Annotated in this window: 43 protein-coding genes (1 of these 43 running past the window's edge); 33 read left to right on the top strand and 10 right to left on the bottom strand. The window is 66.5% G+C overall.

Annotated elements, in window-relative coordinates; translation table 11 throughout:
- The 9 genes from DBV14_RS00215 to DBV14_RS33290 form a co-directional block, all read left to right on the top strand.
- Nucleotides 1-7,243 carry the 3' portion of a hemagglutinin repeat-containing protein gene (locus DBV14_RS00215; protein WP_124457183.1) on the top strand. Its footprint begins 1,721 nt before the window's first position, so 7,243 of the gene's 8,964 nt are visible here — the last part of the coding sequence; the start codon falls outside the window, past its left edge; the stop codon is at nucleotides 7,241-7,243.
- A gap of 8 nt (nucleotides 7,244-7,251) precedes the next feature.
- Complete coding sequence (locus DBV14_RS00210) at nucleotides 7,252-7,464, top strand: hypothetical protein (protein ID WP_124457182.1); 213 nt, start codon at nucleotides 7,252-7,254, stop codon at nucleotides 7,462-7,464.
- Between the two features lie 227 nt (nucleotides 7,465-7,691).
- The gene (locus DBV14_RS00205) at nucleotides 7,692-8,186 is read left to right on the top strand and encodes a hypothetical protein (protein ID WP_124457181.1); all 495 of its coding nucleotides are present in this window, start codon (nucleotides 7,692-7,694) and stop codon (nucleotides 8,184-8,186) included.
- Between the two features lie 271 nt (nucleotides 8,187-8,457).
- Nucleotides 8,458-8,946, top strand: a complete 489-nt coding sequence (locus DBV14_RS00200) for a hypothetical protein (protein WP_124457180.1) — start codon at nucleotides 8,458-8,460, stop codon at nucleotides 8,944-8,946.
- Nucleotides 8,947-8,965: 19 nt separating this feature from the next.
- Nucleotides 8,966-9,565, top strand: a complete 600-nt coding sequence (locus DBV14_RS00195) for a hypothetical protein (RefSeq protein WP_124457179.1) — start codon at nucleotides 8,966-8,968, stop codon at nucleotides 9,563-9,565.
- A 40-nt stretch (nucleotides 9,566-9,605) separates the two neighbouring features.
- A complete protein-coding gene (locus DBV14_RS00190; RefSeq protein WP_124457178.1) occupies nucleotides 9,606-10,196 on the top strand; it encodes a hypothetical protein in 591 nt (196 codons plus the stop codon).
- Between the two features lie 78 nt (nucleotides 10,197-10,274).
- Entirely contained in the window at nucleotides 10,275-12,005 is a 1,731-nt protein-coding gene (locus DBV14_RS00185; protein WP_185545879.1) for a ShlB/FhaC/HecB family hemolysin secretion/activation protein, read from the top strand.
- Nucleotides 12,006-12,080: 75 nt separating this feature from the next.
- Nucleotides 12,081-12,728, top strand: coding sequence for a response regulator transcription factor (locus DBV14_RS00180; RefSeq protein ID WP_124457176.1), 648 nt, complete (start codon nucleotides 12,081-12,083; stop codon nucleotides 12,726-12,728).
- A 158-nt stretch (nucleotides 12,729-12,886) separates the two neighbouring features.
- Nucleotides 12,887-13,468, top strand: coding sequence for a hypothetical protein (locus DBV14_RS33290; RefSeq protein WP_185545876.1), 582 nt, complete (start codon nucleotides 12,887-12,889; stop codon nucleotides 13,466-13,468).
- Here the strand turns inward: DBV14_RS33290 and DBV14_RS00170 are convergent.
- Entirely contained in the window at nucleotides 13,437-15,194 is a 1,758-nt protein-coding gene (locus DBV14_RS00170; protein ID WP_185545875.1) for a hybrid sensor histidine kinase/response regulator, read from the bottom strand. The genes DBV14_RS33290 and DBV14_RS00170 overlap by 32 nt on opposite strands.
- A 227-nt stretch (nucleotides 15,195-15,421) precedes the next feature.
- On the opposite strand from DBV14_RS00170, the gene DBV14_RS00165 reads away from it, so the two are divergent.
- From DBV14_RS00165 to DBV14_RS00075, 19 genes are all read left to right on the top strand, one after another.
- On the top strand, nucleotides 15,422-16,174 hold the full coding sequence (locus tag DBV14_RS00165; protein ID WP_124457174.1) for a TIGR04325 family methyltransferase: 753 nt from the start codon (nucleotides 15,422-15,424) through the stop codon (nucleotides 16,172-16,174).
- Between the two features lie 28 nt (nucleotides 16,175-16,202).
- The gene (locus tag DBV14_RS00160) at nucleotides 16,203-17,228 is read left to right on the top strand and encodes an alpha/beta fold hydrolase (protein WP_260396759.1); all 1,026 of its coding nucleotides are present in this window, start codon (nucleotides 16,203-16,205) and stop codon (nucleotides 17,226-17,228) included.
- Nucleotides 17,229-17,576: 348 nt separating this feature from the next.
- Entirely contained in the window at nucleotides 17,577-20,633 is a 3,057-nt protein-coding gene (locus DBV14_RS00155; protein ID WP_124457172.1) for an autotransporter outer membrane beta-barrel domain-containing protein, read from the top strand.
- A 298-nt stretch (nucleotides 20,634-20,931) separates the two neighbouring features.
- Nucleotides 20,932-21,963, top strand: a complete 1,032-nt coding sequence (locus tag DBV14_RS00150) for an ABC transporter substrate-binding protein (RefSeq protein WP_124457171.1) — start codon at nucleotides 20,932-20,934, stop codon at nucleotides 21,961-21,963.
- A gap of 4 nt (nucleotides 21,964-21,967) precedes the next feature.
- The gene (locus DBV14_RS00145) at nucleotides 21,968-22,807 is read left to right on the top strand and encodes an ABC transporter ATP-binding protein (RefSeq protein WP_260396758.1); all 840 of its coding nucleotides are present in this window, start codon (nucleotides 21,968-21,970) and stop codon (nucleotides 22,805-22,807) included.
- A gap of 10 nt (nucleotides 22,808-22,817) precedes the next feature.
- A complete protein-coding gene (locus DBV14_RS00140) occupies nucleotides 22,818-23,666 on the top strand; it encodes an ABC transporter permease (RefSeq protein WP_124457170.1) in 849 nt (282 codons plus the stop codon).
- Between the two features lie 52 nt (nucleotides 23,667-23,718).
- Nucleotides 23,719-25,101, top strand: a complete 1,383-nt coding sequence (locus DBV14_RS00135; RefSeq protein WP_124457169.1) for an FAD-dependent oxidoreductase — start codon at nucleotides 23,719-23,721, stop codon at nucleotides 25,099-25,101.
- Nucleotides 25,098-26,261, top strand: a complete 1,164-nt coding sequence (locus tag DBV14_RS00130) for a CaiB/BaiF CoA-transferase family protein (RefSeq protein WP_124457168.1) — start codon at nucleotides 25,098-25,100, stop codon at nucleotides 26,259-26,261. Before DBV14_RS00135 ends, DBV14_RS00130 begins: the two co-directional genes overlap by 4 nt.
- Nucleotides 26,258-27,034, top strand: a complete 777-nt coding sequence (locus DBV14_RS00125) for an enoyl-CoA hydratase-related protein (RefSeq protein WP_124457167.1) — start codon at nucleotides 26,258-26,260, stop codon at nucleotides 27,032-27,034. The genes DBV14_RS00130 and DBV14_RS00125 overlap by 4 nt, the downstream gene beginning before the upstream one ends.
- A gap of 19 nt (nucleotides 27,035-27,053) precedes the next feature.
- Complete coding sequence (fdxA, locus tag DBV14_RS00120) at nucleotides 27,054-27,383, top strand: ferredoxin (protein WP_124457166.1); 330 nt, start codon at nucleotides 27,054-27,056, stop codon at nucleotides 27,381-27,383.
- 27 nt (nucleotides 27,384-27,410) lie between these two features.
- Nucleotides 27,411-28,325, top strand: a complete 915-nt coding sequence (locus tag DBV14_RS00115) for a LysR family transcriptional regulator (RefSeq protein WP_124457165.1) — start codon at nucleotides 27,411-27,413, stop codon at nucleotides 28,323-28,325.
- A gap of 64 nt (nucleotides 28,326-28,389) precedes the next feature.
- Nucleotides 28,390-29,301, top strand: a complete 912-nt coding sequence (locus tag DBV14_RS00110) for a LysR family transcriptional regulator (protein ID WP_124457164.1) — start codon at nucleotides 28,390-28,392, stop codon at nucleotides 29,299-29,301.
- 67 nt (nucleotides 29,302-29,368) lie between these two features.
- On the top strand, nucleotides 29,369-30,145 hold the full coding sequence (locus DBV14_RS00105) for a sulfite exporter TauE/SafE family protein (RefSeq protein WP_124457163.1): 777 nt from the start codon (nucleotides 29,369-29,371) through the stop codon (nucleotides 30,143-30,145).
- 56 nt (nucleotides 30,146-30,201) lie between these two features.
- A complete protein-coding gene (locus DBV14_RS00100) occupies nucleotides 30,202-31,044 on the top strand; it encodes a MurR/RpiR family transcriptional regulator (protein ID WP_185545874.1) in 843 nt (280 codons plus the stop codon).
- Nucleotides 31,045-31,401: 357 nt separating this feature from the next.
- Nucleotides 31,402-32,862, top strand: coding sequence for an MFS transporter (locus DBV14_RS00095; protein WP_124457161.1), 1,461 nt, complete (start codon nucleotides 31,402-31,404; stop codon nucleotides 32,860-32,862).
- A 42-nt stretch (nucleotides 32,863-32,904) separates the two neighbouring features.
- Nucleotides 32,905-33,567 carry an aspartate/glutamate racemase family protein gene (locus tag DBV14_RS00090; protein WP_124457160.1) on the top strand — a complete coding sequence of 221 codons (663 nt, stop codon included), beginning with the start codon at nucleotides 32,905-32,907 and terminating at the stop codon, nucleotides 33,565-33,567.
- Nucleotides 33,568-33,660: 93 nt separating this feature from the next.
- Nucleotides 33,661-35,007: an MFS transporter gene (locus DBV14_RS00085; protein ID WP_124457159.1), complete on the top strand. Its 1,347-nt coding sequence runs from the start codon at nucleotides 33,661-33,663 to the stop codon at nucleotides 35,005-35,007.
- Nucleotides 35,008-35,210: 203 nt separating this feature from the next.
- A complete protein-coding gene (locus DBV14_RS00080; protein ID WP_185545873.1) occupies nucleotides 35,211-36,032 on the top strand; it encodes a hypothetical protein in 822 nt (273 codons plus the stop codon).
- Entirely contained in the window at nucleotides 36,029-37,051 is a 1,023-nt protein-coding gene (locus DBV14_RS00075; protein WP_124457158.1) for a hypothetical protein, read from the top strand. Before DBV14_RS00080 ends, DBV14_RS00075 begins: the two co-directional genes overlap by 4 nt.
- A 58-nt stretch (nucleotides 37,052-37,109) precedes the next feature.
- On the opposite strand, the gene DBV14_RS00070 is transcribed toward DBV14_RS00075, so the two are convergent.
- The 7 genes from DBV14_RS00070 to DBV14_RS00040 form a co-directional block, all read right to left on the bottom strand.
- Entirely contained in the window at nucleotides 37,110-37,691 is a 582-nt protein-coding gene (locus tag DBV14_RS00070; RefSeq protein ID WP_124457157.1) for a hypothetical protein, read from the bottom strand.
- A gap of 122 nt (nucleotides 37,692-37,813) precedes the next feature.
- On the bottom strand, nucleotides 37,814-38,401 hold the full coding sequence (locus tag DBV14_RS00065; protein WP_124457156.1) for a nucleotidyltransferase family protein: 588 nt from the start codon (nucleotides 38,399-38,401) through the stop codon (nucleotides 37,814-37,816).
- 98 nt (nucleotides 38,402-38,499) lie between these two features.
- Nucleotides 38,500-38,958, bottom strand: a complete 459-nt coding sequence (locus DBV14_RS00060) for a RidA family protein (protein ID WP_124457155.1) — start codon at nucleotides 38,956-38,958, stop codon at nucleotides 38,500-38,502.
- Nucleotides 38,955-39,929, bottom strand: coding sequence for a transglutaminase family protein (locus tag DBV14_RS00055; protein WP_124457154.1), 975 nt, complete (start codon nucleotides 39,927-39,929; stop codon nucleotides 38,955-38,957). The genes DBV14_RS00060 and DBV14_RS00055 overlap by 4 nt, the downstream gene beginning before the upstream one ends.
- 34 nt (nucleotides 39,930-39,963) lie before the next feature.
- Entirely contained in the window at nucleotides 39,964-40,785 is an 822-nt protein-coding gene (locus DBV14_RS00050) for a basic amino acid ABC transporter substrate-binding protein (RefSeq protein ID WP_124457153.1), read from the bottom strand.
- Nucleotides 40,786-40,817: 32 nt separating this feature from the next.
- A complete protein-coding gene (locus DBV14_RS00045; protein WP_124457152.1) occupies nucleotides 40,818-43,649 on the bottom strand; it encodes a circularly permuted type 2 ATP-grasp protein in 2,832 nt (943 codons plus the stop codon).
- 63 nt (nucleotides 43,650-43,712) lie between these two features.
- Entirely contained in the window at nucleotides 43,713-47,246 is a 3,534-nt protein-coding gene (locus DBV14_RS00040; protein ID WP_124457151.1) for a DUF2126 domain-containing protein, read from the bottom strand.
- A 141-nt stretch (nucleotides 47,247-47,387) separates the two neighbouring features.
- On the opposite strand from DBV14_RS00040, the gene DBV14_RS00035 reads away from it, so the two are divergent.
- The 4 genes from DBV14_RS00035 (at nucleotide 47,388) to DBV14_RS00020 (ending at nucleotide 53,521) form a co-directional block, all read left to right on the top strand.
- Nucleotides 47,388-49,883 carry a DNA internalization-related competence protein ComEC/Rec2 gene (locus DBV14_RS00035; RefSeq protein WP_124457150.1) on the top strand — a complete coding sequence of 832 codons (2,496 nt, stop codon included), beginning with the start codon at nucleotides 47,388-47,390 and terminating at the stop codon, nucleotides 49,881-49,883.
- A gap of 198 nt (nucleotides 49,884-50,081) precedes the next feature.
- The gene (locus DBV14_RS00030; RefSeq protein WP_124457149.1) at nucleotides 50,082-50,933 is read left to right on the top strand and encodes an oxepin-CoA hydrolase, alternative type; all 852 of its coding nucleotides are present in this window, start codon (nucleotides 50,082-50,084) and stop codon (nucleotides 50,931-50,933) included.
- Nucleotides 50,934-51,047: 114 nt separating this feature from the next.
- Entirely contained in the window at nucleotides 51,048-52,550 is a 1,503-nt protein-coding gene (locus tag DBV14_RS00025; RefSeq protein ID WP_124457148.1) for a circularly permuted type 2 ATP-grasp protein, read from the top strand.
- A 14-nt stretch (nucleotides 52,551-52,564) separates the two neighbouring features.
- On the top strand, nucleotides 52,565-53,521 hold the full coding sequence (locus DBV14_RS00020; protein ID WP_124457147.1) for an alpha-E domain-containing protein: 957 nt from the start codon (nucleotides 52,565-52,567) through the stop codon (nucleotides 53,519-53,521).
- A 114-nt stretch (nucleotides 53,522-53,635) separates the two neighbouring features.
- Here DBV14_RS00020 and DBV14_RS00015 read toward each other — a convergent pair whose 3' ends face one another.
- Nucleotides 53,636-55,354 carry a phosphoethanolamine transferase gene (locus DBV14_RS00015; RefSeq protein ID WP_260396757.1) on the bottom strand — a complete coding sequence of 573 codons (1,719 nt, stop codon included), beginning with the start codon at nucleotides 55,352-55,354 and terminating at the stop codon, nucleotides 53,636-53,638.
- A gap of 250 nt (nucleotides 55,355-55,604) precedes the next feature.
- On the opposite strand from DBV14_RS00015, the gene DBV14_RS00010 reads away from it, so the two are divergent.
- Nucleotides 55,605-56,072: an SH3 domain-containing protein gene (locus DBV14_RS00010; protein WP_124457146.1), complete on the top strand. Its 468-nt coding sequence runs from the start codon at nucleotides 55,605-55,607 to the stop codon at nucleotides 56,070-56,072.
- A gap of 24 nt (nucleotides 56,073-56,096) precedes the next feature.
- Here DBV14_RS00010 and glpK read toward each other — a convergent pair whose 3' ends face one another.
- Nucleotides 56,097-57,590, bottom strand: a complete 1,494-nt coding sequence (gene glpK, locus DBV14_RS00005) for a glycerol kinase GlpK (protein ID WP_124457145.1) — start codon at nucleotides 57,588-57,590, stop codon at nucleotides 56,097-56,099.
- Nucleotides 57,591-57,671 lie beyond the last annotated feature (81 nt).

Here is a 57,671-nt window from a genome sequence, read left to right as displayed (position 1 = left end):
GCTGAGCACCAGCTCGCTGCAAAACACCCAAGGCAGCATCCAGTCGGCACAGGCCGGTGTGCGGCTCGCGGTGACCAATGAATTCATCAACGGCAGCGGTGGCTCCGTCGATGCGGCAGTGGACCTGAATGTTCAGGCCGCCTCGCTTTCCAGTAGCGGTAGCTTGCGTGCCGGCAACGACGCCAGCATCGCTGTTGGCGGCGCGCTGAGCAGCGACGGGAGCATCACGGCAGGCCGCCATTTAACCGTCGCGGCCGGCAGCGTGCAAAGCGGCAGTACCGGCGTGCTCGGCGCAGGCGTGCAGGCGGACGGTCAACTCGGCGGCGTGGGCGATTTGCGCGTCACCTCCACGGGTGCGCTGGTCGCCAATGGCATCAACGTCGCCGCCGGCGATGCCATCTTGCAAGGCGCCAGCGTCGACTTGTCGAGCAGCAAGACCAGCGCCGCAAGCATCACCATCACTGCCACCCAAGGCAACGTTGCCACGAACTACGCCAAGGTCACCACGCCAGGCGCACTCCAGGTGAAGGCCGCTGGTGCGGTTTCCAACATCCAGGGTACGCTGGCCGCCAACGGCAAGACCAGCATCGACGCCGCAAGCCTGGACTCCACCGGTGGGACATTGGCGGCGGTCAAGGGCGACCTGAATATCACGACCACGGGCCAGACCATCAACGACGGCGGCACCCTGCAGGCCGGCGGAAAAACCACCCTGTCCAACGGCGGCATGAGCAATGTCGCGGGCCAGGTCTTCGGCGACAGCCTGGCGGTGGACACGCACGGTGCGAGGTACGACAACAGCGGGGGGCAGACCCAGGCGGTGGGCGATCTCTCAATCAACGCCGGCGACATCCAGAACGCGGGCGGCCTCATCCGCTCCCTTGGCAAGACGACCCTGAACGCCGCAACCATCGGCAACACGAATACACAGGGCAAAGACCAGGGCATCGAGGGCAAGAACGTGGACCTGGCCGTTGGCAACCTGAACAACGGCACAGGGGCCATCCGTGCCGATGTCAATGCCAGGATCACCAGCGGCGGCAGCGTCTCCAACGTGAACGGCCTGATCTCCGCCGGCGACACGTTGAACATCGTCGATCCAAACCGTGCGAGCCCTGCCGCCAAGACGCTGAGCGTTGTGAACACGGGTGGCACGCTGGCCGGTGGTACAGCCGCAGTGCGTGGCGCGGACGGCAAGGTGCAGACCGAAGGATTCGGCGGCGTAACCGTCGACGCAAAAAGCTTCACCAACGGCGGCAAGCTCGTTTCGGCCAACGACCTGGGTGTCGCGCTGGTGGGCGACGCCACCAACAACGCCGAAGTGGCCGCCAACGGGAACTTGAGCTACACCACCACCGGCACGCTTACCAACAACGGCAAACTGCTGGCCGGCCTGACGCTCACCGTGGGCGGCGGCGACATCCGCAACGTAGCCAACGCGGAGATGTCGGGCACCGACACGAGCGTCAACGCCGGCGGAACGTTGACCAACCGCGGCCTGATCGACAGCAAGGCTGCCACGCAGATCAATACGGGTGCGGTGAAGAACATCGGCACGGGCCGCATCTATGGCGACGACTTGTCGATTGCCACCGGTACGCTCGACAACGATGCCGAGACGGCCAATGGTGCGAACAAGGCGGGCACCATTGCCGCGCGCAACACCTTGAACATCGGCGCGGACACCATCAACAACCGCGAGCACTCGCTCATCTTCAGTGGCGGTACAGGCGACAAGGCGATGCGCATCGGCGCCACCCTGGATGCCAACCGAAAGGCTATCGGCCAGGGCAGCGTGCTCAACAACCTGAGCGCCGACATCGAGTCGCTGGGGAGCATGTCCATATCCATGGCCAGCGTCAACAACCGCGACGTTCACATCGAACCGGGGACACCGGTGATCGAGACCGGTGTGCTCGTGACCTACGCACCATACGCCCCGACAAGCGGAAGCGCAGGCTTCTATTTCGCGGACCAGGTGCGCCTGGACCGCATCAATCGGATGATGTTCCTGAAGAATCCTGATGGCACTGAAAAGCTTCTCGGCACGGGTGGCTACGGCCGATGGACCGCGCTTGCCGTCAAGACGCAAGACACCGCCAAGAACGTCGATCCGGCACGCATGGCCGCGGCGGGCGACATCACCGTCTCCGGTCGTTTCCTGAACGAGAACAGCCAGGTACAGGCGGGCGGCTTGGCCACCGGCGGTCCCTATGTGTCCTCGCAAATGACGGGCCAGAGCAGCATGGCGCTCGGCACGGCCACCGTGGTCAACGACAAGAACGAAGTGGGGCCTCCGGTGCCCGGCAGCACGAAGGCAATCACCATCTCGCTGGGCGCGTACAAGTACGACACCAACCTCAACACCGTGAGCGGCAAGGCACTGGATGCGGCCTCGAGCGTCAACGTGGGGCCCAACGCCGGCGGCATTGGCGGGATAAATTCCGGGCCGGCCACCATCGTTCAGGTTGCGGCCAAGTTCGGTGCCGCACAAACCAGTCCCATGGTCGTGCGCACCAGCGTGCCCAACGTCACCGTCCCCAGGGCCAGCCTGTTCAATGTTCGCTCCGATGCCGGCAGCCACTACCTGATAGAAACCGATCCCCGCTTTGCGGGTTATCGCAACTGGCTCAGCAGCGACTATCTGCTGAACAATCTCGGCCAGGACCCGAACACCACCCTCAAGCGCCTGGGCGACGGTTTCTATGAACAGAAGCTCATCCGCGAGCAGGTGGCACAGCTCACGGGCTACCGCTTTCTTGACGGGTTCCGCAGCGATGACGACGAGTACATCGCGTTGATGAATGCGGGTGTGATCTTCGCCAAGGAATACGGCCTGCGTCCGGGCATCGGCTTGTCGGCCGCGCAGATGGCACAACTGACCAGCGACATCGTCTGGCTGGTCGAGCAGACCGTGACCTTGCCCGACGGCAGTACCCAGCAGGCCCTGGTGCCCCAGGTCTATGTGCGTGTTCGACCGGGGGACATCGATGGTTCGGGCGCTCTCTTGAGTGCCGATGCCGTCGTCATCAAGAACGCGGGCGACCTGGTCAACACCGGCACCATCGCCGGGCGCACCCTGGTGTCCATCAATGCCCAGAATGTCAACAACCTGGGAGGACGCATCGCCGGTGGAAGCGTTGCCATCGATGCAACCAACGACCTGAACAACATCGGTGGCAGCATCACCGCACGCGATGCGGCGGTACTCACGGCTGGGCGCGACATCAACATCCAGACGACGACGCAGGCGGGCATTTCGCGTACCGACATAGATCAGGTGGCGGGCGTGTACATCACCAACCCCGGTGGCCTGCTGATCGTTTCAGCGGGACGCGATACCAACCTGATCGCTGCCGCGCTCGTCAGCGCCGGATCGGTTGCAGTGGGAGCGGCGCGTAACATCAACCTGGGCACAGTCACGGAAGATCGCAGTTCCGTCGTTGCGGGCAAGGGCATTGCGGCAGCCGCCTTCGAAAGTCGCGAAGTAGGCTCGGTCATTCAGGGGCAAGACAGTGTGCGCTTGATCGCCGGCAACGACTTGAACATCCGTGCGGGGGCTGTCGCGAGCGTGGACGGCGCACTGATTGCCACAGCCACCCACAACGTCAATCTGACGGCGGGCCAAGCCACCTCCAGCGTCGCCACGGCCACCCAGACGTCGTCCAAGAGCTTGCTGAAAGAGACAAGCGCCAGCACCTTCAATAGCAGCAGCATCACGGATGTCCTCTCCAGCAGCCTGAGCGGCAAGAGCATGGCGCTGGTGGCCGGCAACGACATCAACCTTCAGGCCGCGCAGCTTCGTGCGGACGAAGCCACAAGCCTGTCGGCCGGGCGCGACATCAACCTGACAACGGCCAATCAGGAAACGCAGGAAATGCACGCCAAGCAAAGCAAGACCAGCGCAACCAGTCTTGCCAACCATATCGGCATGTCCATGGGGCCGGACACGCCGGGTGGCGCCGACGTGATGGGCAGCAAGTCCAGCACGAGCGCCAACGCGAACAGTCGCACCGACGCCATTGGCACCAGCATCTCGGCCGGCAGCCTGCAGACTGTGAGCGGTCGCGATACGACCGTGCAGGCGGCGACCATCGTTGCCGACAAAGACATCACCATGCTGGCCGTGCGCAATCTCACCATCGAGAGCGCGCAGAACACCAACGTGGAGAGCAGCTACGACGCGAACGGCAAAACCGGCATGATCGGCACCTGGTACAACCCGGCCGTCGGCAATATCAAGGGCTCGCAAGCGAACGCGACCACCACCACGACACAGCAGGCCAGCCAGGTTGCAAGCCTGCAAGGCAATGTCACCATGGTGGCCGGCAACACATATCGCCAGACCGCCAGCAGCGTGATGGCGTCGGGGCAAGGTGGCACTGTAGATGGCACCCCGGTCGGCGGCGACGTGAACATCCTCGCGAAAAAAGTCGTCATCAACGAGGCGTTCAACACGTCCATGTCGGTGACCATGGACAAAAGCGCCAGCAGCATCATGGGTGGCAGCGCCAACTTCGCGGGGATCAGCACCAACAACATCCAGGGGGCTGTCAACACCGTCAAGGCAGTGGGCGACACGGGTGGCGATGGCCGCATGCAGGCCTTGGGGGCGATCAACCTTGCCATGAGCGGCAAGAACGCCTACGACGCTGTGCAGGCCATCGGCGGTACGGGGCCGCTGAGCTATGGCGTGAGTGTCAACGTCAGCCGCAACACCAGCCAGAGCACCAGCATCACCACCAGCAAGGAGGCGGTGGGCTCGGGCATCGTGGGCGCCAACAACGTCAACATCGTTGCGACCGGTGACGGCAAGGACTCCAACATCCGCGTCACCGGCTCGACCATCGCGGCGGGCGACACCGTCCATCTGGCGGCGGACAACGATGTCACGCTGGAAGCCAGCAAGAACGAAAGCATGACGGTCGGCCGGAACGTCAGCCACGGTGCCAACGTCGGCGTCACCTTCGGGGCGGGTGCACAGACCGGCTTCAGCATCCAGTTGGGCGTGAGCAATGGCCAGGGACGCGACAACCAGAACGACATCAGCTACAACGCCACGCAGGTCAGCGGCGGCAAGGCTGTGAGCATCAGTTCGGGCGGTGACTTGAACGTGCGCGGAGGCATCATTGAAGCCAACCGTGTCACAGCCGATGTGGGCGGCAACCTCAACATCGAGAGCCTGCAGGATGTGAGCATCGGGCAGTCGCGCCAGAGCAGCTCGGGCTTCAACCTCAGCTTGTGCATACCGCCGATCTGCTACGGCATCGTTGCCACGGCCAGCGCGAGTGCGGCAGGGGCCAAGGCCGACGGCCTGTTCGTGAGCCCGGCCGTGCAGTCCGGCATCAAGACGGGGGACGGTGGCTTCGACGTGAAGGTGGCAGGCAACACCGATCTGAAGGGCGCTGTCATCGAGAGCACGCAAGCAGCGATTGATGACAAGAAGAACAGCTTCAGCACGGGTGGGACGCTTACGCTGAGCGATCTGCAGAACGTCAGCCGGTCCAGTGGCAGCAGCTATTCCGCTAGTGGTGGCGTGGGCATCGGATACACCACTGCACCGACAGCCGCCACAGACACGGCCCCGGCCAAGGACATGACGTCGTCATGGTCGGTTCCGAAGGGTGTGAGCGGTAGTACGCCCACCGGTGGCGCTGGCGTGGGCAGCTACAGCGGCAACAGCCAAAACAGTGTCACCGGCTCGGGCATCTCGGGCATTGCGGGTGACCAGGGCGTAAGGACCGGAGATGCCAGCAGCGCCGGTACGTTGATCAAGGACTGGAACACCAAGGACATCATCAAGAACGTTCAAGCGCAAGCGCAGCTCACGCAGCAATTCAGCAGCCAGGCTGGGCAAGCCGTGGGTGTCTATGCCAACGAAAAATACAAGACGGGCATGACGAACGCGGCCTTGGCGGCCAACTCGCCCGACGGGACCTACGACGGGAAAACCACCGACCAGTGGCAACAGCAGGCCAATGATTGGGCAGAAAGTGGCACCAACCGAGTAGCCATGCACATGCTGGTCGGCGCGCTTGGCGGTGGCGTCGGCGGTGCGTTGGGTGCAGGCGTCAGTCAAGCGTCCATCACCACCATCGCCAATGTCATGGGTCAGTTGAATCTGCCGCAGTCTGTGCAAGATGGGCTTGTCACGGCCGTCAGCACAGCACTAGGTGCGGCCACGGGCGGCGGTGCCGGCGCAGCCAGTGCATTCGATGCCACCACTAACAATTATCTGACCAGCACACAAGTCAAGGGCATGATGGCCGCGCTGGCGGGTGCCAGCAACCAGGACCAGCGCAACGCAATCCTCAATAGCTACGCTGGCATCAGCGCAGTGCAAAGCGCCGCCTTCCTCAACTGCAAGGAGAACTGCGACCAGCTGGCCAAGACCATTCAGGAGGGCAGCGACGCCCTCTGGGCCAGCAACACCCAACTGGCCAAGTATGCGGGAGGCGCTCTCGGCATGACCACCAACGAGGCGGTCAACGCCATCCAGGATCTGCAGAATAAAGATGGCATCCGAGTGGCCAACCAGATTGCGCTGAACGTCGCGAATGGCCAGTTCAAGCAGTATCTGCAAAACACCACGGGGCCGACCAGCGACAACGTCAGTAGCGCCATCAATCAGGCGCTGAGTTGCGGCACGACGCAGTGCATTGGCGATAACTACAACGCCCTTCGAAAATTGCAGGACAGCGCCACCGACAATGATCTGAAGGCGCTGGTTCTGGTCGGTCAGCAGTTGCTGGGCGAGGCGCAAGCGATGGGCAGTTGCGTGCCGGGAACCAACTGCGCGTTTGCTACCTCGGGTGCGGGCATGGCTGCGGTGAGGGTGTATGGGGCGCTGGGGGAGGCTACGCAACCGTCCATACCGATGGAAATTTCACGAGGGCTTTCAAAGCACGGTGGCATTTTTTCAGTTACGGAAAACGGAGCTGGCGGGAGAGTATGGACTTCAACTGGAGACATTAGTCAAAGAGACTTTGCAACTATCGTGAATAGCGAATTGATGCAAGGCAAGAACATCAACATCATCAGTGGGGTACATGGAAGTGCCGACGGCTCCTTGAAGGTAGATCGCTCCATGTACCTTGATGATGTAGACAAATTCGGAAGCATTCCGGGCGTGAAGGTCTACAACTACCCAGACTTGACCCCTCAACAAATCAAAGCTCTGACGCAGGGGCCAGACACTACGGTTGGTGGTTTCTGTAATAGTGCTGCATGTCTCAAAAAGTGAGGTGGTGAATGGAAAAGAAGCTTAAAGAGTACGTTGCGATTGTGTGGAAGAAGGATTCAAACGAGCCCGGCGTGCATGAGACATTTTTTGCTTGCGATCGTGAGGAGGCAAAGGTTTTTCTTGAAGAGAAATATGGGAAAGAAATTATTGTCTCGCTCACAGATGTAGAGGCCGCGGATCGCCCTCGCGGGACTCAAGCGGAACCTCCGTCCCAGTGTTAATTGGGAGCAGAGGGTAAGACTAGAACCCGACGCGACGATGTACGCCAAGATTGCCTGGCGAGCAGGGTATGAGGTTGAAATCGATACGCCATATCCCGAGGGAGTGGTTGCCGATCCGGCCCTTGAAGAAGTACGAAGACCCGTATCCCTTCATGCGCGCGTATGACGCGGACGCGCCAGTCGTCTAACCACCCGCAGTGTTTGCCATAGCCGGTCGTTTTAGAACCATGACAGACAAAACGCTAATTTTTGATTCTCACGCGTATGCGGCGGTGGAGTTTAACTTTTTAACGAAATTGGGATTTGAGAAGAGAGAGGTCGACGGGGAAGCCAATTTCGTATCTCAAGACTTCAACTACATTTTATCTAGAGGTAGATTTGGGGAGGGGCCGGAGGAAGATCTGATATTTCTCCCCGAAGGTGTAAAGGCCCCGTCTGTTTACATTGGCCTTCAATATTATCTAGACGATTATTGGAGTGCTTGGAGGAGTGCTGAAGTGCAGGTCGAAGCAGTCCACCCTGATGCTCGGAGAATTAGTACTAGCTGCCTTATTTTGAAGAACAATGGCTGGCTACTGACCGATCCCAAGTGGATGAGGGATTTTGAATTTATTGATGTTTGCCAAAGATTGAAAAAATGGTTTCAGCAGAACTTGAGTTCTGGGAAATTTCCTCAAGCGGCAGAGATTACTGAGCAATTGCGAAAAATGAAATCAGCTTGATGTTAGGGCAGGCGAACAGGCCACCCATGACACGTGGAAGGAAGGTGGTCGTGGCCGAGTGGTCACACAGATGATCATGGCGCGCTGGGATAAGGCTCCGGCTTCCAATGGAAAAAGTAGGTGAAACTCAATCGGGTGCATATGTTTGGATGGGCGTTGATGATTTTCTTGACTCCTTCGTTGTCGCGTGCGAGCGCTGGATTAGGTGTCAGGCGCATGGATAATTTAGATCAAACAGCACGGCGAAATGGCAAGCCTTGAGAATGACACTATGAAGAATGACGCGGCCGGTCGCGATTTGTTCATTGGTTGTACTAAAAATTTAAAAATACTAAATGGCGAAAATAGATGTAATCAATATCATTGCTTTTTGTTGTCTGCGCTTGAATTGCTGGTAATGGAGAAAAGTTTCACCACTGAGGCAGGCGAATGGCTTGACATTGTTCGATCTTGCCAAAGTCGAAAGATTTCCCTCGAGGATGTAAGAAAAATCCAGGAGGAAATCAAGCTCTACAAAATAAAATTGCAAAGTCTCGAATATCCGTTTGAAGAAAATTCTTCAAAGGAGTTTGTTATCTCGGAATTATTCCAATTTGCGATTGAACATCCCGATGACGAGCATGGCATTGATGCCAGAGGCACAGGAATTTCTAACGGAACTGCCTTGGCGCAGGCTATAGACGAATTTTCATTGTTGTTCATTGAACATTTCGGAAAAGGAGGAGACTTGGTTCGTTTGTTGAAAGAAAATTTCGAATAATAATTTTTAGAAGAGAAAAATGAAGCTGTCACATATCTCGTCGCTTTGCCGTAACGCCGTTGGCGTCTTGGCTGTTGGTGTTTTCATGTCCGGTTGCGCTACCAAGCTCACCCCACCCATCACTGGCTACACCTGCTGCAATCTTCGTCCTGACTATGGCTGGGTCTCCAGCGCAAACATGCTGGGCGGCCCCATCATTCCTGTCGGCGAGCCCGTGGTGATCGACACCATGAAACGTGACCGCTACGCCTACGGCACTGTTGGCGGTGACTACATCTCGTTGCGTGATGACGAAGTGCGCAACAAGGAAGGGGCACTTCGCTGGATTCGTCAAATCGTCGTTTCCACAGACCCCAAGGTGGCGCTCGCAACCTGGAGCCCAGAGGTGCAGAAGGCTGTCTACTCGGGCAAAGTCGTGGTCGGCATGACACGCCCTCAGGTTCTGATGTCTTTGAGCTATCCATCGCGCAACGACACGAAAGAGCTGAATGCCAGTGCATGGCGCTACTGGACGACACAGGAAGATGAACCGGTGGATGTCCTCTTTGGCGCCGATGGCTCGGTGAGCGGCTTTTCGGGCAAACCGTCAGCGATCCGCGCGGTCGAATTCAAGCGCTGATCGCAAACAAGGCGCTGCACCACTCAATATGACTGCGTGAATGAAACACTCCGGGATTCTTTTTCCCGCCATTGCCGTCGCGATGCTCTCGGCATGCGCCTACCGTGACATCAATCCCGAAGCTGCACTGGCGGACATCCGTGCCAACAACGGCTACAACGAGTTGCCCGATGTCGAGCCCGGCACTGCCAAGCTCATATTGCGTTCCGCCGGATCGGGCTATCCAGCGCACTTCTCCGTCAGCACCTCGGCGCAAGCCTGCCAGGGCTTCACTTCCCTGGGGCATGTGGCCGATGCAGGTCGCGGCATCGTGTACCCCTGGATAGCCAATGCGGTGCAGCGTGGCCGCAGGACGGAGCCGTATCTCGTTCATGAGGCCAAGTCCGGGGAGCCGATCCAGGTACGCGGCTACGGCTCCTGGGCGGATGGCACCGGCTCTGGCTATCGCACCGGCAATTGCGGTCCGGTCACCGCGAAGTTCACGCCACGGGATGGACACGCCTACATCGTCGAGTTCGTATGGGGTAGCAAGCCAGCTTGCAGCTTGAACGTCATGGATGCAACCGACCGAGATGCGCCAGTGCCTGTTCCAACGCAGGCCGTTCTGGATTGCCCCGCACCATCGCGCTGAACGCAGGCGGCCGAACCCATGCGGGTAAGGGCCAAGAAATAAGAAATAAGAAAGAGGGAGTTCCATTTGAAATATCACCTGCTGGTCGCCGCAGCAGCGGCCGGTCCTTTGTTGGCGCTCGCCCAGCAGACGCCGACGACCCCGCAACCTTTCGTCGAGCAACAGCGCCAGCAGGAACGCGAACGCGCCCTGCGCGAGCAGAACGAGCGCGCAGTTGATCAGCGTCCACAAACTGCGCCCCCGGCTCCTACCCAACGCATCCCCGAGTCCGAGTCCCCCTGCTTTCGCATCGACCGCATCCTCCTTGTCGGCGAACAATCCGAATCCTTCCAATGGACCGTCGCCGATCTGTCAGGCCCAGATGGCAACGACTCCCCCATCGGCCGCTGCCTCGGCACAGCCGGCGTCAATGTGGTTCTGGCGCGCGCCCAGCAAGCTGCCATCGCCCGCGGCTACGTCACGACCCGCGTCCTCGCCGCGCCCCAAGACCTGTCAACCGGCACCCTGACCCTGTCACTCGTCCCCGGCCGAATCGCAGCCATCCGCACGACCGCCGACTCATCATCAACCTTGCTTGGCAGCTCCGCCTTGCTGGCCACAGCCATCCCCGCACGCCCCGGCGATCTACTGAACCTGCGAGACATCGAGCAAGGCCTGGAAAACCTCAAGCGCACCCCCACCGCTGAAGCCGACATCCAGATCGAACCTTCGACCGCCCCCGACGCCAAGCCCGGCGACAGCGACCTCGTCGTCAAGTACGTTCAATCCAAGAAGTGGCGCCTGACCTTCAGCCTGGACGACAGTGGCACCGAGGCCACGGGCCGCTACCAATCGGGCGCCACGCTGTCGCTGGACAACCCCTTCGGCCTGAACGATCTGTTCTACGTCAGCGCCAACCACAGCATCAACAACCACGTCTTCGGCGACCCGGCCAAGGGCACCGAGGGCCAGACGGTTCACTACTCGCTGCCGTACGGCTACTGGCTGCTGGCCTTCACTGCCTCCAACAGCCAGTACCACCAGAGCGTGGCGGGCCTGAACCAGGACTACGTGTACGCGGGCAAGAGCAACAACGCCGAGATCAAGCTCTCGCGCCTGCTGTATCGCGACCAGCAGCGCAAGACGACGGTGGCGGTCAAGGGCTGGCGCCGCGAGTCGCGCAACTTTGTGGACGACACCGAAGTCGAGGTGCAGCACCGCGTGGTCGGTGGGCTGGAGTTCAGCCTGAACCACAAGGAGTTCATCGGCGACGCGACGCTCGAAGGCACGCTGGCCTACAAGCGCGGCACGGGCGGCTTCGGCTCGCGCGCCGCGCCGGAAGAAGAGTTCGGCGAGGGCACCTCGCGCCTGAAGCTGTACACGGCGGACATCAGCCTCAATGCACCGTTCAAACTGGGCGAGCAGAAGATGCGCTACTCGGGCCTGATCCGGGCGCAATGGAATCGCACACCACTCACGCCGCAAGACCGCTTTTCCATCGGCGGGCGCTACACGGTGCGCGGCTTCGATGGCGAGACGAGCCTGATGGGCGAGCGTGGCTGGCTGCTGCGCAACGACATCGGCTGGGCCATACCTTGGGGTGCAGGCCAGAGCGGCGCCGAGCTGTATGCGGGCATGGACTACGGCCACGTCGGTGGCCGCTCGACCGCCGATCTTCTCGGCCGCAGCCTGGCGGGCGCGGTCGTCGGCGTTCGAGGCCAGTGGAGCAAGCTGAGCTACGACTTCTTCGTCGGCGCGCCGATCAGCAAGCCCGAGGGCTACCGCACGGCGAAGGCCACGCTGGGCTTCAATCTCAACGCGAGCTTCTGAGTCATCGGGCTGGCTCCAGGCTCATGCCTGCGCCTCCTTTTCCGACTTCCCCGTCTTTCGAGACAGAATCGGCGCATGTCCCCCACGATTCTGTTGATCGACGACCACGCGATGTTTCGCGAAGGTCTTTTCCTTGCGCTGCGCGAGGCCGAGCCTTCGATGCGGATCGAAACCGCCAGCAGCGGCAGCGAAGCTCTCGATGCGCTGGCCACGCTGCCGCGGCTCGATGCGGTGATGACCGACTACTACCTGCCCGACCTGGGCGGTGCCGCGCTGGTGAAGCAGCTGCAGCGGCGCCGCGGCGGCCTGCGCATCCTGGTGCTGTCGGCCTCTGAAGATCCGCACGACATCGAGACCGCGCTCGAAGCGGGCGCGCAGGGCTTCGTCCACAAGTCGGCCGACAGCCAGCAACTGCTGCATGCGCTGCGCCGCGTGATCGCCGGCGAGCAGAACGTGGTGCAGCCGTCGCCGCAGGGTGCGTCGCCGATGCCGGTGCTGTCGACGCCGGTGGACGGCTTGAGCGAGCTCACTTCGCGCCAGACCGAGGTGCTGCACCTGCTGTGCGAAGGCTTGCGCAATGCGCAGATCGCCGAGCGCCTGAGCACGACCGAGAAGACGGTGAAGGCGCACATCTCGGCGATCTTTGGCGCGCTCGGCGTATCGAACCGCACACAGGCCGCGATGGTGGCGCGGCGCGCCGGGTTGCTGGGCAAGCCGCGCTGAACGAAGGGGAGGTGACGCGCGCATGACAGGGGCGCGGACGTTGCCCGCTGTTTCATTGCTTGCGGGTTCCGAGGGCGGGCTTTACCCGTTGTTCACTTGCCGGACAAATTGCAAGGCGCCGGCCGTGGCTCAATTCGGCATCCAAGGTTCATCAGCCCATGCACACGCTTTCGGACGCAACGATATTCACGCAGCTGCGCTTCTGGGTGCTGGTGCTCTGCTCGCTGGTGCTGCCCGCGGCCATCTTCGTCACGCTGTTCGTCCGGCGCGAATTCTCCAAGGCGACGGTGCTTGCCTTTGGCCTGCTGCTGATCGTGCTGGCGGGCGTGGACATTTTCATGCTGCGCGCGCTGGCCCTGGAGGCGCAGGCCACGCCGTCGCTGGCGGACGATGTGGTGTTCTCGTCGGAGCTGTCGATTGCGCTGTACATCTTTCCGGCGGCGTTCGGCACCTTCGGTCTCAACATGGTGTCGCATGTGCTCATGCACTACCTGAAGAAGAAGGAAGCATTGTTCGAAGCGCACCGGACACCGGCAGCGCAGCCGGCCGCTGCGACGACTACGACGACGCAAGGGCGCGCGGTGCGCGAACGCGTGCGCGCACCCGCTGCATCCACCGGCGCACAAGGCCCGCGCCGGCGGGGCGCCTCGGCGGCGGCATCATCATCGCCACTGCGCGTTTCAGCGCGGCGCGAAGCCCGCGCTGCGGCTAACGCTCGCTCGCCAGCAGCAGGCGGTTGATCGCCGCGCGCAGCTGCGCGGGCGCCACCGGCTTGTGCAGCATCTGCCAGCCGCGCGCGGCCACCTCGCTCAGGCGCTGCGGATCGGTGTCGCCGCTGACCAGCAAGGCCGGGATGCCGTCGTCGTTGTATTCCTCGTGCACGCGGTCGATCACGTCGACGCCGGTCTCGCCTTCGCGCAGCCGGTAGTCGCTGATGACCAGCGCGGGCTTGCCGGGCCGGTGCGTCACTTCCTTCAGCAGTTGCGCGCCGCTTTCGGCTGCCACCACGCGGTGGCCCCAGCTCTCGAGCAGCAGCTGCAGTCCATGGCGGCTCTCCGCATCGTCCTCGACCATCAGGATGAGCTGCCCGCCTGGCTCGGGCAGCAGCGCGGCCGGCCGCGTCTGCGGCGCGGCGGTGGGTGCCTCGTGCGCCAGCGGCACGGTGATGGCGAACACCGTGCCATGGCCGACCCGCGAACGCAGCGTGAGCGCATGGCCGAGCAGGCCCGCGGTGCGGCGCACGATGGCCAGGCCCAGCCCCATGCCCTTGGTGCGATCGCGCTCGGGGTTGGCGAGCTGGTGAAACTCCCAGAACACCCGCTCGTGCTCCGCCTCGGGAATGCCCGGCCCGGTGTCCCACACCTCGATGCGCAGGTTGGGGCCCGCGCGGCGGCACCCGATCAGCACGCTGCCGCGCGCGGTGTAGCGGATGGCGTTCTCCACCAGGTTGCGCAGCACGCGGTCGAGCAGGGCCGGGTCGGAGCGCACGGTGGCATCGGGCGTGCGCAGCCGCAGCACCAGCGACTTGGCGGCCGCCTGCGGCGCGAACTCCAGCTGTATCTGGTCGAGCAGGCTGGCCAGCGCAAAGGGCTTGGGGCTCACGCGGACCACGCCCGCATCGAGCCGCGAGATGTTGAGCAGGCCCTCGAACAGCATGCCCATCGCGGCGGCGGCCCGGCCGATGCTGTCGACCAGGTGGCGGCTCGTCGCCGGCAGCGCCTGTCCGCGCAGCACGCCCACGAACAGGCTCAGCGCATGTACCGGCTGGCGCAGGTCGTGGCTGGCCGCCGCAAGAAAGCGCGACTTGGCCAGGTCGCTGCGCTCGGCGGCTTCCTTCTCGTGGCGCAACCGGTCGAGCAGGTGGAGGTTCTCGAAGCGCAGTTGCAGCGAGTCGACCTGCGTGCGGTACATGCGGTGCGCGAAGGCCAGCGTGACGAACAGGTAGAGCACGCCGGCCACCGACATCACGCGCAGCATCACGTCGTCGAGCGTGCCCAGGGCCAGCATCGCGGGCAAGAAGTACGGCACCTGGAAGCCATACAGCAGGCCCAGGTCGATGCAGTAGGCGTAGATGGCGCCTGTGCCCATGGTGAGCATCGCCACCACGATGAACATCTGCTGCGCCAGCGGCACCTGCAGCATCCAGTACGCGAGCGGCAGGCCCCACAGCAGCCCACCCGCGACCGCGCCGGCGATGGCACCGAGCCGCCAGCGGCGCAGCGCGGCGTCGCTGCGCATCGCGTGCCGGAAGCGCCAGACGTTCCAGGCCCGCGCGGCCGTGAGCACGGTGTTCGCCACGGCCCACGCCGCCAGTTGCGCGTGCGACACCGCGCCGAACAGCGCCGCGATCACCAGCCCCACCGTGAACAGCACGCCCAGCAGCGAGAACGGAAAGTTGCGGTGCAGCGCGGCCATGCGCGCGGCAAAGACGGGGTCGGTGGGCGTCGGCGTGAATGAGGCGCTCATCGGTGGTGATGCGAAGGAGGGCAGCGGGTGAAGGGAATGCCGCGATCGGCGCATGCAACTTAAGGCAAGGCGCGTGAGGTGTCATGGGACTTTAGTCCAATGCGCCCGCACGCGATCGATGCCCGCGAAAGGTACCCACCTGGGTAACTGCCCCAGCAGCGCAGGGCTTTGCAACTTGAGCACTTGGCGGGCGGTCTGCACAATGGGCTGGCCACCGGAGAAAAAAGATGCTTTCAAACGGTCTGGAAAGTGCCTACAGGCGCAAGTTCCTGGACAACCAGGACGAGAACCTTTTCATGGGTTCGTTCGCGAGCTTTGCAGAGGCCGAGAGCGGCGTGCCCACCACCAAGCTCGTCGGCTACGACAACCCCGAGACGACCCGGCTCTACAGCCCGCAGATCTACTTCTACGACTACCCGGGCCTGTTCTGGCTGAGCCGTTCGATCGACGCGGGGCTGACCCGCATCTTCGACCTGGGCGGCCACGTCGGCATCAAGTACTACGCCTTTCGCCGCGTCGTGAACTACCCCGCCGACCTGCACTGGACCGTGTGCGACGTGCCCAGCGTGGTGGCCAGCGGGCAGGCACTGGCCGGGCAGCGCGAGGTGAGCGCGCAGCTCGACTTCACCACCGACTACCGCGACGCGAGCGGCGTCGACGTGCTGTATGCCTCGGGCAGCCTGCAGTACCTGCCCAAGCGGATCGATGCGATTCTTTCGGAGCTTGCCGTGAAGCCCAAGCGCATCATCCTCAACACCACGGCGGTGCATCCCGAGCGCACCATCTACACGCTCAACAGCATCGGCGTGGCCGTGTGCCCCTATCGCATCGAGCACCACGACGAGCTGCTGGCCGGGCTGACGCGCTCGGGCTACAAGAAGCGCGACAGCTGGCGCAACGAGGGCAAGCCGATCGAAGTGCCCTTTGTCGATGGCGGCGACAAGCCTTACTACGCGGGCTGCTGCTTCGACCTTGCCTGAGCGCCGGCCAGACGGCATTGGCGCGCATGTGAAAAACATCGGAACCTGGACTGTGCGCATCTGCGTGGCCGGCGCGGCACTCGGGGTTGCCGCTGTGGTGGCGGGCGCCGCGTACGAGCGCATCGGCCAGGGCAGGGCCGCGCGCGACTTTCCGCCGCCCGGGCGCATGGTCGATGTCGGAGGCCGCAAGATCCAGCTCGACTGCCGCGGCACCGGCTCGCCCACCGTCGTGCTCGAAGCGGGCCTGAGCATCGACGGCGCGTTGAGCTGGTCGTCGGTGCATGACCTCATTGCCCGGCACACGCACACCTGCGCCTACAGCCGGGCGGGCGTGATGTGGAGCGACCCCTCGGACAGCGCTCCCGGTTTCGAGCGCGTGGCCCGCGACCTGCGTGCCGCGCTGGCCAATGCGGGAGAGGCCAGGGGCCCGCTGGTGCTGGTGGGGCAGTCGGCGGGTGCCCTCTATGCCATGGGCTACACGAAGTATTTCGGTGCCGATGTGGCGGGGCTGGTTCTTGTCGATCCCTCGCACCCGGAGCAGGCCGACCGCGTTGCCGGCTTCATGAAGGAAACCCGCTCTCCGTTTTCCCGCATCGCCGTCGCGCTCGCATGGACAGGCGTTCTTCGCGCCGCTGCGCCAAGGCTGGTGCCGCAGGCGCCGTACCACTCGGCACATGACATCCAGGCCATACGGGCCTACGCGCCCGTGTCTTTCCGCACGCAGCTGGCGGAGGGCGACGCGCTGGACCGCACCATTACCGAGGCCAACGGTTTTCGTGCGCTGGGAGATCGCCCGCTCGTGGTGCTGACCGCGATGGCGCCGTACACGCAGGCCGAACTCGGGGACATGAAGATCACGCCAGAGCAGGGCACGCAGGTGCAGGCCATCTGGGAGCAGATGCACGAAGAAGAGGCCAGCTGGTCATCGAACAGCCGGCACGTGGTGCTGCCCAACGCGGGGCACAACATCCAGTTCGACGACCCCGGGGCCGTGGTCGATGCGGTGCTGTCCGTGGTCGACAGCGTGCGCGCCCGAAACGCCGGTCAACGCTGACGGCCGCATTCGCCAAGCCGTGCCCCGGGGTTTGATGGACCGCGGTGCAACGCGAGGTCATCCAACGACTTTGCATCCGCCGCGAAATACTAATTACATCTCGATGCAGTTCGACGAAGCAGGGCGTCGGAGGGGGCCTCTCCAGTGGGGCGACGTGATCCCGAGGCCAGTGGATGCGCCTCTTTGGGGCTACCCCGTTCGCGGCATTTCGCAGTCTTGTACGCGTTCTTACATTGATGCTTGAGATTTGCAATCGACGGCAGATGCGGGCTTTCAGGGCGCGCGGCTGCACGCGAGCGCCTGCCTCGAAGAAGTCAGCAACAAGGACAAAGAAGCAAGGGAAAAGCCATGAACAAGACGTTCCGAACACTTTGGAATTCGACGCTCGGCACCTGGGTGGCGGCACCCGAGATCGCCCGGGGCCATGCGCGGTCCTCCAGCGCGAGCGGGGCGCGCAAAGCTGCGCTGGGGGATCTGCGAGTGGTTGCCGCAGCGGCGCTGCTTCTTGGCGCCGGTTCCGCGCTGGCGGCCGGCGGCGCGGGCGGCCAGCCGGTGGGCGACACGACACTGAACGCCGGCGCTGGCGGCAGCAATGGCAGCGGTGGCGCCGGCGGGCTCAACGACACCACCGTCAACGCGCACGGCGGCGCGGGCGGGTCGTCGTCGGCAAGCGGCGCAACGGCGGGAAGCGCGGCCGATATCGGCATGTTCGGTGGCGCGACCCCGGGCGCGGGCGGCGCGGCCGGTGCCGGCAGCAACGCGGTGGGCCCCGGTGTGTTCCAGGGTGACAACGGCGGCGCCGGAGGCGCGCAAACCGGTGACGCCGCCAACGGAAACGGCTACGGCGGCGGTGGCGGCGGCGGCTTCCAGGGCCTGTCGATCAATCCCGCCACCACGTCGTCCAGCGACAGCCATACCGGCGGCAGCGGCGGTGCGGGCGGCAACGGGTACTGGGCCGCGGGCGGCGGCGGCGCGGGTGGGCAAGGGTCCACGCTGGTCGGCCCGCTGGGCAACTACACGGCCTCCGGCGCCTCCACGGGTGGCGCCGGCGGCAAGGGCGGCGACGCCTTTTCGCAGGGCGGTGGCGGCGGCGGCGGTGGCGACGGATTCTTCATGAACGCCACGACGCCCGGCCGCACGTTCACCAACAGCGGCAGCCTCAGGGGCGGGGCCGGCGGCGTGGGCGGGTCCGAGCTTCTGCCGGCCCGCAGCAACGCAACGGGCGGTGGCGGCGGTGCCGGCGGCAACGGTGCCACGCTGACCGGCAGCGCCCTGACGGTGAACAACAGCGGCCAGATCGCAGGGGGCGCCGGCGGCGCGGGCGGTGCCGGCGGCGGCGGTGCGGGTGGCACGGGCACGCCGGGCGGCGGCGGCGACGGCGGCGTCGGGCTGTGGTCCACCGCCACGGGGGTGACGGTCATCAACAACGGCACCATCGCAGGGGGCGCGGGCGGCATCGGCGGCACCAACAGCAACGGTGGTGCGAGCGGCGCCAACGGTGCCGGCGGCGTGGGCGTGATGGGCGCCGGCATGAACGTGACCAACAGCGGCGCCATCTCCGGCGGCCTGGGCGGCGATGGCGTCACGCGCGCCGCCGCCGTGCAGTTCACCGGCGGCGCCAACAGCCTGACGCTGAACGCCGGGGCATCGCTCTCGGGCGCCGTCGCCATCGACAGCGGCGCCACAGCCAGCGTCATCGCCGGGACCGATGGCCTGAACCTGTCCAGTCCGCTGCTGCTGGGCGGCACGGGCACCATCGACACCAACGGCCACAGCCTGGGCTGGTCGGGCCCCATCTCGGGCGCCGGCGGCCTGGTGAAAGCCGGCGCGGGCGCGCTGACCCTCGGCGGTGCCAACACCTACACCGGTGCCACGAACGTTGCCGCCGGCACCTTGCGCGCCGGTGCCGCCAACACGCTCAGCAGCGCCAGTGCATTCACCGTCGCTCCCGGCGCTGTGCTCGACCTGGCCGGCAACAGCCAGGCCATTGCGTCGATGACCAACGGCGGCACGGTCTCGCTGCCGGGCAGCGTGCCCGGCACCACCCTCACGGTCAACGGGCCCTGGGTGGGCAACGGCGGCACGCTGCGGCTGGGCACGGCGCTGGGCGGCAGTGCAAGCGCGAGCGACAGGCTGATCCTCAGCGGCAGCACCGCCATCGCCAGTGGCACGACCAACGTGCAGATCGTGAACCTGGGTGGCCTGGGCGCCCTGACCACCGGCAACGGCATCGAGGTGATCACCGCGCAGAACGGCGCGACCACCACCGCGCAGACGAGCAAGAACGCGTTCGTGCTGGCCGGCGGCCATGTCGACGCGGGCGCCTACGAATACCGCCTGAACGCCGCGGATGCCAATGGCGCGGGCGAGAACTGGTACCTGCGCTCCAGCATCACCGCCGTGTCTCCGAGCAATCCCGCGGGCGTGCCTGTCATCACCTATCGCCCCGAGGCCGCGCTCTACGCCGCGCTGCCGAACCAGCTGCGCCAGGGCAACCTCTCGATGCTCGGCGACCTGCGCAAGCGCGTGGGCGACGACGATGTGAAGGGCTCGTCCACCACGCCCGCCGGTTCGGAACGGCGCGCCTGGGCGCGCGTGATTTCCACCGACATCGACATTCGCCAGGGTGGCGCCGTATCGCCCGCGAGCAAGGGCCGCCTCACCGGCTTCCAGGTGGGCACCGACCTGTTCGTCGCGCCGAACTGGCGCGCGGGCGTCTATGTCGGCCAGCTCGACGGCGATGCGCGCGTCAACGGCTTTGCAAGCGGCGTGAACAACCTGCGCGTGGGCCGCACCGACCTGCGCAGCCAGTACGTCGGCGTGTACGGCACCTACACCAGCGACAGCGGCTTCTATGCCGATGCCGTGATCCAGTCGGGCCGCCACCGCTACACCGTGGCGCCGAGCCTGGGCTTCGGTGCGGACGGCAAGGGCACCAGCCTGCTGGGCTCCATCGAGGTGGGGCAGTCGTTCCCCCTCGGCGACAGTGGCTGGCGCATCGAGCCGCAACTGCAGTTGATTCACCAGCACCTGGACCTGGGCAACTCGCTGATCTCCGGTGCCTTGGTGCGGCCGCAGGCGGACAACGGCTGGATCGCACGTGCGGGCGTGCGCGTGAAGGGCGAGATCGACACGGGCATCGGCAGGCTGCAGCCGTACGTCCGCTTCAACGTCTACAAGACATCGCGCGGCACCGACATCGCGCGCTTCACGAATGGCGCGATCACCAGCAGCGTCGCGGCACCCACCGGTGGCACCAGCACCGAGCTGGCCGGCGGCTTCACGCTGGCGCTGACCCCATCGACCAGCCTGTATGGCGAAGTCGGCAAGCTCTGGTCCTCGGGCGGCGACGCCAAGGTGAAGAGCTCGGTCAACGCATCGATCGGCGTGCGGGTGAGCTGGTAGGAGCCCGCGCAAGGTCTTTCGGTTTTCTCTTTCTTCGCCGCTGATGCGGCCGCGTGCACCCATCGGGACCTATCGTTTTCCCGATGCTGGTGCACGCCTGTGCGCCATGCGCACCACGGTGCCATTGGGAGACCTGAAGGAGAACTATTTTTTAGTTCACCCGTTGCGAAAAACGGTGCTTGGTGCGCTCACGCCGCACTCCTAGCATTCGCCTCGCCGGCCCTCGGTGTGTTGCAACACCGGCCGGCGCACAAGCCGAATGACTCCACCTCATCGCATCGAAGAAAAGGAATCCGCCATGGCCAATCTCCGGGACCCCGGTCGTCGAAGTCTCCTCAAGACGTCCCTCATCGCCGGCGGACTTTCCGCGGGTGGCCTGTTGTCGGTCGATGCCTTCGCGCAGGGCAAGGCGCGCATCAACATGCAGCTGGGCTGGATCGTCGGGGTCAACCAGATCGGCGAAGTGGTTGCCAAGCGCATGGGCTTCTACGAGCAGGAAGGCATCGACTTCGCGATCCAGCCGGGCGGTCCCAACATCGACGGCGTGGCCATCATCGCCTCGGGCCGCTACGAAGTGGGGCAGGTGTCGTCGAGCCCGTCGATCATGCTGGCCGTGTCGCAGGGCCTGCCCATCAAGTGCTTCGCGGCGGGCGCGCAAAAGCATCCGTACACCTACTTTTCGCTGGCAAAAAATCCGGTGCGCAAGCCGGCCGACCTCATCGGCAAGCGCGTGGGCATTCCATCGACCGCGGGCATCCTGCTGCGCGCGTTGCTGGCCAAGAACAAGATCGCCGAGAAAGACGTCAAGGTGGTCTCCGTCGGTGCCGACATGACGCCGCTGCTCACCGGGCAGGTCGACGTGGTCACGGGCTGGCTCACCAGCACCACCGCCATCAAGGTGCTGGGCCCCGACCGCGTCGAGATGACGCTGTGGGACGCCGGCGTGCGGCTCTATGCACTGCCTTACTACGCGGCGACCAAGACGCTGGAAACGCAGCCGAAGATCATCGAGGCCTTCCTGCGCGCCACCGCCAAGGGCTGGCAGCATGTGCGCGCCAACCGCGACCAGGCGGTGGACATGCTGGTCAAGGAATACCCCAACCTCAAGCGCGAAGACGAGCGCATCGCGGTCGACGTGATGCTCGACTACTCCTTCGGCGGTGCCGCGCAGACCCAGGGCTGGGGTGCGATGGACCCGGCCGTGTGGCAGGAGCAGATCACCACCTATTCGGAGCTGGGCCAGTTCACCGCGCGCACGCCCAAGGTCGAAGACGTGATCTCGCTCGATGCGCTCAAGGCCACCGCCGCGGCCCGCGCCGTGAAGGCCTGACGCGATGGCCGCCGTTCTCAACGCGCCGCCCGGGATGCCCGCGACGCTCGCCACGGTGCTTGCCGCACCCGCCGCACCGGCCGCACCAGCGATTACGTGCCGCGACATCGGCGTGCGCTTCTTCACCGAGCGCCGCGACGTCACCGCCATCGGCAGCCTCGACCTCGACGTGGCGCAGGGCGAATTCCTGACGCTGCTCGGCCCCTCGGGCTGCGGCAAGTCGACCTTTCTTCGCGTGGTGGCCGACCTGCTGCAGCCCAGCCGCGGCCGCATCGAGGTGCTGTCTTCCACGCCGCAGGCCGCGCGCAAGAACCGCGACATCGGCTTCGTCTTTCAGGATGCGGCGCTGCTGCCGTGGCGCACGGCATTGCAGAACGTCGAGCTGCCGTTGCAGGTGGGGGGCGGCGCCAGCCGCAAGGGCCGCCGCTCGCCGCGCGAACTGCTCGAGCTGGTGGGCCTGAAAGACCGGCTGGGCGCGTTCCCGCACGAGATGTCGGGCGGCCAGCGCCAGCGCGTGTCGATTGCGCGCGCGCTCGCCAGCGACCCGAAGATCCTGCTGATGGACGAGCCCTTCGGCGCGCTCGACGAGATCACGCGCGACCGGCTCAATGAAGAAATTCTTCGCGTGTGGCGCGAGACCGGCGTGACGATTCTGTTCGTCACGCACAGCATCCACGAGGCCGCCTTCCTGGGCCAGCGCGTGCTGATGCTCGCCGCCAACCCGGGCCGCGTGCGCGAGATCGTGCCTGTCGAGCTGCCGGCCGACCGCACGCTCGAAATGCGCGAGACCCCCGAATTCGTTCGCCTCACGAGCCATCTGCGCCGTGTGCTGGAAACCTGCTGAGGCCGATGCCATGAACACCCGCTCTCTCGATTCCGCCGTGCCCGGTGCCTTTGCCGCACCGGCCGACCCCGAATACATCGCATGGGCCGCCGCGCGCCAGCGCCGCCTGTGGCGCCGCCGCATCTTGCCGGCGCTCGGCATCGTCGGCCTGGTCTTCCTGTGGTGGGCCGTGATCGCGCTGTTCGACGTCAAGCCCTTCATTGCGCCCACGCCATGGGCCGTGCTGGAGACGCTCTACGCCAAGCGCGACGTGCTGCTCGACAACCTGCTGCCCACCGCCATGGAGGCGGCCGGCGGCTTCGTGCTGGGCAACCTCGCGGCCATTGCCATTGCCACGGTCTTCGTGCACAACAAGACGCTGCAGGACATCTTCTTTCCGGTGGTGCTGATGTTCAACGCCGTGCCGCTGGTGGCCAAGGCGCCGGTGCTGGTGCTCATCATGGGCAACGGCATGGAGCCGAAGATCACCATCGCCGCGCTGGTCTGCTTCTTTCCGACGCTGGTGAACATGGTGCGCGGGCTGGAGTCGGTCAACCCGCAGGCGATGGAGCTGATGCGCGTGCTGTCGGCGAGCAAGACCGAGATTTTCTTTCGCCTGCGTTTGCTGAACGCGTTGCCCTATCTGTTCTCGGCCCTGCGCATTGCCGCGTCGATGTGCGTCATTGGTGCGGTGGTGGGCGAATGGGTGGGTGCCACGGTGGGCATCGGCGCGATGATCTTGCAGGCCACCTTCAACTTCGATTCGCCGCTGCTCTATGCCGCGATCGTCATGAGCGCCACGCTCTCCGGCCTGTTCTTCCTGCTGGTGACGCTGGCCGAGCGCTGGGTCATTCGCTGGCAACCGGAAGCCGCCCCGTGATCCGCCGGGCGCATTTCAAACACACATCCCAACAAATCAACAGGAGAGTTCTATGAGCCGTATTGGCGACTGGATGCAGGAGCCCGCGCACGACGTGCGCGTGGCAGCCGAATCGGACGTGGTGGTGGTCGGTGGCGGCCCGGCAGGGCAGGCCGCTGCCCTGGCCGCCGCGCGCAACGGCGCCAGCGTGACGCTGCTGGAGCGCTACAACCACCTGGGCGGCCTGGCCTCGGGCGGCATGGTGCTGGTGCTGGACGACATGTGGGACAGCCACCAGCAAGAGATTTCGGTGCGCGGCATCTGCCTCGAAATGATCGAGCGCATGTCGGCGCTGGGCCTGGCCGAGTACCCGCGCCAGCAGGACTGGGGCACGCTGCCTGAATCGGTGCGCCGCTGGAAGCGCTGGGGCACCTACGACTTCCACAGCAAGGAGAAGCTGCACCCGATCTGCTTTGCCGCAGCCTTCGACCCCGATGCGTGGAAGCGCACCTCGCTCGAAATGGTGCAGCAGGCCGGCATCGAGTTGCGCCTGCACTCGTGGTTCTCGCGCACGCTGGTGGAAGACGGCAAGGTGAAGGGCGTGGTCTGCGAAACCAAGGGCGGGCGCGAAGCCATCCTGGGCAAGGTGGTGATCGACACCACCGGCGACCTCGACGTGGCCGCTTCGGCCGGCGCGCCGCACATCAGCGGCAGCTACATCGTGACCACCGTGTTCCGCCTCGGCGCGGTGGACACTGAAGAGGCCGAGCGCTTCGAGCGCGAAGAGCCCATGGCCTGGCAGGCGCTGGACCGCGAGATCAAGCACATGCTCGGCGGCGCCTGGGACGCCTGGTGGCTCAAGACGCCGCTGCCCGGCGTGGTGTGGTGCAACTGCCCGCACATGCCGGGGCTCGATGGCCTGAAGGTGAGCGACCTCACGCGCGCCGAAGTGCAGGGCCGCGCCACCATCCACAAGGTGATCGAGTTCGTGCGCGCCAAGCTGCCGGGCTTCTCGAAGTGCACCCTGATCGACATGGCGCCGCAGACCGGCATCCGCCAGACCCGCCTGCTCGAAGGTGCCTATGTGATGACCAAGGAAGACGTGGCCCAGCGCACCCGCTTCGACGACAGCGTGGCGCGTGGCCGCGACTACTACTACCCCTATCGCACGCTGCTGCCGCGCAGCGTCGAGAACCTGCTGGTGGCCGGCCGCCACTACTCGGCCACCTCGGCCGCGCAGAAAATTTCACGCGAGATCCCGCCCTGCATGGCCATGGGCGAGGCCACCGGCACGGCCGCGGCGCTGGCGCTGAATGCGGGTGTGTCGGTGCGCGATGTCGACGTGGCGAAGCTGCAGAAGACGCTGCGTGCGCAGGGCGCCGACCCGGGCGACCAGAAGGGGCCCAATGCCGATGTGCCCGCCATTGCGCGCTCGTTCACGCAGGAGGCCGCATGAGCACCGCTGCATTGCCCCTGGACGGCATCCGCGTGATCGACTTCACGCAGGTCATGATGGGCCCCGTCTGCACGCAGATGCTGGCCGACCATGGCGCCGACGTCATCAAGATCGAGCGCAAGGGCGCGGGCGACCTGAGCCGCTCGACCTTTGCGCCGGTGGCGGGCAACGACAACCCGATCTTCTGCAGCCTGAACCGCAACAAGCGCAGCGTGGAGATCGACCTGCGCGATGCGGAGCAGATGGAACTGGTGAAGGCGCTGATTGCCGGCGCCGACGTGGTCACCAACAACTTCCGCGCCGGCGTGATGGAGCGGCTGGGCCTGGGTTATGAAGACTGCAGGCGCCTGAACCCGCGCATCATCTACGCGGTGGGCACGGGCTTCGGCGAGACCGGCCCGTATGCGCACAAGGGCGGCCAGGACGTGCTGGCGCAGGCGCTCACCGGCGTGATGGCGCGCCGCGCCGACGCCTCGGTGCCGGTGTCGATCTACCCGACCGCGCTGGCCGACTACACGGCGGGCATGCACATGGTGCAGGGCATTCTGCTGGCGCTGCTGCAGCGCGAGCGCACCGGCGAAGGCCAGAAAATTTCGGTGTCGCTCTACAACTCCATGCTCGCGATGCAGATGCAGGAAGCGGCCATGGTCATGATGGAAGACTCCGAGGTCAACTGGGCCGCCATGCCGCTGTCGGGCGTGTTCGACACGCAGACCGGGCCGCTGGTGCTGGTGGGCGCGTTCAAGGCCAACCCGCTGCGCGACATCTGCACGGCGCTGGGCATCGGCGACCTGTCGGCCGATGCGCGCTTCTCGGGCATGGCGGCGCAGTTCGCCAACAAGGCCGAGCTGCACGCGATCTTCCGTGAGCGCTTTGCCAGCAACACGCGCGACCACTGGCTGCACAAGCTCGAAGAACAAGACCTTCTCTCGGCCCCCGTGCGCGACATGCGCGAGGCGCTGGTCGATCCGCAGACGCTGCACAACGCGATGATTCTCGAAGGCGATGCCTCGTCGGGTCGGCCGCTGAAATTCATTGCCAGCCCGATCCAGATGTCGGGCGCCAAGGCCGGCTTGCGGCGCGAGCCGCCCAGGCTCGGGCAGCACACCGACGAAGTGCTGGCCGAAGCGCGCGCGCTGATCGAGGAGGCCGACGCATGAGCGTTCTTTATGACGTCGTCGATCATGTGGCCACGGTCACCATCGACCGGCCCGAAGTGCTCAACGCGGTAGACCTGCCGACCGAGGCCGAGCTGCAGCGCATCTGGAGCGACATCGAATCGCGCGACGACATCCGCGCGGTGGTGCTCACCGGCGCGGGCGAACGCTCGTTCTGCGCGGGCGCCGACCTGAAGAACACCTCGAACCTCAAGGGCGTCGAGTACTGGGCCGCGGCCCGCACGGGCGGCTTCGGCGGCATCGCGCTGCGCGAAACGCTCGACGTGCCGGTGATCGCGCGTGTCAACGGACTGGCGCTCGGCGGCGGCTTTGAGATGGTGCTGGGCTGCGACATCGTGGTGGCCTGCGAGGACGCCAGCTTCGGCCTGCCCGAGCCGCTGGTGGGGCGCCTGCCGCTCGACGGCGGCATGCTGCTGCTGCAACGGCAGATTCCCTACCGCCAGGCCATGGGCATGATGCTCACCGGCCAGCGCGTGAAGGCGCAGCGCGCGCTCGAGATGGGCCTGGTCAACGAGGTGGTGCCGCGCGCCGAACTCGACACCGCCGTCAACCGCTGGGTGCAGCAGATGCTGGCCTGCGCACCGCTGTCGCTCAAGGCCATCAAGCAGGTGGTGCGGCGCACCGGCACGCTGGCGCCGGCCGACGCGCACCGCATGCGGCTGCCGGCACTGGTGGCCGCGCTGCAGTCCGAAGACGCCAACGAAGGCGTGCTGGCGTTCCAGCAGAAACGCAAGCCGCGGTGGCTGGGCCGCTAGGCGCCCGCCCTTCAATGCCATGCCCCACGTCATTACCGGCGCCTGCATCGACGTCAAGGACGGCGCCTGCGTCAAGTGCTGTCCGGTGGACTGCATCTACGAAGGCGAGCGCACTCTGTACATTCACCCGGATGAATGCATCGACTGCGGCGTTTGCGTGTCGGCCTGCCCCACCCAGGCCATCTACGAAGACCTTCGGCTGCCGCCCGAAATGGAACACTTCACGGCCATCAACCGCGAGTTCTTCGCGGCCCACGTCAGCGGGCTCGGCTCGCCCGGCGGCGCCGACGCCAAGCGCGTGCCCTGCGACCACCCGGCCATTGCCGCAACGCCGCACATGGCCGGTTGACCGGGTGCCAGAGGGGAGGGGCGGCTGATGCACGCCAGCATCCTCAAGTACTTCATCGAGGTGGCAAGTTGCGGCTCGGTGCGCAAGGCTTCCGAGCGGCTGTACGTGGCGGCCAGCGCCGTCAACCGGCAGATCCACAAGCTGGAAGACGAGCTGGGCGTGGAGCTGTTCGACCGCATGCCCAACGGCCTGCGGCTCAATGCGGCCGGCGAGCGCCTGCTCAAGCACGCGCAGGAAACGCTGCACCAGTACCAGGTGATGCGCACCGAGCTCGATGCGCTGAAGGGCGAGCGCACCGGCCACGTCAAGGTGGCGGCCATGGACTCGTTCTTCGAGGAACTGCTGCCCTCGGCCGTGGAAGACTTTCTGCAGGTGTTTCCCGCCGTCACGTACACCATCACCGCGGTGCAGCCGATGGACGTGCCGCAGATGGTGATGTCGGGGCAGGTCGACGTGGGCATGACCTTCGTGAGCCGGTTGCCGGGCGGCGTGGCCGCTGTGGCGCTGGCCAACCTGCCGATCGGCGTGGTAATGCCGCCGGGCCATCCGCTGGCCAACCATGCCAGCGTGTCGCTGAAGGAATGCGCGCGCTACCCGTTCCTGCGTTCCAGTTCGCACCCCGTCATCAGTGCCGGGCTGTCGCCCGAGTTCGCGGCGTTCTGGGACGACATGGAGCCGGCCGCCACCTGCAATTCGACGCCCATGCTCAAGCGGTTGATCATGGCGGGCAAGGGCATCTCGTGCTTCTCGAAAATTGCCTTCATCGAAGACCTGAGGCGCGGCGACCTGATCTGGCGGCCCTTCGAGCTGCCGGCGCTCGACCAGCTGCAGGTCGGCATCGTGGTGCCGTCGCAGCGCGTGCTGCCGCATGTCACGCAGAATTTTGTCGGCCGCATGGCACGGCGGTTGACGCAACTGGAGATTGCGGCGGCTGCAGTGTGAGTGTGGCGGCGGGGGTGAGACGGGCTAAGCTGGCGTTCTCGCGCGTTCGCATCGCCTTCTTTCCATGCTCACTCACAAACAGCTTCGCTACTTCGTGGACATCGTCGACGCGGGCAGCTTCAGCCTGGCGGCCGAGCGCCTGTTCATCGCGCAATCGGCCCTGAGCCGGCAGGTGAAAGAGATGGAGCTGCACCTGCAGGTGCAACTGCTCGCGCGCGACACGCGGCACCTGGAGATGACGCCGGCCGGCCGCTCGCTGTATGGCGATGCGCGGCGCATTCTTGCGGCCATCGAGAGCGCCACCGTCGGCGCGCGCCATGCGCAAAGAGGCATCGAGGGCACGGTGCAACTGCTGCATTCGAGCTCGGTGCCGCTGACGCATGCGCTGCTGGCCTGCCTGAAAGACCATGCCCGGCGCTGCCCCGGCGTTTCCATCGAGGTGTCGCAGCGCGCCTCGGAGCACCAGGCGCCGGACATCGAGCAGGGCATTGCCGACGTCGGCCTGGCGCGCGAGCCCTTGCTGCGCCGCTACCCGGGCGTGCAGCACGAACCGATCTTCTCGGAGCCGCTGGTCGTCGCCGTGCCCGCAACGCATGCATTGGCGAGCCGGCCGAGCGTGGGCATTGCCGAGTTGCGCGACGAACCCTTCGTCGCCACGCCGCACCTGGAGAGGGGCGGGCTGAGCCATCGCGTGGCCGAGTTGTGCCGCGCGCAGGGCTACCACCCGACGGGCGCGCAGGTGCGCTCGCGCAAGTGGTCGCAACTGGCGCTGGTGCAGGCGGGGTTCGGCATCGCGATCGTGCCGGCGTCGATGGGGCAGATGGCGCCCGAGGGTGTGCGGCTGCTCGCGCTGGAAGAGGAGGACAGCCACACCACGCTGCTGGTGCTGTGGCGCAGCGGCGGCACGAAGCTGGCGCAAGACCTGGTGGAATCGCTGCGCGAAGGCATGCGGGCGACGTCAACCGGATTCAGCTGATTTCGAGATCGACGCCCGCCGCTTTCTGTATTGGCGCAAGGCGGGCGAAGTGCCTAGATTCGCGGGCATGGATGCTTTCGCTACTGCCTTCGTCAACGCCTTGCCCGTCACTCCGCTTCAGTTCGCGATCGTCTGCGCGGGCGTTGTCGTGGCGTACATCATCTTCGGCATCGCGGGCTTCGGCACGGCGCTGGTGGCCGGGCCGGTGCTGGCCAACTTCATTCCCGTGGCCAGCGTGGTGCCGTTGCTGGCGCTGCTCGACTTTTTTGCGGCGGTGGCCAACGTGAGCCGCGACGCGCGCTCGGCCGACACGGCCGAGCTGCGGCGGCTGGTGCCGGTCATGGCGCTGGGCAGCCTGGTGGGGGCAGCCTTGCTGCTGCTGGGGCGCCCGCAGCTGATGCTGCTGGCGCTCGGTGTCTTCGCGGTGGCCTATGCGCTGTATTCGCTCAGCGGCATCAAGCCGGTCTCGCGACTGCCGCCCCGCGCGGCGCTGCCGTTCGGTTTCGTGGGCGGTATCTTCTCGGCGATGTTCGGCAGCGGCGGTTTCATCTATGCGATCTACCTGTCGGGCCGCATCGAAGCGAAGGAGCGGATACGCGTCACCCAGTCCACGCTGATCGGGCTCAGCACGCTCACGCGGGCGACTCTGTTCCTGCTGGCCGGCGTGTATGCGCAGGCTTCGATCCTCTGGCTGGCGGTGCTGTTGTTTCCGGCCATGCTGGTCGGTACAGGCATCGGGCGGCGCATCACGCTGCGGCTCTCGCGCGAGCAGTTCCTGCGCGTGGTGGGCGTGGCGGTGCTGTGCTCGGGCGCGTTCCTGATCTACCGCTATGCCGTGGGCTGAATGAGGCGGGGCACCACGGGCGGGGCATGGCATCATCGTGCGCCTCTTCCACCCGCATGCCCATGTCCGCAGATTCCTTTGTCCGCCGCGTTCGCAGCCAGCTCGACCAGTTGTCGGCAACCGAGCGCCAGCTTGCCGATTTCGTGCTGGAGTTTCCGGGCGAACTGGCCAGCTATGCGGGCAACGAGCTGGCGGAGCTGGCGGGGGTGTCGCCCTCGACGGTGAGCCGTTTCATCCGCCGCATCGGCTACGAGAACTACGAAGAAGCGCGGCGCCAGGTGCGCGAAGAAAAGCAGACCGGCTCGCCGTTGTTCCAGAACGCCACCGAGGCCTCGAAGCGCGGCCACCTGGTGGCCACGCATTTCCAGCAGTCGCAGGCCAACCTGGCCAGCACCTTCGACCGGTTGAACGAACGGCATATGGCCGCCATCGTGAAGGCGATCATCGGCGCGGGGCAGGTGCTGATCTTCGGCAGCCGCAGCAGCCACGCCTTTGCGCTGTACCTGCGCTGGCAGATCGTGCAGGTGGTGCCGCGCGTCACCGCTATTCCGGGGCCGGGCGAAACGCTGGCCGAGCACCTGGCCGGGCTGACCGCGCGCGACTGCGTGATCGTCTTCGGCACGCGCCGGCAAACGCGGCAGATGGACATCCTGCTGGCGGGCGCCAGCAAGGCCGGCGCGAAGATCGTCTACATCAGCGACAAGGCCTCGCCCGATTTCGCCGGTGCCACCTGGTCGCTGCAATGCGATTGCCGGGGGCCGGGGCTTCTGGACAATCACACGGCCGTGATGGGCATCTGCGACCTGATCGCCACCATGGTGATCGAGGCCTCGGGCTCGGCCGGGCGCAAGCGGCTGGCGGCGATCGAGCTCGGGCACGAGGAAAACGGCGAGCTCTGAACGGCCCCCGGCCGGCCCGATGCGGCCGGTTCGCACTGAAAAGGCGCACGGCGGCGGTGCGCACCCGCCCACTCGAGGTGCATCCGAAAGGGCTCTGGCAGGCCCCGGATGCGGCATGCCCATGACAGCCACTCCACGCTTTCCCCTCTGAAAAGTACTTCTTTGGCACATGGATGCCGAACGTCGTGCGCCACCGGGCATGCGGTTTGCATAGGGCTGTTTCGTCTGAAATTGAGATTTCACAAAAACAAACTAGGTGAAATCGATATGTCAGTCTTCCGGTGTCGCCGATAGCATGCGAATCGATTCCGGACAGCACCGAGCAAAGCACTTCATTCCTTTCTCAAGGGGTTTCCAATGGCTGGACCTGCACTCTCTTCCGGGCCCGACTCGCCCCGGGTTGCCGAGCTGGATCGCGCGCTCGACAAGATCGGCGTCACGCGGTCGCACCACACGATCATTTTTCTGATCCTCATCGGCTGCCTGTTCGACAGCTTCGAGCAGAACGCGGTGGGCATCGTGGGGCCGATGCTGCGCGAGCAGTGGGGGCTCAGCGCATCGGACATCGGCTTCCTGAACACCGTCACCTTCGCCTGCGCGGCGGTGGGGCGGATCATCTCGGGCTTCATTGCCGACCGCTACGGCCGGCGCGTGATGCTGTCCATCGACCTGCTGCTGTTCACGCTGGGCGCGGGCATCTGCGCCATGGCGCCCAACTTCGCGGTGATGGCGCTGGGGCGCGCGGTGGTCGGCTTCGGGCTGGGTGGCGAGATCGCGATTGCCGTCACCATGCTGGCCGAGTTCTGCTCGACCAAGTTCCGCGGCACCGCCGTAGGGCTGGTGAACGTGGGTGCGGGCGGGCTCGGCAACTTCCTGGCACCGGGCTTCGGTCTGCTGGTGTTCTGGATGTTCCCCGGCGACAACGCCTGGCGCTGGCTGTTCGCCTGCCTGATGGTGCCGGCGCTGCTCGGTGCGTTCTACCGCCGCTACATTCCCGAGACGCCGCGTTTCCTGCTGTCGCAGGGCAAGGTGAAGGAAGTGAATTCGGTGCTGTCGCGACTGGCGTCGGGCCGGCTGTCGGCGAAGAACGTGCCGCAGCAGCACTACATCACCGACGACGGCGCGGCCGCGCCGAATGCCAGAGTGAAGGTGCGCGTGACCGAGATCTTTCGCGGTGCGCTGGCGCGGCGGACCATTCCGCTGTGCATCACCATCTGGATGACCTATGGCGCGCAGATTTCGGTGCTCACGCTCATGCCGACCATTCTTGTCGCGCTGGGCTACAGCATGTCGAAGAGCCTGCTCTTCACGATGGTGATGCAGGGCGGCAGCCTGCTGGGTGCCATTGCGGCTTCGCTGCTGGGCTTTCACTTTCCGCGCAAGCGCGTGCTCACGGCCGGTGCCGTGTGCGCCTGCATCGCGGCGCTGACCATCGGCTTCGCGGCCAAGAGCATCGTCGTCCTGTTGATTGCGGGCGCGGTGTTCCAGTTCTTCGTGCTGTTGCTCAACACCACCATCTGGATCTTCGCGCCCGAGCTGTACCCGACCCGCGTGCGCGCCTTCGGCACGGCCTTCATTCTTGCCACCGGCACGGCCGCTGGCGCGCTGATGCCGCTGGTGGCGGGCCGGCTCTTCGATGCCTTCGGCCTGGTCGGCGTGTTCAGCCTGGCGGCGGGCATGTACGCGGTGTTCGTGGTCAGCGTGCAGAGCGTGCCCGAGACCTACGGCCAGTCGCCCGACGCGCTGCCGCTGCCCGGCGAAAACACCGCCGCGGGCGACGACACGGCCCCGGCCGCGAAGATCGCGCAGCCCGGTTGAGGGTTGACGGTTGAAGGTTGAATTTCCAGAGAGTCCCGACGCATGCAACAAGAAATCCTGCTCATCAACCCGAACTCGTCGTCGGCGACCACCGCCATGATGGTGAAGATCGCCAACGGCGAGGCACCGGCCGGCTGCCGCGTGACCGGTGTCACCGCGGCCGGCGGCCCGGGAATGATCGTCAACGAAGACGAGCTCGATGCCGCGGCCACCGAGGTGTTGAAAGCCTGGCGTTCCGCCGCCGACGGGCGGTGGGACGGCGTGATCGTCAGCGCCTTCGGCGACCCGGGCCTCGAGTTGCTGCGCCGTGAAGCGGGCGTGCCGGTGGTCGGCATCGCCGAAGCCTCGATGCTGGCGGCCAGCGAAGGCCACCGGCGCTTCGGCATTGCCACGGTCACGCCCGAGCTGGTATCGCCCATCGACGGCCGTGCCGCCGCGCTGGGGTTGCGCGGCCTGTACACGGGCATCCGCCTGACGCAAGGCGACCCGCGCGCGCTGGCGGCCGATGCGCATGCGCTGGAAGAAGCGCTGGCACAGGCCGTGCAGCGCTGCATCGACGAAGACGGCGCGCAGGCCGTGATCATCGGCGGCGGGCCGCTGGGGCAGGCTGCGCTGGCGTTGGCCCCGCGCTTCGATGTGCCGGTGATCGCACCGATTTCCGCGGCCATGCGGCTGCTGTGTTCGCGGCTTGCGGTCACGCCATAGGCCGCGCGGTCGGGCTTTCTTTTTTCTTTCTTCAGTTCTTTCTTCGTTGCGGCGCGGGTGCGCCGTGGCTTGCTGTTGTCCGAGGAGTATTGAATGAGCACTGTGGTCTTGCCTCCAGCGTCCGACATTTCCGTGGACAGCCTCGCGGAACGCGACCTGACGTTCAGGCGCATCGTCTGGCGCCTGATTCCTTTTCTTACGCTGGTCTGGTTTCTTGCATGGATCGACCGGGTCAACGTCGGCTTCGCGAAGCTCACGATGATGAGCGACCTGCAGTGGTCCGACGCCATCTACGGCGCCGGCGCGGGCGTTTTCTTCATCGGCTATTTCTTCTTCGAGGTGCCCAGCAACATCCTGCTGCAGAAGTTCGGCGCCAAGAAAACAATCATGCGCATCACCATCGGATGGGGCGTGGTGTGCGTGCTGATGGCGTGGGTGAAGACCCCGCTGCAGTTCTACATTCTTCGCTTCCTGATGGGCGCATTCGAGGCCGGCCTGCAGCCCGGCGTGATCCTGTACCTGACGTACTGGCTGCCGGCGCACCGGCGCGGAAAGGCGCTGGCATTCTTCGTGTCGGCCTCGGCGCTGTCGCTGATGTTCGGCAGCCCGATCGCGGCCTACCTGATGGAAACGCTGAGCGGCGCGGGCGGCTACCGTGGCTGGCAATGGTTGTTCGTGGTCGAGGGCATTCCGTCCATCGTGGCGGGCATCGCGGCGTATTTCATCCTGAGCGATTCGCCGGCCAAGGCGCGCTGGCTCAGCGCGCGGCAGAAGGCGCATGTCGAGAGCGAACTAGCCGCTGAAGCGCAAAGCCTGGGCAGCCGCGAGCACAGCTTTTTCGCATCGATGCGCAATGCGCAGCTGTGGGTGCTGACGCTCATCTTCTTCTGCATCGTCGCGGGCAACGCCACGCTGGTGTACTACGGCCCGAGCATCGTGCGCGAGGTCGGCGTGACCGACATCAAGACGCTGGGCTGGGTCATGGCCGGCATCTACGCCTGCGGCTGGATCGGCATGATCGGCAACGGCTACCTGTCGGACCGGCGCAAGGAAGTGAAGTGGCACACGGCCATCGCGGCCGGCATCGGCGCGCTGGGCCTGCTGCTCACGGCCTACTTTCTGGGGCAGAAGAACATGGCCGGCGTGATCGTCTCGCTGGCGCTTTCGTCGGCCGGCACCATGGGTTCGATTCCGATCTACTGGCAGATCCCGAGCCGCTACCTTTCGGCCACCGCGCTGGTGGTGGGGCTGGCCTTCATCAACTCGGTGGCGAACCTGGCGGGCTACTTTTCGCCGCAGTTGCTCGGCTACCTGAAGACCAGCACGGGGCAGTACGCACAGGGGCTCACGGTCATCGCGCTGGTGGAGTTCGTGGCGACCGTGCTGATCCTGCTGTTTGTGTCGCGCGAGAAGGCGCGCAGCCCGGCGCCGACGCAATGAAGCCATGAACGTTTTCGCCGCGAGGGCCTTCTAGAATCCAGGCCCGCACTCGCCCGGCACAGCCCGGGCGAGGCGCATTGTTCATCTCATTTTTCCGCATGCCTCTTTTCCGACTTCGCTCCGTCCTTTCTCCCTCTCCTGCTTTCCTGGCTCTTCTTCTCTCCACCACCATCGGCGCGGCAACCCCTGCCTTCGCCGCCGATATGGTCCTGACGCTGAACACCGACCGCGCGCAGGAAGCCACCCAAGCCCCCGCCTTCGATCTCGCCGTGACCCGCTTCACGGGCATGGCGTCGGGCTCCTACTACTGGCCTGAAGGCCTGCTGGCCGAACAACTCATCGAAGGGCTGTCTTCGCGCCACGATCGCAAGGAGCTGGCATTGCCCGGCGGCCAGCGGCTGCTGTCGTCGTACCGGCGGCCCTATGGCGGCAGCGAGCGCGCGGCCGTGCTGGTCGACAGCGGCAGCGGCAACGTGCTGGCCGCCGCACTGGTGCACCGCGCCTGCGGCAACGACTCGTCGTCCACCGGTTGCCTGGACGACCAGCACGCGGTGCTGTCGGTGTTCCTCGCCCCCGGCTTCGACCGCGCGAAGGCGCAGCCGCTGATCGCGTGGAGCCGTCAGGTGCCCGAAGAACTGCAGTTCGGCAAGGGCGAGAAGATCGCCAAGACCGAATACACCACGCTGGATGCCGCACACACCGCCCCACGCCCCGTCGAACGGCCGAAGGGCTTCTCGGCGGACGTGCCGCTGTACCCGAAGGCGCAGATCTACCGCACCGCGCAAGACGCGCTGAGCGACGCCAAGGCCAGGCGCGTGCTGCGCCTGCAGACCACCGACAGCATGGAAAAAGTGCTGGCCTTCTACAAGCAGCTGTCGCCGCCGCTCGAAGAAATGGAGTCGAGCCTGGACCAGCGCTCCGGCTATGTCGCGGGCAACCGCAAGGGCGTGGCCTTTTCCGTCGGCGTGAAGCACGGGAAAGACATGCTGGCGATCACGAATATCGAAGTGGAGATTTCCGAATGATGGCTGTGCCGTTTCGCAAGACCCTCGCGTCGCTGCTGTTCGCCTGCGCCGCGGGCGCGCATGCGCAGGGCGCACAACCCGCGGCATCCGCGGGTGGACCCGTCACCACCGAGCTGCCCGCGCCCCCGCTGCGGCTCAGCGAACAGCCGCGCATTCGCAGCGCCGTGGTCGCCATGGTCGGCTATGCGCGCGGCAGCTACACCGATGCCGATGCGCTGATCGCGCAGCAGGTGCTCGAAGGCATGCGCTCCAGGCACGACATCACGCGCACCGTCTGGCCCGATGGCCGCAGGGTCATCGCGTCCGTCAATGGCGGCGACCACGGCGAAGAACGCTCGGCCATGCTGCTCGACGCCGAAGGCCGCCTGGTGGCGCTGGGGCTGGTCAACGGCCATTGCAGCGTGCCGCCGACCGGCGACAAACCCAAGGTGTGCAAGCCTGCGCCGCAGACCGTGCTGTCGATCTTCCAGCCCGCCGGTGCGAAGCAGGCCGACGCCGAGCCGCTGGTGGTGTGGGGCAAGACGCTGCCGTCGTTCCTGGCGGCCATGGCCGAAAGCGACGATCCGGCAAAGGCGGCCGACGCGCAGAAGATCGCGAGCGTCGAATACATCGCCGGCCAGCCGGACGTGCCGGGCTGGCGCGTCGAGCAATTGCCACCGGGTTTCCCGGCTTCGCTGCGGCCCTTGCTGGTGCAGACGGCCGAGGTGAACAGCACGGCGAGCGCCGGCAAGATCGTGATGCCCAAGGGCCTGGCCGGCAAGCCGATGCGCACGGAGTACGAGCGCTCGCAGCGCAACGAGCCGCGCCTGCCCGATGCCGAAGTGACGCTGCGCAGCTACGCCGCGCTCGACACCCTGGTCGACACCTACCGCGAGCTGGCGAAGGGCGCGAGCGTGGAAGAGGGCGGCCGCGAAATCGTGTTCAACGGCGCTGATGGCGCGGGGCGCTACAGCGTGCGCTTGCGCGACGCGAAGGAAACCGGCGTGTTCATCACTGTGTCAAGCTGGAAGGGCAAGTAGCAGCGACTGCTTCTGCTACTTGCCTGCACGCGCTGGCGCCTCGGCCATCGCCTGAGCGTCAGCGTGCTTTGCGGCCTCCGGTCAGCTTGCCGAGTGCACGGCGAAATTCAGCCAGCGGCATCGATTGCGATGCGTCGTTGTTGCCGGCTTCCGACAGGGCACGGCTTCGCCATGTCGGCGGGCTGCCTGGCGGGTTCTGGATGAGTCCGTGCACCGTGTCGCCTCGAACTTCGAGGATGGCGCTGCACAGGCTGGGCTGCATCGACCGTCCTTCGCCCCAAGTCTGGAGAATCCATTCGGAGCCCTCGGGAAGGGGCTCCGACCGGCCCACGGGAGGCAGGTTGAGGCGGTAATAAAGCACCCCGTTCCCGAGAAGCTTTGTGCCGATCTCCTCGCGCTTTCCGCCATCGAGAAACTCGAGGGTTTCGAACATGTAGGTTTTCCAGTTCGGGTCGGAGGGCGACGCGGGAAGATCCGACGGCACCACCCGGGCCCGAACGATCCGGCCGCTGGAGTTGTGGTCGCGATGCCACTTCACCGATTCAAGGAACGAGCTGTTGCCGGCGCATGAGGTCGCGCCGGCGGAGCCTGGGCCCCAGAGCGCGAGCAGGACGACGAGAAGTGAAAGAGACGGTTTCACCTTGAGCCTCCGGGGAGGAACAACGAAATCGCTTCACTATTTCGCCGGGCACGAGGCGCGTCAAGAAAGCTGAAGAGCATCCCCGGTCCTTCAGTGCCGAAGCTGCCTTGCTGCGTGCTCGTTCAGGCCGCGTCGTCGGGTGCGCCTTCCGGCGGCACGATGCGCAGCCACGGCCATCGCGCCTGGTAGTCCGCCGCCTTCTTCAGAAAAAGCTCGCGCATCGGAAGCAGCGGGTTCATGCGCAACATGCCTGCGGCCAGGTCGTCGAGTCCATCGGGCGCGTAGAGCGTTCCATCGGCCAGGTCGATGCCGACGCGGGTGCATGCGATGAGGTAGCGGTCGATGCCGTCGCGCGCGGAACCGAGTTGCGGGTAGGGCGACTTGAAGCGCTGCTCGTACCAGAGGTGGACGCGCGCCTGGTTCTTCACCTCCACGCTCACGCCCAGGTCGGCCACCGCGCGCTGCACGCGCTGGATCACGGCGTCTTCTGCGTCCCACGACAGGTCGGTGTCGTCGAAATAGAAAACGTCGTAGTCTTTCACGCCCCAGCCTGGCGGCTTGTCAGAGAGGCGGTTCCACGTCGCCTGGAACAGGCAGCCGGCGGTAAGGAAACCCTGGCGAAGCCGGAGGGCCGGCAGGCGTTCAAGCAGCGCGGCGTTGACGGGGTCTTGCGTGGCCTGTTCGATGAGGCCGGCGGGGGTCAATGGCATGAGGTCGACGATGCAATGCAAAGAGGCCTGACGACACAGCCGTCAGGCCTCGAATTCCGCGAGTGCGAAAGTCGCGGAAGAAGAAAGCGAAGAAGCGATCAGCCGATTTCGGCGATCAGCTCGATCTCGACGCAGGCACCCATCGGGATCTGCGCCACGCCGAAGGCGCTGCGTGCATGCGCGCCCTTTTCGGGGCCGAAGACTTCGGCGAAGAATTCGCTGGCGCCGTTGGTCACCAGGTGCTGTTCGGTGAAGGTGCCGACCGAGTTGACCAGGCTCATGACCTTGACGATGCGCGTGACCTTGTTGAGGTCGCCCACGGCCGCATGCAGCGTGCCGAGCAGGTCGATGGCAATGGCGCGCGCGGCCTGCTTGCCTTCGTCGGTGCCGATGTTGGCGCCGAGCTGGCCGGTCCAGACCTTGCCGTCCTTCTTGGCGATGTGGCCCGACAGGAACACGAGGTTGCCGGTGCGCACGAAGGGCACGTAGGCGGCCGCGGGGGCGGAGACGGGCGGCAGGGTGATGCCGAGGCTGGAAAGTTTGTCGTAAACGCTCATGAAGATTCCTTGTCTTGGATTGGCGATTGTGTCCCGGTTTGCGGCAAGGCCGCGATCACTTCCCCCACTGGCTGCACGGTCACGCCGACGCGCAGCGTGTGGCGCGCGCCGCCGTGTAGTACGCCGCGCATCGGCGAAACGTCGGAGTAGTCGCGGCCGATGGCCAGGGTGACGTAATCCTCGCCGGGCTGGCGGCCGTTGGTGGGGTCGAAATCGGCCCAGCCACCGGCGCTTTCGGTGGCGTCGTCGCCGTCGCTTTCACCGGGCAGGTACACCGACACCCAGGCGTGCGAGGCATCGGCGCCGACCAGCCGCGGCTGGCCGGGCGGCGGCTGCGTGAGCAGGTAGCCGCTCACGTAGCGCGCGGGCAGGCCCATGGTGCGAAAGCACGCGATCATGATGTGCGCGAAGTCTTGGCACACTCCCTTGCGCTGGGCCAGGGCCTCGACGGCGGGCGTGTTGATCTCGGTGCTGTCGGCGTCGTAGTCGAAGTCGCGGTACATGCGCTCGGTGAGGTCCATCGCCACGTCGAAGGTGGGACGCCCGGGCACGAAGCTGGCGCGCGCGTAGGCCATGAAGTCGTCGTGGCGCGGCACGTAGGGCGAGGGAAAGACGAACTCCGAAGCCGCGTCGAAGGTGGCGTCCTTGCGAAAGCGGAAACGCTCGCGCACGGCCTCCCAGGGCAGCTCGCGCGCAATGGCGGGCGACAGCACGGGCGTGAAGGTTTCGACCACGCTCTCGGCCGTGACCACCAGCCGGTCGTGCGTGGCTTCGAGCGCAAAGAAGGCGCGCGTGTTGCCGTACAGGTCGGGCAGCTCGCTGCGCTGCGCGGGCGGCGGATCGATGGCCAGCTTGTGGCTCACCAGCCGCTGCGAATCGGTGGCCAGCGGCTTCAGGTGGGCGAGGTGCTGCGCCGTCTCCACGGGCGGCGCGTACTCGTAGCGGGTTTCGTGGGTGACGTGAAGCAGCATCGCGCGGACCGGTGGGCAGGCAGGGGCTTGCGGCCTACTTCGACTCGGCGCCGAAGTGCGAGGCGTAGATCTTCGCGTAGGTGCCGTCGGCCTTGATGTCCGCAAGGCCCTTGTCGATCTTTGCGAGCAGCTCGGCGTTGCCCTTCTTGACCGCGATGCCGTATTGCTCGGCCGGGAAGCCCGCGTCGCTCACCGTCTTGAAGCCGCCCGTGGGGTTGTTGGCCAGGTAGTGCGCCACCACGCCGTTGTCGGCCACCACGGCCTGCACGCCGCCGGCTTCGAGTTCCTTGAGCGCCAGAGGGGTCGATTCGAAGCGCTTGATGGCGGTGCTCGACTTGCCGAGCAGCTTGCCCACCACTTCGTCGCCGGTGGTGCCGTTCTGCACGCCGACCTTCAGGGACTTGATGTCGTCGAACTTCGCGACCGGCGAATCGCTCTTGACCGCGATGAGCTGCCGGGCCTCGAAGTAGGGCTGCGAGAAGTCCATGGTCTGGCGGCGTTCGTCGGTGATGGTGATGGACGACACCAGCAGGTCGCGGTCGCCCTGGTCGAGCGAATTGAAGATGCCTTCCCACGGCGTGTTGACGAACTTGACCTCGATGCCGGCCTTGGCCGCCACGGCCTTCACCACGTCGATGTCGAAGCCCACGACCTCGCCCTTTTCATTCTGCGATTCGAAGGGCGCGTAGGCGGCGTCGGTGCCGACCACCAGCACCCGCGCGGCGGCCGGTGGCGGCGGTGCGGAGGCAGCGGCGGGCGCGGCCGCCTCCTGCTTGCCGCAGGCGGCAATGGCAAGGGCCGCGAAGAGCCCGGCGGCGGTGAGTGCGAAGCGGCGGTTGATGGCGATGCCTGACATGGAAATGCCTCCTTCTGGATATCGTTCTGGGTTCAGGCTCCGACGGAGCGCAGCGATTCGGATGTGAGCGTGAAGTAGCGTGTGCCGATGGCGTCCGACACATGGTAGGCCGCCGTCTCGCAGTTGGCGAGCAGCTGCACCAGCGCGGGATAGTTCGCGTCGGGGCCGGCGGCGCACAGATGCTCGAGCGTCCAGGTGGACGGGTCGGGCAGTTCGTAGGACAGGGCCGTGAGCTTGCCGGGCGCGCTGCCGGCCAGCCGCGCGATGCGTCCGCGCAAGGTCTGCGTGACCCATGCCAGCGAGCGCGGATTCTCGGCGTCGAGCACCAGCAGGTCGACCAGCGTGGCGACGTCGCGGCGTTGCTGGTAGCGCGCGTGGAAGGTGATGGTGCTGTCGAACAGCGCTACCATGGCCTCGAAGCCGCTGACCTCGTGCACGGCGCCGTTCTCGAAGCCGGCCGCCAATGCGTTCGACAAAAAGCCCAGGCGTTCGATGTGGCGGCCGATGGACAGCAGGCGCCATGCGTCGTCGCGCGTCATGCGGTCGGTCTGCGCGCCGGTCATGGCGGCCAGCGCGGTGCTGGCCGATTCGAGTGCGCGCAGCGCGGCGCTGGTGGCAAAGCTGCCTTCGCCGGCCTGCTCGGCGGCGCGCCGCAGGAACTCGGCCTCGGAGCGCACGATCTGGTTCCAGTTGTCCTGCGAGAGCCGCTCGCGCACCGCGGCGGCGGCTTCGCGGATGCAGCGCAGGCTGTAGCCGACGCTGCCGCCCTTGTCGACGTCGCCCAGCTCGGCGATGAGCGCGCGCTCGAACACGCGGCGCGACTGCGGCGCGCTCGGCACTTCGGCCGGCACCAGCGCATTGCGCAGCGCCATGCGGTGCAGCCATTCAAGCAGCGGGCGCGACGACTGGTCTTCGCCGCCCAGCAGGTTGAGCGTGAGGCGCGCCAGGCGCACCGCGTTCTCGGCGCGCTCGGTGTAGCGGCCGAGCCAGAACATGTTTTCGGCGGCGCGGCTGGTGACCGGTGCGCGGTGCCGCGCCAGCGAGGCCGGCGTGGCGTGCGGCTGCAGCAGCGTGGTCCGGTCGACTTCGCCATGGGTCTGCACCCACACGTCGGCACTGCTGCCGCCGCGCTGCATCGAGGCGATCTGCGCGTCGGGCCCCGCGAGCCGCGCCAGGCCGCCAGGCAGCACGCGCCACGACTGCGCGCCGTCGCTCACCGCGAACACGCGCAGCAGCACCGCGCGCGGCGCGATGTGGCCGGGGCCCATGTCGTTGGCCCAGGTGGGCATCTGCGACAGCGGCTGGTAGCCCTGCACGGTGTGCACGTCGCCTTCGCGCACGATGCGGCCGGCCCACTCGTCGAGCTCGCGCCGGCCGAGCTGGCTGCCGAGCACGGCGTCGAAGCTGGCGCGGCCTTCGAAGCCGGGGTAGGTGGGCTTGATGGCGCAGTCGCCGAGCTGCGGCAGCACGGCTTCGAGCGCGGCGCGTTCGCCGCACCACCAGGTGGGCAGCGCGGGCAGCTTGAGCTTTTCGCCGATCAGGCGGCGCGCCAGCCCCGGCAGGAAGCCGAGCAGCGCCGGCGATTCGAGAAAGGCCGAGCCCGGCATGTTGGCCACCAGCACGTTGCCGGCGCGAATGGCCTGCAGCAGGCCGGGCACGCCGAGCGTGGAGTCGGGGCGCAGTTCCAGCGGGTCGAGGAACTGGTCGTCGAGCCGCTTGATGAGGCCGTGCACCGGGCGCAGGCCCTGCAGGGTCTTGAGGTAGAGCCGCTGGTCGCGCACCGTGAGGTCGCTGCCCTCGACCAGCGTCACGCCCAGGTAGCGCGCCAGGTAGGCGTGCTCGAAATAGGTTTCGTTGTACGGGCCGGGGGTGAGCAGCGCGATGTGGGGCGGCACGCCGGCCGGGCACATGCGCTGCAGGCCGTCCATCATGGCGCTGTAGGTGGCGGCAAGGCGCTGCACGTGCAGCGCCTCGAAGGCCTGCGGAAACTGCCGCGTGATGGCCAGCCGGTTTTCGAGCAGGTAGCCCAGGCCCGAGGGCGCCTGGGTGCGCTGCGACACCACCCACCAGTTGCCGTCGGGGCCGCGCGCCAGGTCGAAGGCGGCGATGTGCAGCCAGGTGTCGCCCGGCGGCTTCACGCCGTGCAGGGCACGCAGATAGCCGGGGTGGCCGCGCACCAGCGCGGGCGGCAGCAGGCCTTCGGCCAGCAGTTGCTGCGGGCCGTAGACGTCGGCCATCACGCGGTCGAGCACGCGCACGCGCTGCAGCACGCCGGCTTCGATCTGGCTCCAGCTTTCGGGCGAGACGATCAGCGGGAACAGGTCGAGCGACCAGGGCCGCTGCGGGCCGTTGGCGTCCGCATAGACGTTGTAGGTGACGCCGTTGTCGCGAATCTGCCGCTCCAGGCTGGCTGCGCGCCGGGGCAGGTCGTTGAAGCCACCCGGGCCGAGCTGTTCGAAGAAGGCGTTCCAGGCGGGCGTGAGCGGAGGCTGTTCGCCGGACCGGGATTGCGTCTGCGCCTGCGATTGAGTCTGCGACTGCTGCGAGGACGACGGGGTTTGCGATTGCGATTGCGATTGAGACTGGGACTGGGACTGGGACTGGGACTGGGACTGGGACTGCGAGGCCGATGGCGCCGGTGCGACCGGTGCCACGGGGCGTTCCGCCGCGGCGTCGTACAGCAGCGGTGCCGGCGGCGGCGTCGGTGCGCCTCCCGAAGCGGGCCGCACGGGAGTGGCCGGCGTGGCTTGCCCGCGCAGTTCGTCGAAATGGCCGGGCAGCGCGGCCGGTGCGAGCGCCGACGCCAGGGCCGCTGGAAATTCCAGTGCCTGGGCGTCGAACAGGGATTCGTTCAAAGGTTCCACAGGGGGTGGATTGTCACACTGCCGTCACGGCCTGGCCGCTCCGGCAGTGTGCTAGGACGCCGTTCAGCGCCGCAGATCGAGCGTGAACGGGAACTCGCGGCTGCCCGGCAGCTCGATGGTGGCCGGCGGCGTGCGCATGAGGCCGGGCGTGTGGCCCATGCGCGTGAAGCGCGAGTGGCGGCGGCTTTCGGCTTCGTAGGCGTTGACCGGAAAGCTGTCGTAGTTGCGTCCGCCCGGATGGGCCACGAAGTACTGGCAGCCGCCCAGCGAGCGCTTCATCCAGGTGTCGACCAGGTCGAAGGTCAGCGGCGCGTGGGCCGGAATGCTCGGGTGCAGCGCCGAGGGCGGGTTCCAGGCCTTGTAGCGCACGCCCGCGACAAATTCGCCGGTGGTGCCGGTGGGCTGCAGCGGCAGCACCTTGCCGTTGACGGTGACCACGTGGCGGCTCTCGTTCAGGCCGGTCACGCGCACTTCGATGCGCTCCAGCGACGAATCGACATAGCGCACGGTGCCGCCCGCCGAGCCTTCTTCGCCCATCACGTGCCACGGCTCCAGCGCGTTGCGCAGCGACAACTCGACGCCCATGGCCTGCATCTGGCCGACCAGCGGGAAGCGGAACTCGAAGTGCGGCGCAAACCAGTCGGGGTCGAACGCAAAGCCGGCCTGGCGCATCTCGCTGATGACGTCGTCGAAGTCCATCTTGACGAAAGTCGGCAGCAGGAAACGGTCGTGCAGCTCGGTGCCCCAGCGCGTAACCGGGGCCTTGTAGGGCTCGTCCCAGAAGCGTGCCACCAGCGCGCGAATCAGCAGTTGCTGCGCAATGCTCATGCGCGCATGCGGCGGCATTTCGAAGGCGCGCAGCTCCAGCAGGCCGAGGCGGCCGGTGCTGGAGTCGGGCGAGTAGAGCTTGTCGATGCAGAACTCGCTGCGGTGCGTGTTGCCCGACACGTCGATCAGGATGTTGCGCAGCGTGCGGTCGACCAGCCATGCCGGCATGTTGGCGCCGTAGATCTCGCGGTTCTTCGCGATTTCCTGCAGGGCGATTTCAAGCTCGTAGACCTGGTCGTTGCGGGCTTCGTCCACGCGCGGTGCCTGGCTGGTCGGGCCGATGAACATGCCCGAGAACAGGTAGCTCAGCGATGGATGGTTGTGCCAGTAGAGCAGCAGGCTGGCCAGCAGCTCGGGCCGGCGCAGGAACGGGCTGTCGGCCGGCGTGGCGCCGCCCATCACGAAGTGGTTGCCGCCGCCGGTGCCGGTGTGGCGGCCATCGGTCATGAACTTCTCGGCCGAGAGGCGGGTTTCGAACGCGGCGTTGTAGAGGAACTCGGTGTGCGCGACCAGTTCCTTCCAGTTGTGGGCCGGGTGGATGTTGACTTCGATCACGCCCGGGTCGGGCGTGACGGCCAGCATCTTCAGGCGGGGATCGCGCGGCGGCGGGTAGCCTTCCATCACGATCTTCACGCCGAGCTGCTGCGCCGTGGCTTCAACAGCGGCGACGAGGTCGAGGTAGTCCTCCAGGCGGGCCAGCGGCGGCATGAAGACATAGAGCACGCCCGAGGCACTGCCCTTCTTCTCGGCCGAGGGGCCATTGGCGCGGCGTGGGTCGCGCACTTCGACGCACAGCGCGGTGCGCGTGACCCAGTGGGCCGATTCGCCGCGTCGCGGCTGGCGCGTGGCGCTGGTGTCGGCGGCTTCGGGGTTGGCCGCTGCCGCTGCTGTTGCTGCGGCGGTTGTGCCGGCCGCCGAGGCTGCCGCGCTGCCGGGGCCCTGCATGCGCACCGCCGCGGGCACCACGGGCGGCGTGCCGAAGGCGTAGGGCACGGCGCCCAGGTCGTCTTTCGGTGCTACTGATGTGGCGGCATAGCGCGCGCGGTAGTCGGCTGCACTGGGCAGCACGCCGCGCGGCGCGGTCGGGTCGCGCTCGATCAGGTAGGGGTAGTCGCCCTTGCTGGCCCACGGTTGCGAGTCGAGCGGCAGGCGGTAGCCCATGGGCGAATCGCCGGGGATCAGGTAGAGCCGGTCGTCGCGCAGGAACCAGGGGCCGGTCTTCCAGGCCGGGCCGGCGAGCGCGGGGGCGTCGCCGTTCGCATTGCCGGGCTCGATGGGCAGCATGTAGCCGATGACGGCGTCGAGCTTCTGCGTGAACACACGGCGCAGGCGCACGCGCTCCAGTTCGTCGTCGAGCTTCGACTCGAAGGGGTCGACGTTGACCGGCAGGCGGCGTTCGCGCCAGAGGTAGTAGTAGACGTCTTCGTAGCCGGCCTGCATGTAGCGCTCGGTCAGGCCGAGCTTGTGCGCCAGCACGGTGGTGAAGCGGCGTGCGTCTTCGCTGGTGTAGTGCGTGGGCACGCGTTCGTCGGCGAAGAGCTCTGGGTTGTGCCAGAGCGTCTGGCCGTCGGCGCGCCAGAAGATCGACAGCGCCCAGCGCGGCAGTTGTTCGCCGGGATACCACTTGCCCTGGCCGAAGTGCAGGAAGCCGCCCTGGCCGTATTCGGCGCGCAGCTTGTGGACCAGTTCGGTGGCGTAGCCGCGCTTGGTGGGGCCGAGCGCGTCGGTGTTCCATTCGGGCGCGTCGCGGTCGCTGGTGGCCACGTAGGTGGGCTCGCCGCCCATCGTGAGGCGCACGTCGCCGGCCTTCAGGCGCGCATCGACCACGTCGCCCAGTGCCAGCACTTCGGACCACTGCTCTTCGGTGTAGGGCTTGGTGACGCGCGGCGATTCGTAGATGCGCGTGACCTTCATTTCGTGGCCGAACTCGACTTCGGCTTCGTCCATCACGCCTTCGATGGGCGCCGCGCTCGAGGGCGTGGGCGTGCAGGCCAGGGGAATGTGGCCTTCGCCGGCCAGCAGGCCCGAAGTGGCATCGAGGCCAATCCATCCGGCGCCCGGCAGGAACACTTCGCACCAGGCATGCAGGTCGGTGAAGTCGACCGTGGTGCCGCTGGGGCCGTCGAGCGCCTTCACGTCGGGCGTGAGCTGGATGAGGTAGCCCGAGACGAACCGCGCGGCCAGCCCCATGTGGCGCAGCAACTGCACCAGCAGCCAGCCCGAGTCGCGGCACGAGCCGCTGCCGTTGGCCAGCGTTTCTTCCGGCGTCTGCACGCCGGGCTCCATGCGGATCAGGTAGTTGACGTCTTTCTGCACTTGCTGGTTGATGCCGACCAGGAAGTCGATGGTGCGCTGTTCCTTGCGGTCGACCTTGTCGAGGTAGGCCTCCAGCAGCGGCGTGACCGGATCGGCCACGAGGTAGGGCGCGAGCTCTTCGGCTTGCGACGGCGTGTACTTGAACGGAAAGTTCTCGGCCTGCGGCTCGAGGAAGAAGTCGAAGGGGTTGTAGACCGCCATCTCGACCACGAGGTCGACCGTGACCTTGAACTCGCGTGTCTTCTCGGGGAACACCAGCCGCGCCTGGTAGTTGGCGAACGGGTCCTGCATCCAGTTGACGAAGTGCTCGGCGGGCTCGACCCGCAGCGAGTACGAGATGACGTTGCTGCGGCAATGCGGCGCGGGACGCAAGCGCACGACCTGCGGGCCCAACTGCACCAGGCGGTCGTATTTGTAGTGGGTGACGTGGTGGAGAGCGGCGTGAATGGACATGCGTTTTTGTGTGCAGTACTGACAGATTGCATCGAAAAGATGTCTCTGGTGAGACGCATACTAGCCCAGAAGCAAAGCAATTAACGCGCCACTGAGCGCGGGTTCGGGGAGGGTTTGCATCATGTGTTCCGGGGTTCTTCGGTGACGTTGCCGCGCGCGTCCGGCAGCGCCACGGCGGGCTCGTGGGCCTTCGCCGTGCTGGGTGGTTCCGTGTTGGGCGCGGCCCTGCAGTTGCGGCAGCCGGCACTCTGGCACGCATGGCTCTACACCGCCTTGCTGCTCGCGGCCGCCGTTGGCCTGTGGGTGTTGTGGCGGCCGCCGTTGCCGCTGCGGCGCCTGCCTGGCGGGGTGCTCGTGGCCATCGCATTGGTGTGCGGGGCGCTGGCCGGCGCGGGGCAGGCGGGCTTGCGCGCCGTGGTCCATGCGGGCGGTGCACTGGACCCGGCGCTCGAAGGGCGCGACCTGCAGGTGACGGGCATGGTGTCGGAGATGCCGCAGCGCGGCGAGCACGCGACGCGCTTTCGTCTCGATGTGGAGTCGGCGCGCTGGGCCGGCACCGGTCCGAATCAGAACGCACCGAACACGCCACCCGTCGTGCCGGAGCGCATCGCCCTGGGCTGGTACGCCGAGAACACCGGCCAATGGGGCCGTTCCGGCGAAGAGCGAACGCCTTCCGCCATCACCGTGGGCGCGCTCCATGCCGGCGAGCGATGGCGCCTGACGGTGCGGCTCAAGGCGCCTCACGGCAACCTCAACCCGTATGGCTTCGACAGCGAACTTTGGATGTGGGAGCAGGGCGTGCATGCCAACGGCTATGTGCGAACCGGCGGCGGCGATGCGGCGCCGGCGCTGGTGGCAAGCACCTGGCGGCACCCGATCGAGCGGGCCCGCGAAGCCGTGCGCGACAAGGTGTTCGAACGCGTGCCCGACCGTGCACAGGCCGGCGTGATCGCGGCGCTGGTCACCGGCGACCAGGGCGCCATCGACCGCGCCGGCTGGGACGTGTTTCGCGCGACCGGCGTGGCGCACCTGATGTCGATCTCGGGCCTGCACATCACGATGTTCGCGTGGCTGGCCGCGCACCTCGTCGGCCTGCTCTGGCGGCGCGCCACGCGGCTGATGCTGTGGCTGCCGGCGCCGCAGGCCGCGCTGCTCGGCGGCGTGTTGCTGGCCGCGCTCTATGCGCTGTTCAGCGGCTGGGGCGTGCCATCGCAGCGCACCGTCTGGATGCTGGCGACGGTGGGGCTGCTGCGCCTGTCGGGCCGGCGCTGGCCCTGGCCGCACGTGTGGCTGTTGACCGCCGCGGTGGTGGTGGCGCTCGATCCGTGGGCGCTGATGCAGGCCGGCTTCTGGCTCAGCTTCGTGGCGGTGGGCGTGCTGTTTGCCACCGACGCGGCAGCGCCCGGCGAGGCGAAGAAGAAGGGCTTTCGCGCACACGTGTTTCAGCTGTGCCGCGAGCAATGGGTGATCACCCTGGCGATCACGCCGCTGAGCCTGCTGCTGTTCCAGCAGGTGTCGCTGGTCGGGCTGCTGGCCAACGCGGTCGCCATTCCGTGGGTCACGCTGGTGGTGACGCCGTTGGCCATGCTGGGCACGGCCGTGGCGCCCCTGTGGGACGTTGCGGGTTGGGCCGTGCATGCGCTCGTGGTGCTGCTCCAGTGGTGCGCCGGGCTGCCCTATGCCACGCTGTCGATGGCCGCGCCGCCGGGCTGGATGGCGGCCTGCGGCGTGGCGGGCGGGGTGCTGCTCGCGATGCGGCTGCCGTGGTCGCTGCGCAGTCTTGGCGTGCCGCTCCTGCTGCCGGTGCTGCTTTGGCAGGCGCCACGGCCCATGGCCGGCGAGTTCGAGTTGCTCGCGGCCGACATCGGGCAGGGCAACGCGGTGCTGGTGCGCACCGCGACGCACAGCCTGCTGTACGACGCGGGGCCGCGCTACAGCCTCGAAAGCGACGCCGGCCATCGCGTGCTCGTGCCGCTGCTGCGTGCCTACGACGAACACCTGGACATGATGCTGCTGAGCCATCGCGATGCCGACCATGCCGGCGGCGTGCCCGCGGTGCTGGCGATGCAGCCGCGGGCCACGCTGCTGAGTTCCATCGAGCCGGCGCATCCGCTGCGCGCGTTGCGCGCCGGTCCGCCTTGCGAGGCCGGCCAGCAGTGGGACTGGGACGGCGTGCATTTCGAGATCGTGCATCCGCTGGCGACGGACTACCGGACCGGCGTGAAGCCCAACGCCATCTCCTGCGTGCTGCGCATCGGCAACGGCCGCGCGACGGCGCTGCTGGCCGGCGACATCGAGAGCGACCAGGAGCGGGCGCTGGTGCAGCGGCAGGCGGGGCTGACCGGGCGTTCGGGGCTGGTGGCCGACGTGCTGTTGGTGCCGCACCACGGCAGCAAGACCTCGTCGAGCGAACTGCTGCTCGATGCCGTGCGCCCGCGCATCGCGCTGGTCCAGGCCGGCTACCGCAACCGCTTCGGCCATCCGGCGGCGCAGGTGACGGCGCGCTATGCGGCACACGGGACGCGGGTGGTCGACAGCGTCCGGTGCGGCGCCGCCCACTGGCGCAGCGAGCGGCCCGGCGAGGTGGCCTGCGAGCGCGAGCGCAATGCGCGCTACTGGCACCACGCCGTACCGTGAATGCGCATCGGCTGGCGCCCGGAATGGCTCACAATTCTTTTAAAACGTGAACAAATTGTCAAAAGCACGGCTCAAGCGCGCTTGCCGAGTCTTGCGATGAGGCGTCCGATCCGTTGGAGAGATCGGCAACAACACAAAAGGGGACGACATGCGCAATGACAACAGTGCAGGGCAGAGGCAGTTTTTCGGGCGGCTCCCATGACCGCCGCCGTCCCCACCATCACCAGCGCGAACGCGGCGTCCGCCTCGGGGGCGAGGCTCAAGATGCACCGGGAAGGGCCGGTGCTCATCCTGACGCTCAGCAACCCCGCCGCGCGCAATGCGCTCAACCCGTCGGTCTACCGCGCCGCCGCCAAGGCGATACGGGCCACGGCGGGCTTTCGCACCGTGCGCGCCATCGTGCTGTGCGGGGAGGGCGAGCACTTCAGCGGCGGCGGCGACCTGCGGCGGCTGGCCCGGCAACGCCGGCTGCCGGCTTCGGAGCAGCAAGGCCATATCGACGCGCTGCATGAATGGATCACGGCGATCGAAGAAGCGCCCCAGCCCGTCATTGCCGCGGTCGAAGGCTCGGCCATGGGTGGCGGCTTTTCGCTGTGTCTCGCATGCGACCTGATCGTCGCGGCCGAAGACGCGAAGTTCGCCATGTCGTACGTGAACGTGGGGTTGACGCCCGATGGCGGCGGCACCGATTCGCTGGCGCGCGCACTGCCGCCGCAGGCCGCGCTCGAGATGCTGCTCGACGGCACGCCGTGCACCGCCGGCCGGCTGCACGGCTGGGGCGTGGTCAACAAGGTGGTGCCGCACGGCAGTGCCTGCGGCGTGGCGCTGGAGTGGGCGCAACAGCTGGCGCGCGGCCCGTTCGAAGTCCAGGCGCGCATCAAGCGGCTGGTGCACTCGGCGCGGGGCCGCAGCCGGCGCGAGCAGCTCGATGCCGAGCGGGAGTCTTTCGTCGAGAGCCTCTACGGCGACGAAAGCGGGGAGCGCATCAAGGAATTCCTCTCCCCGCGCAAGAAGCGGGCGCCCGACGACGGCGCGGCCCCGGCTTCGTAGGCCCTTGGGCCTACGCCGCAAGAAAAAGCCGCGCGGCCCGTCTCCAGCCAGCAGATTAGGGGTTTCACTGGCCCTGAACTTGCTAAGCTATGGCTCAAGGAGATTGGTCGTTCCATGCACAAATTCGATGAGATGTATGAGCAGTTGCCCTACGCGGGGGCTGCGATCCGACAGCACTACAAGCGCTACGACCAATGGCTTGCGAAGCAACCCGGCGAGGCCATGCGTTCGCGGCGAGAAGAGGCGGAAATGATCTTCCGCCGGGTCGGCATCACCTTCGCGGTGTATGGCGCCAAGGACGAAGACGGCTCCGGCACCGAGCGGCTCATTCCGTTCGACCTGCTGCCCCGCATCATTCCCGCGCACGAGTGGGAGAGCATGGAAAAAGGGCTGGTGCAGCGCGTCACGGCGCTCAACCGCTTCCTGCATGACGTCTACCACGACCAGGACATCATCAAGGCCGGCATCATCCCGGCCGAGCAGATCCTGAACAACGCGCAGTTCCGCCCCGAAATGATGGGCGTCACGGTGCCGCACAACGTCTACTCCAACATCTCGGGCATCGACATCGTACGGGCCCCCGATGCCGATGGCAACGGCGAGTACTACGTGCTCGAAGACAACCTGCGCGTGCCCAGCGGCGTGAGCTACATGCTCGAAAACCGCAAGATGATGATGCGGCTCTTTCCCGAGCTGTTCAACCAGAACCGCATCGCACCCGTCGCCCACTACCCCGACCTGCTGCTCGAAACCTTGCGCGCCAGCGCACCGGCCGCCACGGCCGAGCCCACGGTGGTGGTGCTCACGCCCGGCATGTACAACAGCGCCTACTTCGAGCACGCCTTCCTGGCGCAACAGATGGGCATCGAGCTGGTCGAAGGGCAAGACCTGTTCGTCAAGGACGACTTCGTCTACATGCGCACCACGCGCGGCCCGCGGCGCGTCGACGTCATCTACCGCCGCGTCGACGACGACTTTCTCGACCCCGAAGTGTTCCGCCCGACCTCCACGCTGGGCTGCGCCGGCCTCATGCGCGCCTACCGCGCGGGCAACGTCGTCATTTGCAATGCGGTGGGCACCGGCGTGGCCGACGACAAGTCGATCTACCCCTACGTGCCCAAGATGATCGAGTTCTACCTCGGCGAAAAGCCGATCCTGAAGAACGTGCCCACCTACATGTGCCGGAACAAGGACGAGCTGCAGTACACGCTCGACAACATGAAGGACCTGGTCGTCAAGGAAGTGCACGGCGCCGGCGGCTACGGCATGCTCATCGGCCCGGCCGCCACGCAGGCCGAGATCGAAGACTTCAAGAAAGCGGTCATCGCCAAGCCCGACGGCTACATCGCACAGCCCACGCTGAGCCTGTCGACCTCGCCCACCTTCGTCGACGCCGGCATCGCGCCGCGCCACATCGACCTGCGTCCCTTCGTGCTCTCGGGCAGCGAAGTGCAGATGGTGCCCGGCGGCCTCACGCGCGTGGCACTGAAAGAAGGTTCTCTGGTGGTCAACTCGTCGCAGGGCGGGGGCACCAAGGACACCTGGATTCTCGAGGCCGACCGCACGCCCAAGCCCAAGGCTGCCGCAACGCCATCGCAGTCCCAAAGCCAATCGTAGTAGGAGCCCATTCGATGCTGTCCCGCACCGCCGACCATCTCTACTGGATGTCCCGCTACACCGAGCGCGCCGAGAACACCGCGCGCATGCTCGACGTCAACTACCAGACCTCGCTGCTGCCGCAGTCCGCCGAAGTCGCCAAGTACGGCTGGCAGGGCGTGCTGTCCATCAGCGAGCTGCTGCCGCTGTACAACAAGAAGTACGAGCAGATCGCGCCCACCGAGGTGATGGAGTTCATGGTCAAGGACGAGAGCAATGCCTCGTCGATCGTTTCCTGCCTGAAGGCCGCGCGCGAGAACGCGCGTGCCGTGCGCGGCGCGCTCACCACCGAAGCCTGGGAAACGCAGAACACCACCTGGCTCGAAGTGAACCGCATGCTGCGCGCCGGCGACTTCGAGCGCGATCCCGGCCAGTTCTTCGAGTGGGTCAAGTTCCGCTCGCACCTGTCGCGTGGCGTCACGCTCGGCACCATGCTGCAGGACGAGGCCTTCTACTTCTCGCGCCTGGGCACCTTCCTGGAACGCGCTGACAACACGGCCCGGCTGGTCGACGTGAAGTTCCACGCCCTCAACAGCGAGTTCTTCGGCGCCGCCACCGAGGAAGACCAAGAGTACGACTTCTATCACTGGAGCGCCATCTTGCGCAGCGTCTCGGCCTTCGAGGTCTACCGCAAGGTGTACCGCGACGTGATCAAGCCCGAGCGCGTGGCCGAACTGCTGATTCTTCGCGCCGACATGCCGCGCTCGTTGCATGCGAGCCTGGTCGAGGTGGTCAACAACCTCGCCAAGGTGCAGAACGAGCAGAGCGCCGAAACGCAACGCCGCGCCGGCAAGCTGCTGGCCGACCTGCAATACGCGCGCGTCGACGAGATTCTTGCGACGGGGCTGCACGCCTACCTCACGCAGTTCCTCGACCGCGTGAACGAGCTGGGCGGGCGCATCAGCCAGGACTTCCTGGTGCCCGCGCACTGACGCGCCGCCGGGCGAACACCCGCCGATGCGGCTGACGGCCCATTCGCCACGGGCCTTTTCCATCGAGAGCCGCGTACGGGCACCGGCACGAACGCAGGCGTCGGCGTCGTTGTCCTAGCGCGAGAACGATTCGACAGCCACCGGAATGTCCGGCGCCTGCCAGCGGTAGGTGTCGCCCAGCACATTGCGCTCGGGCATCTGTCCGCTCCATTGAATGTGGAGCAGGTCCATCAGGCTCCAGCCGGTCCAGTCCGCGCGAAACGGCTGCTGCACCGCCGCGCCGGACGGCAGCGGCCCCTTGTTGCGCCAGACCACCGCCGGAATGCGATAGCCCGAAGCCGTCGACGGGCTGTGCCCTGCGCGGTCGCTGCCATGGCCCACCTCTTGCCCATGGTCCGACAGGTACATCCACGCGCGGTACTCGTCGGGCTTGCCCGCGCTGCGCGTCTGCTGCAGCAGCTCCGACACCACGAAGTCGTGGTACAGCAGCGCCGCGTCGTACTCCTGACGGAAGCGGCGCACCCAGGTCGGACGGCCGTTGTTCACCAGGCCGGTTTCCACCGCATCGACGCTGTCGTCGAAGGGGTTGGCGTTCGCTGGAAAGCGCAGGCTGTAGTGCGGATGCGCGCCCATCAGGTGCACCACGATCAGCTTGCGGTCGGTGCTCGTGTCCGCGAAGGCTTCCTGCACGCAGTCGAGAATTTCGCCGTCCAGCGATGCGCTGGCACGGCCGGGCGTGCGGTTGACCATGTCGACCACGTCGGCGAAGCGCGCGTGCTGCTGCTCGATGGCCAGGTCGTCGTGGTTGCTGATCCACCAGACCTTGTAGCCCGCGGCGCGGGCCAGGGCCAGCAGGTGCGGCGGGTTCCCGTTGTTCTCGCTGCTTTTGCTGTTCTCGCTGTTTTCACTCTGGGGCAGGCCGAAGTGGAACATGTTGCGCAACGCGGGCAGGGTGCTGGCGTCCACCGACCATGCGTTCTGCAGCACCGCCATCTGGTCGCCTGCCTGCGCCTTGTGCGCCAGCAGGCGCGGCGTGGTCGGGCGGCCGTAGCCGTACAGCGCCATGTTGTCGCGGTTGATGCTGTCGGTGATGACGAGCACGACCGTGGACGGCCCGGCCTGCGTGAAGACGGGCGCGATGGCCTTCGCCTGTGCCAGCGACCGGTCGCGCATGTCCTGCTGGTCGGCCCAGGCGCCGCGCAGGCTCTGCACCGACTGCGACCACTGGGTCCAGAAGACCACCGGATGCAGCCGGCGCCACGGCTTGCTGGCATAGGCCACGCAGGCCACCAGCAGGAGCACGAGCACCAGCGAGCGCGTCCAGAACGGCATGCGTGTGCGCACCGAAGATGCTTGCGCGTCGGGCATGGCCACGGCCACGGCACCGCGCCGTGCGAACACGCCCACCAGCACGCCCGCAACGACGAGTGCGGCCGACCAGATGACGGCGGAGCGCCAGTGCATTCGCAGGTACTCGCTGCTTTCGCGGGCATTGGTGTTGGCCGCCGCGCCCAGCACCATCGCGCCGTCGGGTGCGGCCTGGTAGGTGTCGAGCAGGTAGGCGCGTGCCACGCCGTCAAGCGCGAAGCCCATCGCCCAGAGCCACACGGCCACCGTGCGCACGCGCCGCATGCGCGCGCTGCGCAGGGGCCATGCGAGCCACAGCACCATCGGCACGGCGAGCACCGCGAGCTGTGCGATGCGGCGGCCGTCGTGGCCCAGCGCGATCAGCGCCAGCAGCGTGGCGCCGACCACGCCGCAGGCGAGCCAGGCGTTCTTGCCGTGGCGGGACGCGTTCCGGGAATCGGTCGCTTCGATGGAAGGGGTGGTCAAGCGGACAGCAACGCGGCGGGATCGGTGGGCGGGCGGATTCTGCCCCGGTGCGCGTGCATCCGGCCCCAGTGTCCCGGTTGCCGCGGGGTTTTTGCGGTGGCGATTTCAGGGGTATTTCCGCGGAACTTATTCGCGCCGCGGGTCCCAGACGGGCTCACCCGGCACCGCCGGACATTCTTGATTGATCGATTCATTGATCGATCGACCGATTGACCGGTCCATCGCGACCGAAAGAAGGAACCCCGTCTCCATGTCCAGATTCACCCGACTGCCCGCGCTCCTGCTTGCGTTCGTTCTCTCGTGGATGGTGTTGCCGTCCGCGTTTGCTGTCGCACAACAACCCCAGATGGTCAGCGTGGCGGTCAAGACACTGAACATGCGCACCGGCCCCGGCCAGCGCTACGAGACGCACTGGACCGTGAGCAAGGGCTATCCGTTCCGCGTCATCGGCAGGAAGGGCGACTGGCTGCGGGTCAGCGACTTCGAGAACGACAAGGCCTGGATCTACCGTCCGATGACGAGCAAGACGCCACACCACGTGGTGAAGGCCAAGGCGGCCGTGCTGCGCAAATCACCGAACGCGCGCAGCCCGATCGTGAAGAGGGCGGGCTACGGCGACGTGCTGCGCACCCACGAACGCCGGGGCGACTGGGTGAAGGTCACGCACGAAGGCGGCGGCACCGGTTGGGTGGCCCGGCGCCTGGTCTGGGGCTGGTAAGACGAAGCTGCGCGGCCGTCGGCCTCAGGTCGCCGTGGCCTGCCGCACCGCGCGCTCCCAGCGCGCCATGGATTCTTCGGCCTGTGCGCGGCCCATGGTGGGCATGAAGCGCCGTTCGATCTTCCACAGCTTCGACAGCTGGCGCGCGTCGCTGTACACGCCGGTTGACAGGCCGGCGAGGTAGGCGGCGCCGAGCGCGGTGGTCTCGATCACTTCGGGCCGCACCACGGGAATGCCCAGCAGGTCGGCCTGGAACTGCATCAGCAGGTCGTTGACGCTCGCGCCGCCGTCCACGCGCAGCTCGGCCACCGGCTTGCCGCCGGCCGCCACCGCGTCGCGGCTCATGGCCTGCAGCAGCGCGGCGCTCTGGTAGGCGATGCTTTCCAGCGCGGCGCGCGCGATGTGCGCCACGGTCGTGCCGCGCGTCAGGCCGGTGATGGTGCCGCGCGCATCCGCATCCCAGTACGGCGCGCCGAGGCCGGTGAAGGCCGGCACCATCATCACGCCGCCGGCATCGGGTACGCTCTCGGCCAGCGACTGCACTTCGGCGCTGCCCTTGATGGCCTTCAGGCCGTCGCGCAGCCACTGCACCACGGCGCCGCCGACGAACACGCTGCCTTCCATCGCGTACTGCGGCGTGGCGTCGGTCTGCGCGGCGCTGGTCACGAGCAGGCCGTTCTGCGAAGGCTGGAAGGCGGCGCCGGTGTGCATCAGCAAGAAGCAGCCGGTACCGTAGGTGTTCTTGGCCATGCCGGCCTCGAAGCAGGCCTGCCCGAAGAGGGCGCTCTGCTGGTCGCCCGCGACGCCGCCGATGGGCAGCGCGCGGCCGAGCAATGCGGCATCGGTGTCGGCGAAGTGCGAGCTCGATGGCTGCACGGTGGGCATGAGCGCGGCGGGAATCTTCAGGGCCGCGAGCAGTTCATCGTCCCACTCGTTCCTGTGCACGTTGAAGAGCATGGTGCGTGAGGCGTTGCTCACGTCGGTCACATGCGCCTTGCCGCCCGTGAGTTGCCACATGAGCCAGCTGTCGATGGTGCCGAAGGCCAGTTCGCCACGCTCGGCCTGTGCGCGCGCGCCGGGCACGTTGTCGAGAAGCCAGCGCAGCTTGGTGCCGGAAAAATACGCGTCGATGACCAGACCGGTCTTCTCGCGGATGGTGTCGCTCATGCCTTCGTCGCGAAGCTCTGCGCACAGCGGCTCGGCACGGCGGTCTTGCCAGACGATGGCGTGGTGAACCGGCTGTCCGGTCTTGCGGTTCCACAGGACGGTGGTCTCGCGCTGGTTGGTGATGCCGATGGCATGAATATCAGAGGCCTGCAATTTGGCCTTGACGAGGACTTCGCGCGCAGTGGCGAGCTGGCTGCGCCAGATTTCCATGGGGTCGTGTTCTACCCAGCCGGGTTGGGGATAGATTTGGGTGAGCTCTTTTTGCGCAATGGCGACGATGTGGCCTTCGCGGTCGAAAACGATGCTGCGCGAGCTGGAGGTGCCTTGATCGAGGGCAAGCAGGTAGGTCATGGGTTCAATGTTCCTCGAAATCTGATCTTGCGTTTTTTGCGCTGCTGTTTGGGTGCGGGGGCGGGAGCGGGGTCATTCGGG

This window comes from Variovorax sp. KBW07, from assembly GCF_003852515.1.
In the GTDB taxonomy this organism is placed as follows: Bacteria; Pseudomonadota; Gammaproteobacteria; order Burkholderiales; family Burkholderiaceae_C; genus Variovorax.
This window is presented reverse-complemented; position numbering and strand designations above follow the sequence as displayed.

Coding starts and splice junctions, on each gene's coding strand:
- DBV14_RS00210 (WP_124457182.1), top strand. CDS start 7,252: ATGGAAAAGAAGCTTAAAGAGTACGTTGCGATTGTGTGGAAGAAGGAT.
- DBV14_RS00205 (WP_124457181.1), top strand. CDS start 7,692: ATGACAGACAAAACGCTAATTTTTGATTCTCACGCGTATGCGGCGGTG.
- DBV14_RS00200 (WP_124457180.1), top strand. CDS start 8,458: ATGAAGAATGACGCGGCCGGTCGCGATTTGTTCATTGGTTGTACTAAA.
- DBV14_RS00195 (WP_124457179.1), top strand. CDS start 8,966: ATGAAGCTGTCACATATCTCGTCGCTTTGCCGTAACGCCGTTGGCGTC.
- DBV14_RS00190 (WP_124457178.1), top strand. CDS start 9,606: ATGAAACACTCCGGGATTCTTTTTCCCGCCATTGCCGTCGCGATGCTC.
- DBV14_RS00180 (WP_124457176.1), top strand. CDS start 12,081: ATGTCCCCCACGATTCTGTTGATCGACGACCACGCGATGTTTCGCGAA.
- DBV14_RS33290 (WP_185545876.1), top strand. CDS start 12,887: ATGCACACGCTTTCGGACGCAACGATATTCACGCAGCTGCGCTTCTGG.
- DBV14_RS00170 (WP_185545875.1), bottom strand. CDS start 15,194: ATGAGCGCCTCATTCACGCCGACGCCCACCGACCCCGTCTTTGCCGCG.
- DBV14_RS00165 (WP_124457174.1), top strand. CDS start 15,422: ATGCTTTCAAACGGTCTGGAAAGTGCCTACAGGCGCAAGTTCCTGGAC.
- DBV14_RS00155 (WP_124457172.1), top strand. CDS start 17,577: ATGAACAAGACGTTCCGAACACTTTGGAATTCGACGCTCGGCACCTGG.
- DBV14_RS00150 (WP_124457171.1), top strand. CDS start 20,932: ATGGCCAATCTCCGGGACCCCGGTCGTCGAAGTCTCCTCAAGACGTCC.
- DBV14_RS00145 (WP_260396758.1), top strand. CDS start 21,968: ATGGCCGCCGTTCTCAACGCGCCGCCCGGGATGCCCGCGACGCTCGCC.
- DBV14_RS00140 (WP_124457170.1), top strand. CDS start 22,818: ATGAACACCCGCTCTCTCGATTCCGCCGTGCCCGGTGCCTTTGCCGCA.
- DBV14_RS00135 (WP_124457169.1), top strand. CDS start 23,719: ATGAGCCGTATTGGCGACTGGATGCAGGAGCCCGCGCACGACGTGCGC.
- DBV14_RS00130 (WP_124457168.1), top strand. CDS start 25,098: ATGAGCACCGCTGCATTGCCCCTGGACGGCATCCGCGTGATCGACTTC.
- DBV14_RS00125 (WP_124457167.1), top strand. CDS start 26,258: ATGAGCGTTCTTTATGACGTCGTCGATCATGTGGCCACGGTCACCATC.
- fdxA (WP_124457166.1), top strand. CDS start 27,054: ATGCCCCACGTCATTACCGGCGCCTGCATCGACGTCAAGGACGGCGCC.
- DBV14_RS00115 (WP_124457165.1), top strand. CDS start 27,411: ATGCACGCCAGCATCCTCAAGTACTTCATCGAGGTGGCAAGTTGCGGC.
- DBV14_RS00110 (WP_124457164.1), top strand. CDS start 28,390: ATGCTCACTCACAAACAGCTTCGCTACTTCGTGGACATCGTCGACGCG.
- DBV14_RS00105 (WP_124457163.1), top strand. CDS start 29,369: ATGGATGCTTTCGCTACTGCCTTCGTCAACGCCTTGCCCGTCACTCCG.
- DBV14_RS00100 (WP_185545874.1), top strand. CDS start 30,202: ATGCCCATGTCCGCAGATTCCTTTGTCCGCCGCGTTCGCAGCCAGCTC.
- DBV14_RS00095 (WP_124457161.1), top strand. CDS start 31,402: ATGGCTGGACCTGCACTCTCTTCCGGGCCCGACTCGCCCCGGGTTGCC.
- DBV14_RS00090 (WP_124457160.1), top strand. CDS start 32,905: ATGCAACAAGAAATCCTGCTCATCAACCCGAACTCGTCGTCGGCGACC.
- DBV14_RS00085 (WP_124457159.1), top strand. CDS start 33,661: ATGAGCACTGTGGTCTTGCCTCCAGCGTCCGACATTTCCGTGGACAGC.
- DBV14_RS00080 (WP_185545873.1), top strand. CDS start 35,211: ATGGTCCTGACGCTGAACACCGACCGCGCGCAGGAAGCCACCCAAGCC.
- DBV14_RS00075 (WP_124457158.1), top strand. CDS start 36,029: ATGATGGCTGTGCCGTTTCGCAAGACCCTCGCGTCGCTGCTGTTCGCC.
- DBV14_RS00065 (WP_124457156.1), bottom strand. CDS start 38,401: ATGCCATTGACCCCCGCCGGCCTCATCGAACAGGCCACGCAAGACCCC.
- DBV14_RS00060 (WP_124457155.1), bottom strand. CDS start 38,958: ATGAGCGTTTACGACAAACTTTCCAGCCTCGGCATCACCCTGCCGCCC.
- DBV14_RS00055 (WP_124457154.1), bottom strand. CDS start 39,929: ATGCTGCTTCACGTCACCCACGAAACCCGCTACGAGTACGCGCCGCCC.
- DBV14_RS00050 (WP_124457153.1), bottom strand. CDS start 40,785: ATGTCAGGCATCGCCATCAACCGCCGCTTCGCACTCACCGCCGCCGGG.
- DBV14_RS00040 (WP_124457151.1), bottom strand. CDS start 47,246: ATGTCCATTCACGCCGCTCTCCACCACGTCACCCACTACAAATACGAC.
- DBV14_RS00030 (WP_124457149.1), top strand. CDS start 50,082: ATGACCGCCGCCGTCCCCACCATCACCAGCGCGAACGCGGCGTCCGCC.
- DBV14_RS00025 (WP_124457148.1), top strand. CDS start 51,048: ATGCACAAATTCGATGAGATGTATGAGCAGTTGCCCTACGCGGGGGCT.
- DBV14_RS00020 (WP_124457147.1), top strand. CDS start 52,565: ATGCTGTCCCGCACCGCCGACCATCTCTACTGGATGTCCCGCTACACC.
- DBV14_RS00010 (WP_124457146.1), top strand. CDS start 55,605: ATGTCCAGATTCACCCGACTGCCCGCGCTCCTGCTTGCGTTCGTTCTC.
- glpK (WP_124457145.1), bottom strand. CDS start 57,590: ATGACCTACCTGCTTGCCCTCGATCAAGGCACCTCCAGCTCGCGCAGC.